Source organism: Streptomyces sp. CNQ329 (genome assembly GCF_000482585.1).
Genome location: NZ_AXVU01000020.1, coordinates 55,189 through 110,205, shown reverse-complemented (window position 1 = coordinate 110,205; position 55,017 = coordinate 55,189). Strand labels below are relative to the sequence as shown.

At 71.9% G+C, this 55,017-nt stretch carries 59 protein-coding genes and 1 tRNA gene (2 of these 60 cut by a window edge); 32 read left to right on the top strand and 28 right to left on the bottom strand.

The features are described 5' to 3' along the window. A protein-coding gene (locus I003_RS0115885) for a DNA repair helicase XPB (RefSeq protein WP_027772425.1) crosses the window boundary here: on the top strand, positions 1-498 show its 3' portion. 1,149 nt of this gene lie to the left of the window's left edge; only the last 498 of its 1,647 coding nucleotides appear in the window; the start codon falls outside the window, past its left edge; its stop codon occupies positions 496-498. Between the two features lie 15 nt (positions 499-513). On the opposite strand, the gene I003_RS0115880 is transcribed toward I003_RS0115885, so the two are convergent. The 12 genes from I003_RS0115880 to I003_RS0115825 form a co-directional block, all read right to left on the bottom strand. Continuing rightward, on the bottom strand, positions 514-900 hold the full coding sequence (locus I003_RS0115880; RefSeq protein WP_051368266.1) for a hypothetical protein: 387 nt from the start codon (positions 898-900) through the stop codon (positions 514-516). Positions 901-1,201: 301 nt separating this feature from the next. Next, positions 1,202-2,218: a Gfo/Idh/MocA family protein gene (locus I003_RS0115875; protein ID WP_027772423.1), complete on the bottom strand. Its 1,017-nt coding sequence runs from the start codon at positions 2,216-2,218 to the stop codon at positions 1,202-1,204. A gap of 39 nt (positions 2,219-2,257) precedes the next feature. Then, complete coding sequence (locus I003_RS0115870; RefSeq protein ID WP_027772422.1) at positions 2,258-3,199, bottom strand: sugar phosphate isomerase/epimerase family protein; 942 nt, start codon at positions 3,197-3,199, stop codon at positions 2,258-2,260. 51 nt (positions 3,200-3,250) lie between these two features. Next, complete coding sequence (locus I003_RS0115865) at positions 3,251-4,762, bottom strand: CoA-acylating methylmalonate-semialdehyde dehydrogenase (RefSeq protein WP_027772421.1); 1,512 nt, start codon at positions 4,760-4,762, stop codon at positions 3,251-3,253. A 55-nt stretch (positions 4,763-4,817) separates the two neighbouring features. Next, entirely contained in the window at positions 4,818-6,719 is a 1,902-nt protein-coding gene (iolD, locus tag I003_RS0115860) for a 3D-(3,5/4)-trihydroxycyclohexane-1,2-dione acylhydrolase (decyclizing) (protein WP_027772420.1), read from the bottom strand. After that, entirely contained in the window at positions 6,716-7,594 is an 879-nt protein-coding gene (iolB, locus tag I003_RS0115855) for a 5-deoxy-glucuronate isomerase (protein WP_486584242.1), read from the bottom strand. The genes iolD and iolB overlap by 4 nt, the downstream gene beginning before the upstream one ends. A gap of 32 nt (positions 7,595-7,626) precedes the next feature. Next, positions 7,627-8,514 (bottom strand): Cgl0159 family (beta/alpha)8-fold protein, encoded by an 888-nt coding sequence (locus I003_RS0115850; protein ID WP_027772418.1) that lies wholly within the window; start codon positions 8,512-8,514, stop codon positions 7,627-7,629. A 361-nt stretch (positions 8,515-8,875) separates the two neighbouring features. Then, on the bottom strand, positions 8,876-9,847 hold the full coding sequence (gene iolC / locus I003_RS0115845; protein ID WP_027772417.1) for a 5-dehydro-2-deoxygluconokinase: 972 nt from the start codon (positions 9,845-9,847) through the stop codon (positions 8,876-8,878). 11 nt (positions 9,848-9,858) lie between these two features. Next, entirely contained in the window at positions 9,859-10,683 is an 825-nt protein-coding gene (locus tag I003_RS0115840) for a carbohydrate ABC transporter permease (RefSeq protein WP_027772416.1), read from the bottom strand. Beyond that, positions 10,680-11,582 (bottom strand): carbohydrate ABC transporter permease, encoded by a 903-nt coding sequence (locus I003_RS0115835; protein WP_027772415.1) that lies wholly within the window; start codon positions 11,580-11,582, stop codon positions 10,680-10,682. Before I003_RS0115835 ends, I003_RS0115840 begins: the two co-directional genes overlap by 4 nt. Further along, positions 11,582-13,012 (bottom strand): extracellular solute-binding protein, encoded by a 1,431-nt coding sequence (locus tag I003_RS0115830; protein WP_486584239.1) that lies wholly within the window; start codon positions 13,010-13,012, stop codon positions 11,582-11,584. Before I003_RS0115830 ends, I003_RS0115835 begins: the two co-directional genes overlap by 1 nt. Before the next feature lie 15 nt (positions 13,013-13,027). Continuing rightward, a complete protein-coding gene (locus tag I003_RS0115825) occupies positions 13,028-14,128 on the bottom strand; it encodes a PfkB family carbohydrate kinase (protein WP_027772413.1) in 1,101 nt (366 codons plus the stop codon). Between the two features lie 118 nt (positions 14,129-14,246). Here I003_RS0115825 and I003_RS0115820 point away from each other — a divergent pair, with 118 nt between their 5' ends. From I003_RS0115820 to I003_RS0115810, 3 genes are all read left to right on the top strand, one after another. After that, complete coding sequence (locus I003_RS0115820) at positions 14,247-15,005, top strand: DeoR/GlpR family DNA-binding transcription regulator (protein WP_027772412.1); 759 nt, start codon at positions 14,247-14,249, stop codon at positions 15,003-15,005. Continuing rightward, entirely contained in the window at positions 15,002-16,333 is a 1,332-nt protein-coding gene (locus I003_RS0115815; protein WP_051368265.1) for a 6-phospho-beta-glucosidase, read from the top strand. The genes I003_RS0115820 and I003_RS0115815 overlap by 4 nt, the downstream gene beginning before the upstream one ends. Before the next feature lie 180 nt (positions 16,334-16,513). Next, a complete protein-coding gene (locus I003_RS0115810; RefSeq protein ID WP_027772410.1) occupies positions 16,514-17,104 on the top strand; it encodes a Uma2 family endonuclease in 591 nt (196 codons plus the stop codon). Positions 17,105-17,176: 72 nt separating this feature from the next. Here the strand turns inward: I003_RS0115810 and I003_RS0115805 are convergent, their stop codons facing one another. Next, the gene (locus I003_RS0115805; protein ID WP_027772409.1) at positions 17,177-17,803 is read right to left on the bottom strand and encodes a TetR/AcrR family transcriptional regulator; all 627 of its coding nucleotides are present in this window, start codon (positions 17,801-17,803) and stop codon (positions 17,177-17,179) included. Positions 17,804-17,899: 96 nt separating this feature from the next. On the opposite strand from I003_RS0115805, the gene I003_RS0115800 reads away from it, so the two are divergent. The 3 genes from I003_RS0115800 (at position 17,900) to I003_RS0115790 (ending at position 20,991) form a co-directional block, all read left to right on the top strand. Continuing rightward, positions 17,900-18,544, top strand: coding sequence for an NAD(P)H-dependent oxidoreductase (locus tag I003_RS0115800; RefSeq protein ID WP_027772408.1), 645 nt, complete (start codon positions 17,900-17,902; stop codon positions 18,542-18,544). A gap of 259 nt (positions 18,545-18,803) precedes the next feature. Further along, entirely contained in the window at positions 18,804-19,892 is a 1,089-nt protein-coding gene (locus tag I003_RS0115795; RefSeq protein WP_027772407.1) for an amidohydrolase family protein, read from the top strand. A gap of 211 nt (positions 19,893-20,103) precedes the next feature. Beyond that, positions 20,104-20,991, top strand: a complete 888-nt coding sequence (locus tag I003_RS0115790; protein WP_027772406.1) for an MIP family channel protein — start codon at positions 20,104-20,106, stop codon at positions 20,989-20,991. A 623-nt stretch (positions 20,992-21,614) separates the two neighbouring features. On the opposite strand, the gene I003_RS32335 is transcribed toward I003_RS0115790, so the two are convergent. Together I003_RS32335 and I003_RS0115780 are read right to left on the bottom strand one after the other, a co-directional pair. Next, positions 21,615-22,037, bottom strand: a complete 423-nt coding sequence (locus I003_RS32335; protein ID WP_078564055.1) for a hypothetical protein — start codon at positions 22,035-22,037, stop codon at positions 21,615-21,617. A 223-nt stretch (positions 22,038-22,260) separates the two neighbouring features. After that, positions 22,261-23,760: an MDR family MFS transporter gene (locus I003_RS0115780; protein ID WP_027772405.1), complete on the bottom strand. Its 1,500-nt coding sequence runs from the start codon at positions 23,758-23,760 to the stop codon at positions 22,261-22,263. A 522-nt stretch (positions 23,761-24,282) separates the two neighbouring features. On the opposite strand from I003_RS0115780, the gene I003_RS0115775 reads away from it, so the two are divergent. Further along, complete coding sequence (locus tag I003_RS0115775) at positions 24,283-24,738, top strand: GntR family transcriptional regulator (RefSeq protein ID WP_027772404.1); 456 nt, start codon at positions 24,283-24,285, stop codon at positions 24,736-24,738. Positions 24,739-24,748: 10 nt separating this feature from the next. Further along, positions 24,749-25,303, top strand: coding sequence for an HD domain-containing protein (locus I003_RS0115770; RefSeq protein WP_199784306.1), 555 nt, complete (start codon positions 24,749-24,751; stop codon positions 25,301-25,303). Here the strand turns inward: I003_RS0115770 and I003_RS0115765 are convergent. After that, positions 25,291-25,764 (bottom strand): NUDIX hydrolase, encoded by a 474-nt coding sequence (locus tag I003_RS0115765; RefSeq protein ID WP_027772402.1) that lies wholly within the window; start codon positions 25,762-25,764, stop codon positions 25,291-25,293. The genes I003_RS0115770 and I003_RS0115765 overlap by 13 nt on opposite strands. A gap of 3 nt (positions 25,765-25,767) precedes the next feature. Next, a complete protein-coding gene (locus I003_RS0115760; RefSeq protein ID WP_078564057.1) occupies positions 25,768-26,484 on the bottom strand; it encodes a helix-turn-helix domain-containing protein in 717 nt (238 codons plus the stop codon). A 472-nt stretch (positions 26,485-26,956) separates the two neighbouring features. Here I003_RS0115760 and I003_RS34260 point away from each other — a divergent pair, with 472 nt between their 5' ends. The 18 genes from I003_RS34260 (at position 26,957) to I003_RS0115665 (ending at position 39,614) form a co-directional block, all read left to right on the top strand. After that, positions 26,957-27,418 (top strand): protein kilB, encoded by a 462-nt coding sequence (locus I003_RS34260; RefSeq protein WP_158688984.1) that lies wholly within the window; start codon positions 26,957-26,959, stop codon positions 27,416-27,418. Positions 27,419-27,501: 83 nt separating this feature from the next. Then, positions 27,502-27,663 (top strand): hypothetical protein, encoded by a 162-nt coding sequence (locus tag I003_RS36085; RefSeq protein ID WP_158688983.1) that lies wholly within the window; start codon positions 27,502-27,504, stop codon positions 27,661-27,663. Positions 27,664-27,865: 202 nt separating this feature from the next. Next, on the top strand, positions 27,866-28,015 hold the full coding sequence (locus tag I003_RS36080) for a hypothetical protein (protein ID WP_158688982.1): 150 nt from the start codon (positions 27,866-27,868) through the stop codon (positions 28,013-28,015). After that, the gene (locus tag I003_RS36075; protein WP_158688981.1) at positions 28,015-28,188 is read left to right on the top strand and encodes a hypothetical protein; all 174 of its coding nucleotides are present in this window, start codon (positions 28,015-28,017) and stop codon (positions 28,186-28,188) included. The genes I003_RS36080 and I003_RS36075 overlap by 1 nt, the downstream gene beginning before the upstream one ends. Positions 28,189-28,339: 151 nt before the next feature. Further along, positions 28,340-28,741, top strand: coding sequence for a hypothetical protein (locus I003_RS0115735; RefSeq protein ID WP_158688980.1), 402 nt, complete (start codon positions 28,340-28,342; stop codon positions 28,739-28,741). Between the two features lie 88 nt (positions 28,742-28,829). Continuing rightward, positions 28,830-29,096 carry a DUF6284 family protein gene (locus tag I003_RS0115730; RefSeq protein ID WP_027772399.1) on the top strand — a complete coding sequence of 89 codons (267 nt, stop codon included), beginning with the start codon at positions 28,830-28,832 and terminating at the stop codon, positions 29,094-29,096. After that, positions 29,093-29,749 (top strand): GGDEF domain-containing protein, encoded by a 657-nt coding sequence (locus tag I003_RS0115725; protein ID WP_027772398.1) that lies wholly within the window; start codon positions 29,093-29,095, stop codon positions 29,747-29,749. Before I003_RS0115730 ends, I003_RS0115725 begins: the two co-directional genes overlap by 4 nt. After that, positions 29,746-30,768, top strand: a complete 1,023-nt coding sequence (locus I003_RS0115720; protein ID WP_486584238.1) for a DUF2637 domain-containing protein — start codon at positions 29,746-29,748, stop codon at positions 30,766-30,768. The genes I003_RS0115725 and I003_RS0115720 overlap by 4 nt, the downstream gene beginning before the upstream one ends. Continuing rightward, positions 30,768-31,151, top strand: coding sequence for an RRQRL motif-containing zinc-binding protein (locus I003_RS0115715; protein ID WP_027772396.1), 384 nt, complete (start codon positions 30,768-30,770; stop codon positions 31,149-31,151). Before I003_RS0115720 ends, I003_RS0115715 begins: the two co-directional genes overlap by 1 nt. A gap of 85 nt (positions 31,152-31,236) precedes the next feature. Then, entirely contained in the window at positions 31,237-33,468 is a 2,232-nt protein-coding gene (locus I003_RS0115710) for a cell division protein FtsK (protein WP_027772395.1), read from the top strand. 140 nt (positions 33,469-33,608) lie between these two features. Further along, positions 33,609-33,860, top strand: coding sequence for a hypothetical protein (locus tag I003_RS0115705; RefSeq protein WP_027772394.1), 252 nt, complete (start codon positions 33,609-33,611; stop codon positions 33,858-33,860). A gap of 17 nt (positions 33,861-33,877) precedes the next feature. Next, positions 33,878-34,072: a hypothetical protein gene (locus tag I003_RS0115700; RefSeq protein WP_027772393.1), complete on the top strand. Its 195-nt coding sequence runs from the start codon at positions 33,878-33,880 to the stop codon at positions 34,070-34,072. Positions 34,073-34,086: 14 nt separating this feature from the next. After that, complete coding sequence (locus tag I003_RS32325) at positions 34,087-34,575, top strand: hypothetical protein (RefSeq protein WP_051368263.1); 489 nt, start codon at positions 34,087-34,089, stop codon at positions 34,573-34,575. 12 nt (positions 34,576-34,587) lie between these two features. Next, positions 34,588-35,391 carry a deazapurine DNA modification protein DpdA family protein gene (locus I003_RS0115690; RefSeq protein ID WP_027772392.1) on the top strand — a complete coding sequence of 268 codons (804 nt, stop codon included), beginning with the start codon at positions 34,588-34,590 and terminating at the stop codon, positions 35,389-35,391. Continuing rightward, a complete protein-coding gene (locus I003_RS0115685) occupies positions 35,388-36,272 on the top strand; it encodes a bifunctional DNA primase/polymerase (protein ID WP_027772391.1) in 885 nt (294 codons plus the stop codon). Before I003_RS0115690 ends, I003_RS0115685 begins: the two co-directional genes overlap by 4 nt. 361 nt (positions 36,273-36,633) lie before the next feature. Then, complete coding sequence (locus I003_RS0115675) at positions 36,634-37,791, top strand: DUF3631 domain-containing protein (protein ID WP_027772389.1); 1,158 nt, start codon at positions 36,634-36,636, stop codon at positions 37,789-37,791. 172 nt (positions 37,792-37,963) lie between these two features. Further along, positions 37,964-38,161, top strand: a complete 198-nt coding sequence (locus tag I003_RS0115670; protein ID WP_027772388.1) for a helix-turn-helix domain-containing protein — start codon at positions 37,964-37,966, stop codon at positions 38,159-38,161. Between the two features lie 67 nt (positions 38,162-38,228). Continuing rightward, positions 38,229-39,614, top strand: a complete 1,386-nt coding sequence (locus tag I003_RS0115665) for a tyrosine-type recombinase/integrase (protein ID WP_027772387.1) — start codon at positions 38,229-38,231, stop codon at positions 39,612-39,614. Between the two features lie 43 nt (positions 39,615-39,657). Here the strand turns inward: I003_RS0115665 and I003_RS0115660 are convergent. After that, positions 39,658-39,731, bottom strand: a tRNA-Thr gene (locus I003_RS0115660). A 177-nt stretch (positions 39,732-39,908) separates the two neighbouring features. On the opposite strand from I003_RS0115660, the gene I003_RS0115655 reads away from it, so the two are divergent. From I003_RS0115655 to I003_RS0115645, 3 genes are all read left to right on the top strand, one after another. Continuing rightward, the gene (locus I003_RS0115655) at positions 39,909-41,048 is read left to right on the top strand and encodes a sn-glycerol-3-phosphate ABC transporter ATP-binding protein UgpC (RefSeq protein ID WP_027772386.1); all 1,140 of its coding nucleotides are present in this window, start codon (positions 39,909-39,911) and stop codon (positions 41,046-41,048) included. Positions 41,049-41,320: 272 nt separating this feature from the next. Then, complete coding sequence (locus tag I003_RS0115650) at positions 41,321-41,731, top strand: hypothetical protein (RefSeq protein ID WP_027772385.1); 411 nt, start codon at positions 41,321-41,323, stop codon at positions 41,729-41,731. A gap of 77 nt (positions 41,732-41,808) precedes the next feature. Next, positions 41,809-42,528 (top strand): nucleotidyltransferase family protein, encoded by a 720-nt coding sequence (locus tag I003_RS0115645; protein ID WP_078564053.1) that lies wholly within the window; start codon positions 41,809-41,811, stop codon positions 42,526-42,528. 123 nt (positions 42,529-42,651) lie between these two features. Here the strand turns inward: I003_RS0115645 and I003_RS0115640 are convergent, their stop codons facing one another. From I003_RS0115640 to I003_RS0115610, 7 genes are all read right to left on the bottom strand, one after another. Then, positions 42,652-44,322, bottom strand: a complete 1,671-nt coding sequence (locus I003_RS0115640; protein WP_027772383.1) for a DoxX family membrane protein — start codon at positions 44,320-44,322, stop codon at positions 42,652-42,654. A 198-nt stretch (positions 44,323-44,520) separates the two neighbouring features. Next, positions 44,521-45,474: a 23S rRNA (guanosine(2251)-2'-O)-methyltransferase RlmB gene (gene rlmB, locus I003_RS0115635; RefSeq protein WP_027772382.1), complete on the bottom strand. Its 954-nt coding sequence runs from the start codon at positions 45,472-45,474 to the stop codon at positions 44,521-44,523. 92 nt (positions 45,475-45,566) lie between these two features. Further along, the gene (cysS, locus tag I003_RS0115630) at positions 45,567-46,967 is read right to left on the bottom strand and encodes a cysteine--tRNA ligase (protein ID WP_027772381.1); all 1,401 of its coding nucleotides are present in this window, start codon (positions 46,965-46,967) and stop codon (positions 45,567-45,569) included. 226 nt (positions 46,968-47,193) lie between these two features. Further along, the gene (locus I003_RS0115625; RefSeq protein WP_027772380.1) at positions 47,194-47,607 is read right to left on the bottom strand and encodes a PPOX class F420-dependent oxidoreductase; all 414 of its coding nucleotides are present in this window, start codon (positions 47,605-47,607) and stop codon (positions 47,194-47,196) included. Positions 47,608-47,703: 96 nt separating this feature from the next. Further along, positions 47,704-48,279: a 2-C-methyl-D-erythritol 2,4-cyclodiphosphate synthase gene (gene ispF, locus I003_RS32315; protein ID WP_486584237.1), complete on the bottom strand. Its 576-nt coding sequence runs from the start codon at positions 48,277-48,279 to the stop codon at positions 47,704-47,706. Next, complete coding sequence (gene ispD / locus I003_RS0115615; RefSeq protein WP_027772379.1) at positions 48,269-49,078, bottom strand: 2-C-methyl-D-erythritol 4-phosphate cytidylyltransferase; 810 nt, start codon at positions 49,076-49,078, stop codon at positions 48,269-48,271. Before ispD ends, ispF begins: the two co-directional genes overlap by 11 nt. A 608-nt stretch (positions 49,079-49,686) precedes the next feature. After that, entirely contained in the window at positions 49,687-50,169 is a 483-nt protein-coding gene (locus I003_RS0115610; RefSeq protein ID WP_018836077.1) for a CarD family transcriptional regulator, read from the bottom strand. A gap of 559 nt (positions 50,170-50,728) precedes the next feature. On the opposite strand from I003_RS0115610, the gene I003_RS0115605 reads away from it, so the two are divergent. Continuing rightward, complete coding sequence (locus I003_RS0115605; RefSeq protein ID WP_027772378.1) at positions 50,729-51,487, top strand: hypothetical protein; 759 nt, start codon at positions 50,729-50,731, stop codon at positions 51,485-51,487. Between the two features lie 122 nt (positions 51,488-51,609). Here I003_RS0115605 and phoP read toward each other — a convergent pair whose 3' ends face one another. Then, positions 51,610-52,290 carry a two-component system response regulator PhoP gene (gene phoP, locus I003_RS0115600; RefSeq protein WP_027772377.1) on the bottom strand — a complete coding sequence of 227 codons (681 nt, stop codon included), beginning with the start codon at positions 52,288-52,290 and terminating at the stop codon, positions 51,610-51,612. A gap of 88 nt (positions 52,291-52,378) precedes the next feature. After that, positions 52,379-53,653 (bottom strand): two-component system sensor histidine kinase PhoR, encoded by a 1,275-nt coding sequence (gene phoR, locus I003_RS0115595; protein ID WP_027772376.1) that lies wholly within the window; start codon positions 53,651-53,653, stop codon positions 52,379-52,381. A 168-nt stretch (positions 53,654-53,821) separates the two neighbouring features. Here phoR and phoU point away from each other — a divergent pair, with 168 nt between their 5' ends. Then, positions 53,822-54,499 (top strand): phosphate signaling complex protein PhoU, encoded by a 678-nt coding sequence (gene phoU / locus I003_RS0115590; RefSeq protein ID WP_027772375.1) that lies wholly within the window; start codon positions 53,822-53,824, stop codon positions 54,497-54,499. A gap of 458 nt (positions 54,500-54,957) precedes the next feature. Here the strand turns inward: phoU and I003_RS0115585 are convergent, their stop codons facing one another. Next, on the bottom strand, positions 54,958-55,017 hold the end of the coding sequence (locus I003_RS0115585) for a phosphoglyceromutase (protein ID WP_027772374.1). It continues 699 nt past the right edge of the window; the window shows 60 of its 759 coding nt (coding positions 700-759); its start codon lies beyond the right edge, outside the window; the stop codon is at positions 54,958-54,960.

Below are 55,017 nucleotides of genomic sequence, written 5' to 3'. Positions count from 1 at the left end.
AAGTACCGCTTCTGTGCCACCACCGACACCAAACGCAGGATCGCGGAGGCGCTGGTCGCCCGGCACACCGGGGAGCAGACCCTCGTCATCGGGCAGTACATCGACCAGCTCGACGAGCTGGGCGAGCATCTGGACGCGCCCGTCATCAAGGGCGAGACGACCAACACCCGCCGGGAGAAGCTCTTCGACGCCTTCCGCAGGGGGGAGATAAGCGTCCTCGTGGTCTCGAAGGTCGCGAACTTCTCGGTCGACCTGCCGGAGGCCACGGTCGCCATCCAGGTCTCGGGCACGTTCGGCTCGCGGCAGGAGGAGGCGCAGCGGCTCGGCCGGGTGCTGCGGCCGAAGGAGGACGGGCACGAGGCGCGGTTCTACTCGCTCGTCGCCCGCGACACCATCGACCAGGACTTCGCCGCGCACCGGCAGCGGTTCCTCGCCGAGCAGGGGTACGCGTACCGGATCGTCGACGCGGACGACGTCCTCGCCGGCGACGACGCCTGAGCGGCCGGTAGGCCGCTACGCCGCCGTGTAGCCGTACACCAGCATCACGTACGTCACCGCCGGCGCCGCCAGCGCCCCCACCACCAGCGCGACCCCGAGCCGCTGCCGCCCGGCCTCCGCCAGCCGCCCGCCGGCGGACTGCGCGACGGCGCCGGCCAGCAGCAGCGCGAGCACGCCCAGGCCCAGCCCGGCGGCGGCGCCCGCGCCCATCTCCTGGATGCGGTCGCACGGCCCGGCGTGGTCGGGCGGCGAACAGTACTCCCGCTCGCCGCGGAACCACGGGATCATCAGCGCCATCAGCGCCGCGGGTAACGCCCCCAGCGCGTAGGCGATCCGGCCGAGCGTCGTCGTCACGCCCACCCACCACGGCCGGCTCAGCATCGGCGGCTCCGTCAGCGACATCCGTACCCCCCTGTGGACACGCCTGTTGCCTCACAGAGACGCCCCGGAGCGGGGCGGGGGTTCCCGCGGCCCGGCCCCTCCCCCCGCGGTGGGGGCCGGGCCGCGGGAAGCGCGGCGGGGCCGGGGCGGTGCCCCGGCCCGGAAAGCGGGAGGCCGGCGGGCGGACCGGCCGCCGTGGCCGGACACCGGACCGGCTGCCGGAACCGACCGTCGTGGCCGGCCGCCGTGGCGGGCCACCGGACCGGCCGGCGTGTCGGGGGCGGACGCGAGGCGCGTCAGCCGCCGGGCGGGGCCGGGCCCGTCAGGCGTAGAACGCCGGGCGCTCCACGAGGTCCACGTCCACCACCGCGCCCGTGCGCTGTGCCTCGACCGTCGCCGCCGCGACCGCCGTGGCGGCGTAGCCGTCCCAGGCGCTCGGCCCGGTGGCCGCGCCCGCGGTCACCGAGTCGACCCACGCCTGCACCTCCACGTCGAACGCCTCGGCGAAGCGGCCGCCCCACTCCTGGTCGATCTCCGTGCCGACCCGCGCCGCCGCACGGACCTCGGCGCGCGCCGGGTCGGGCAGCCGGACGAGGCCCGTCTCGCCGACCGTCTCGCACTGGATGTCGTACCCGTACTGGCAGTTGACGAAGACCTCCAGGTCGATCCGGATCCCGCCGGCCGTCTCGAAGAGCATGAACTGCGGGTCCTGCAGGTGCGGGAAGCGGCGTCCGGTGGCGCGCGGCAGGATGACCTGCGCCGAGACGATCTCGTCGTCGAGTAGCCAGCGGGCCGCGTCGATCTCGTGCACGCCGGTGTCCTGCGCCGCCATCTCGGTGGTGTACCGCTCGGGCGCGGACCGGTTGCGGTGGGCGCAGTGCATCATCAGCGGCCGGCCGATGCCGCCGCCGGCGATGACGCGCTTCAGCTCCCGGTACCCCGGGTCGTAGCGGCGCATGAACCCGACCTGCACCAGCCGCCGCCCGTACGCCTCCTCCGCGGCCAGCACGCGCAGCGCGTCTTCCGCGGTGGTGGCCAGCGGCTTCTCGCAGAGCACCGGCTTGCCCGCGGCGATGGCGGCGAGTACGTGCTCGGCGTGGGCGGCATGCCAGGACGAGACCAGCACCGCGTCCACGTCGTCCGCGGCGATCAGCGACCCCGCGATGTCGGCGGCCTCGGCGACCCGCGCGCCGCCCGCCTCCGCCGCGGCCTTCCCGGCCAGCGCCGCGTCGATGTCGGCGACGGCGCTGACCCGGGCGCCGCTGATGACGCGGCTGATGCGCTCGATGTGCTCGCGGCCGATGGCGCCGGTGCCGACGACTCCGATGCGTACGGTCATGGCTTCTTGCTCCTCAGTACTGGTTCTCAGCGGGCCGCTTCAGCGGGGCCGGCGCGTGCCGCTCAGGCCGACGCCCGCCAGGTAGTCGCGGGTGCGGACCGCGATCGGCAGCGGCACGTCGGGCTCGCACGGCCACAGGTCCTGCTCCACGACGACGAAGAGCTCCGCGTCCAGATGCGACAGCGCCTCGACGATCTCCCCCGGATGCGGCACGCCCGCGGGCGGCTCGACGGCCACGCCGCGGCTGACGGCCTCGCTGAACGACAGGTTCTCGGCCCGGACCTGCTCGATGATCACCGGGTCCATCTGCTTGATGTGGACGTAGCCGATGCGCTCGGCGTAGCGGCGGATGAGGTCGAGGTTGTCGCCGCCGCCGTACGCGACGTGCCCGGTGTCCAGGCAGAGGTTGGCGTACCGCGAGTCGGTGGCGTTCAGGAAGCGCTCGATCTCCGGCTGCGTCTGGATGTGGCTGTCGGCGTGGGGGTGGACGACGAGACGGACGTCGTAGTCGTCCAGGAGGATCCTGCCGAGGTCGTCGGCGGCCTTGCCGAGCGCCGTCCACTGCGCGGCCGTCAGCTCCGGCGGCTCGGTGAAGTCGCCGGTCTTCTCGTCGCGGTAGAGCGGCGGGATGAGCACGAGGTGGTGCGCGCCGGCGGCGGCGGTCAGCTCGGCGACGCGGCGGACGGCGGCCAGGGTCGCGTCCCACTCGGCCGGGCGGTGCAGGGCGCCGAAGATCGTGCCGCCGGAGACCTGAAGGCCGCGCTCGGCGAGTTCGCCGGCGAGGCGCTGCGGATCGGTGGGCAGATAGCCGTACGGGCCCAGCTCCAGCCACTTGTAGCCGGTCTCGGCCAGCTCGTCGAGGAAGCGGGTGTACGGAACCTGGTGCTCCTCCTCGGGGAACCACACCCCCCAGGAACAGGGGGCGGAGCCCAGGCAGAGATTACCGGCGGCGGGGCGCGGGGCGGCGGGTACGTTCGTCATGAGGGTGCGGCCTCTCGGTGGTCGGAGCGCGTCACTCGGGTGCCGGGCGGCTCAGTGGGCGGTCGGGAAGGCGAACGCCGCTGCGCGGGCCGCCGGGTCGCCGCCGGCCGGCCAGCGGGTGGTGACGACCTTCGGGCGGGTGTAGAAGCGCACGCCCTCCGGGCCGTGCACGGGGCTGTCGCCGATGAGCGAGTCCTTCCAGCCGCCGAAGGAGTACGCGGCCATCGGCACCGGCACCGGCACGTTGATGCCGACCATCCCGACGTGCACCCCGCGCTGGAAGCGCCGGGCCGCGCCGCCGTCGCCGGTGAAGAGCGCGGTGCCGTTGCCGTACGGGTTGGCGTTGATCAGCGCGATCGCCTCGTCCAGGGTGGCGACGCGGATGACCGCGAGCACCGGGCCGAAGATCTCGGTGCGGTACGCGTCCATCGTCGCGCTGACGTGGTCGAGCAGCGTCGGCCCGGTGAAGAAGCCCTCCTCGTGGCCGGCGACCTTCAGGTCCCGGCCGTCGACCACGACCGTCGCGCCCTGCGCCGCCGCCGAAGCGACCGCCCCGCCGACGCGCTCCTGCGCGGCGCGGGTGACGAGCGGGCCCATCTCGCTGGCCGGGTCGTCGCCCGGCCCGACGCGCACCGCGCGCGCCTTCCGCTCCAGCGCCTCGACGAGCGGCTCCGCCGCGTCCCCGACCGCGACGGCCACGGAGACCGCCATGCAGCGCTCGCCCGCGGAGCCGTAGGCGGCGGCGACGAGCTGGTCCGAGGCGTACTCCAGGTCCGCGTCCGGCAGCACGACGGCGTGGTTCTTCGCGCCGCCGAGCGCCTGGACGCGCTTGCCGGCGGCGGTACCGCGCTCGTGCACGTACGTGGCGATGGGTGTGGAGCCGACGAAGGAGACGGCGGCGACGCCGGGGTGGTCGAGGAGGGCGTCGACGGCGGTCTTGTCGCCGTGGACGACGTTGAACACGCCGTCGGGCAGCCCGGCCTCGGCGTAGAGGCGCGCGATCAGGTTGGACGCGGACGGGTCGCGCTCGCTGGGCTTGAGCACGAAGGTGTTGCCGGTGGCGATCGCGAGGGGGTGCATCCACAGCGGCACCATCGCGGGGAAGTTGAACGGCGTGATGCCCGCGCACACGCCCAGCGGCTCGCGGAAGGAGAGGACGTCGACGCCGCGCGAGTACTGGTCGGAGTAGCCGCCCTTGAGGGCATCGGCTATCCCGCAGGCGTACTCGACGACCTCCCGGCCGCGGACGATCTCGCCGCGCGCGTCCGAAATGATCTTCCCGTGTTCCGCGGAGATGACGCGGGCCAGCTCGTCCTCGTGCCTGGCCAGCAGCTCCCGGAAGGCGAACATCACGCGCATCCGCTGGGACAGCGAGCTGTCGCGCCAGGTCTCGTACGCCCGGGCGGCGGCGCTGACGGCGGCGTCGACGTCGGCGGTCCCGGCGAGCAGGACGCGGGCCTGCTCGCGGCCGGTGGCCGGGTCGTACACGGGGGCGGTGCGGGCGGAGGCGGCGGACGCGGAACCGGCGGCGGCGCCGGCGATCCAGTGCTCGATCGTGTGCATGAGGGTCTCGCTTAACTTGCTCGGGGAAGTGCGGCGTTGCGGTCGGGCGCGGAGGTCAGAGGTACGGGCGCTGGGCGCGCTTGCCGTCGCGGTACTCCTCGTACGCCTTGCGTGTGGAATCCAGCTCGGAGACCTCGCTCACGGGCACGTCCCACCACGCGGAACTCGGCGGGTTGGGCCCGGTCAGGTCGGTGACGACGTGCACCACCGTGGTGCGTTCCGCCTCCTTGGCCCGGACGAAGGCGTCCCGGAACTCCGCGACCGTCGTCGCCCGCAGCACGTCCGCGCCGAGGCTCGCGGCGTTCGCGGCCAGGTCCACCGGCAGCGGCCCGCCGTCCAGTTCGCCGGTGTCGGGATTGCGGCCGGCGTAGCGGGTGCCGAAGCGCTGCGAACCCAGGGACTCCGACAGCGCGCCGATGGACGCGAAGCCGCCGTTGTCGAGGAGGACGACGATCAGCTTCAGGCCCTCGGAGACCGCGGTGACGATCTCCTGGGAGAGCATCAGGTACGAGCCGTCGCCGACGAGGACGACGACCTCGCGGTCCGGTGCGGCCATCTTCACGCCCAGCCCGGCGGCGATCTCGTACCCCATGGTGGAGTAGGCGTATTCGACGTGGTACGCCTTCGGGTCCCGGGCCCGCCAGAGGGCCTGGAGGTCGCCGGGCATCGAGCCGGCGGCGTTGATGACGACGTCGCGGTCGCCGGTCAGGTCGTTGACGGCGCCGAGGATCTCGGTCTGCGCGGGCGGCGGGCCGTGGCCGCGTTCGGGGCGGCAGACGGCGTCGGCGGTACGGTGCCAGTCGTCGGCGAGTTCGCGGACCCGCGCGCGGTAGGCGTCGTCCACCTGCCAGCCGGCCAGCTCCGCGTCGAGGGCTTCGAGGCCCGCGCGGGCGTCGGCGACCAGGGGCTCCGCGGCGTGCTTGACGGCGTCGAGGCGGGCGACGTTGAGGTTGACGAACGCCACGCCGGGGCGGGCGAAGACGGTGCGGCTCGCGGTGGTGAAGTCGCTGTAGCGGGTGCCGACGCCGAGGACCACGTCGGCCTCGGCGGCCAGCGCGTTGGCGGCGGCGGTGCCGGTGGAGCCGAGCGCGCCGACGGCGCAGGGGTGGTCCCAGGGCACGGCGCCCTTGCCGGCGTGGGTGTCGGCGACCGGGATGCCGGTGCGCAGCGCGAACGCCCGCAGGTGCTCCCACGCCTCGGAGTACACCGCGCCGCCGCCGGCGACGAGCAGCGGCCGGCGGGCGCCGCGCAGCAGCGCGACGGCGCGGGCCAGCGCCGCGGGCTCGGGCGCGGGGCGGGGCACGTGCCAGACCCGGCGGCGCAGGAACGCCACGGGCCAGTCGTACGCCTCGGCCTGGACGTCCTGCGGCAGCGCGAGGGTGACGGCGCCGGTCTCGGCAGGGTCGGTGAGCACCCGCATCGCGGCGAGCGCGGCGGGGACGAGCTGTTCGGGGCGGTCGACGCGGTCGAAGTAGGCGGAGACCGGGCGGAGCGCGTCGTTGACGGTGAGGTCGCCGTTGCGCGGGTCTTCGAGCTGCTGGAGCACCGGGTCGGCGGCGCGGGTGGCGAAGACGTCGCCGGGGAGCAGGAGGACCGGCAGCCGGTTGGTGGTGGCGAGGGCGGCGCCGGTGACCATGTTGGTGGCCCCGGGGCCGATGGAGGAGGTGCAGGCGTAGGTCTGGAGCCGGTTCGCCGCCTTGGCGTAGGCGGTCGCCGAGTGGACCATGGCCTGCTCGTTGCGGGCCAGGTGGTACGGGAGCTCCGCCTCGCCGGTGCGGGCCGCCTGCAGCAGCGCCTGGCCGACGCCGGCGACGTTGCCGTGGCCGAAGATGCCCCACATGCCGGGGATCAGGCGCTGTTCGACGCCGTCGCGTTCGCTGTACTGGGCGGCCAGGAAGCGCACCAGCGCCTGGGCGGTGGTGAGCCTGACGGTGTCGTTGCCGTGTGCCTCGCTCATCGCGTCCCTCCCGCGAACGGCAGCCTCGGGTCGGTCTCCTGGTCGTCCCAGGTGCTGCGGATCCAGCCGTGTGCCGGGTCGTCGCAGATCAGCCAGGCCCGCTCGGCGCCGGGTCCGGCCATGACGTTCAGGTAGTACAGGTCGTAGCCGGGGACGGCCATCGACGGGCCGTGCCAGCCGTGCGGGATGAGCACGGTGTCGCCGCTGCGCACCTCGGCCAGCACCTCCAACGGCCGTGCGGCGGTGCCGTAGACGCGCTGGTACGCCATGCCGGGGCGGCCGTCGGGGCCTTCGGCGACCTCGAAGTAGTAGATCTCCTCCAGCTCGCTCTCCTCGCCGGGGCGCGCCTCGTCGTGCTTGTGCGGCGGATAGGAGGACCAGTTGCCGCCGGGGGTGAGGACCTCGCAGACCAGCAGCCGGTCCGCGTCGAAGGTCTGCGGCAGGCAGTAGTTGTGCACCTCGCGGCTGCACGTGCCGGCGCCGCGCAGTTCCACGGGCACGTCCTCCGCCGGCCCGTAGCGCACGGGCAGCCGCTTCTCGCAGCGCGCCGAGGGGAGCGCGAACCGGCCGCCGCCGGGGCTGGTGATGCGGACCTCGGCGTCGCGCGGCACGTACACGAAGTCGGTGGGCTCGCCGAAGACGCCGGCGCGGCCGGTGAGGACGAGGTGTTCGCCGTCGGCCTCGACGGTGCAGCCGCCGGCGAGGGGGAGCACGAGGTGCTCGGCGTCACCGGTGGCCAGGACGTGGCTCCCGCCGGGGGCGAGTTCGAGGATGCGCAGCCCGGAGTAGCCCCAGCCGGCGGACTGCGGACTGATGGCCGTACGGTACCGGCCGGAGGCCGCTTCTCCGCTCCGTACCACGAGGTCGTCGTTCACACCGCTCACACCGTTCTCGCCGTTCTTTTCGCTCACAGCAGGCTCACCGCCCGGTCCACTGCCCCGCTCACGTCGCCGTCCGCCGGATAGAGCAGCGAACGGCCCACCACCAGCCCTTGTACCCCGGGCAGCCGCAGTGCCCCGCGCCAGGCGTCGAAGACCGCGCGCTGGCTTTCCGCGCCGCCGGCGTCGCCGCCGAGCAGCAGCACGGGCAGCGTGGTGGCGGCGACGACGCGCTCCATCTCGGGCACGACGGGCAGCTTGAGCCAGGTGTACGCGCTGCGCCGGCCGAGCCCCGAGGCGATGGAGACGGACGTGACGACGGCGTCCGGGGAGAGGTCGTTGCGTACCCGGCCGTCCTGCCAGCGCGACAGGAAGGGCTCGACCATCGCGATGAGCCGCCGGTCGGCGAGCGCGTCGACGGCGCGGGCGCTGGACTCCAGGGTGGCGGCGGTGGCGGGGTCGTCGAGGGCGATGCGGGTGAGCATCTTGCCGCCGTCGAAGCCCATGGCCTCGATGGTCTCGGCGTCGTAGCCGGTGAAGCGGTCGTCTATCTCGAACGCGGAGCCGGCGAGACCGCCGCGGTTCATGGAGCCGAAGACGGACTTGCCGTCCAGGACACCGAGGAGGAGCAGGTCCTCCAGGATGTCGGCGGTGGCGAGGACGCCGGTGACGCCGGGGCGTTCGAGGGCCAGGCACAGCCGTTCCAGCAGCAGGCCGCGGTCGGCCATGGCGTGGGCGTCGCCGCCGACGGCGTTGGCGCCGCGGGCGGGGTGGTCAGCGGCGATGATCATGGCCCGGCCCCGGTCACCGCCGCCGAGCGGCGAGGCCGCGGGGCGGCGGGCGGCCGCCGCGGCGGCGACGGCCTCGGGGTGGTGGACACGGGTGGCGGTCAGGTCGCCGGTCTTGTCAACGCTCATGCCTGGATCTCCGGGGAGTGGGCGCGTACGCGGGTGGGTGCGGTGGTCGCAGCGGTTGCGGTGCGGACTTCGATCGTCGCACTGCCCGACCGCGAACGCCGGGTACGCGTCGTGTCACCAGGGCGGCCTGCCCCGGGACGGGTGCGCGGGGAACGGGGGGCCAGGGTGACGTCGCGGCCCGCGCGCCCCCTGTCCCCGTGCCCGCGTCCGCCGGCGCGGCCCGCGCGTTCGCTCTCGCTTCCCGCGTGCCCTCCGCTGCTCCGCGCGCATCCGCTGTCACCGCACGCACCTACCCTGGGGCGGGAGTGCGGGGAAGGGATCACGGCACGGGACGGGACACGGGACGGGGAAGCCGGCTTGCTCACGACCCCGCCCCCGCGGCGCGCAGCCGCTCCTCCACCTGCGCCGCGGTCGGCATCGCGTCGGAGCACGCCAGCTCCCCCGCCACATGCGCCCCCGCCGCGTTGGCGAAGGCGATCGTCCGGTTCAGCTCCCAGCCCTCCAGCATCCCGTGGATCAGCGCCCCGCCGAAGGCGTCGCCCGCGCCGAGGCCGTTGACGACCTCCACCGGCACGGGCGGCACCTCCGCCTCGGCTCCGTCGCGGTGCACGGCCAGCACCCCCCGCGGGCCCTGCTTGACGACGGCCAGTTCCACCCCCGTCGCCAGCAGGGCCCGCGCCGCGGCGCGCGGCTCCCGCTCCCCCGTGGCGACCGCGCACTCCTCCAGGTTGCCGACGGCGACGGTCGCGTGGGCCAGTGCCTTCCGGTACAGCCCGCGCGCGAGCCCGTCGGCGGAGTCCCCCGCCCCCTCGGGCCAGAACATCGGCCGCCAGTCCAGGTCGAAGACCGTGTGCGCCGCCCGGCCGCGGGCGTCGAGCGCCGCCAGCGTCGCCGCCCGCGAGGGCTCCTCGCACAGGCCGGTGCCCGTCATCCAGAACACCCGCGCCGCGCGCACCGCGTCCAGGTCCAGCTCCTCGACCGTCAGGTCCAGGTCCGGGGCCTTGGGGTAGCGGTAGAAGTAGAGCGGGAAGTCGTCCGGCGGGAAGATCTCGCAGAACGTCACGGGCGTGGGCAGCCCCGGCGAGGTGCCGACGAAGTCGGTGCCGACCCCGTATCCGCGCAGCGCGTCGCGGACGAAGGTGCCGAAGGGGTCGGCGCCCGTCTTCGTGACCACCGCCGTGCCGTGCCCGTAACGGGCGGCGGCGACGGCGACGTTGGTGGCGCTCCCGCCGAGGTATTTGCCGAACGTGCTGACCTCGGCGAGGCCGACACCGGTCTGCAGCGGGTAGATGTCCACCCCGACCCGCCCCATGGTCACCACGTCGTACGGCATGTGCACTCCTTCTACTCCTTCACCGCTCCGGTGAGCATTCCCTCGATGAACCGCCGCTGCAGCGCTATGTAGACGATCACCACCGGCAGCGCGATCAGCACCGCCGCCGCGGCGAGCAGCGAGGTGTCGGAGGTCTGCTGTCCCTGGAAGAACGCCAGCCCCAGCGGGACGGTGCGCAGCCCCTCCTCGCTGATCATGACCAGCGCCATCAGGAACTCGTTCCACGTCCACATGAAGGTGATGACGATCATCGTGGTGATGGCCGGCCGCCCCATGGGGACGAGGATCCGCCACAGCGTGGTGAAGCTGTTCGCTCCGTCGACCCGGGCGGCCTCCATGACGGACTGCGCGCTGTTGCGGAAGTACGTCCGCATCCAGAACACGCCGAACGCCAGCGACTGCGCGGTCTGCGGCAGGATCAGCGCCCAGTAGGTGTCGGTGATCTCGTAGTGCCGCAGGTCGAAGTAGAGCGGTACGACCAGCGCCTCCTGCGGCAGCGTCAGGCCGATGACGAAGACGTAGAACAGCAGGTTCGAGCCGGGGAAGCGCATCACGCCGAAGGCGTACGCCGCCAGGATCGACAGCACCGTGGCGACCGTGACCACGACGACGGCCACGAGGATCGAGTTCCCGAGGTAGGTGCCGAAGTGGCCCCGGTTCCAGGCGTCGGAGAAGTTGCCCCAGTTCATGCCGCCTTCGGGCAGCGAGAACCCGGTGTTGAGCGAGCCCTTCTCGCCGAACGCGGTCGACAGGATGCCGATGACGGGCGTCAGCGAGATGACGGCGAAGATCGACAGGATGCCGTACGTGAAGGTGCGTTCGATCTTGGTGCTCATGAGCGCCGCCCTTCGACGAGCCGGGAGACCGTGACGGTCAGGGTGAAGATCAGCACGGTGAGCGCGACGCCCACGGCGGCGGCGGAACCGACCTGGTTCAGCTCGAAGGCGCGGTGGTAGACCTCGTACGCCGGAACGGAGGTGGCCTCGCCGGGGCCGCCGCTCGTCATGACGTAGATGAGGTCGAAGTTGCGCAGCCCGGCGACGATCGTCAGGGTCAGCGCGACCGCGATCTCGGCGCGCAACGCCGGCAGCGTCACGGCGAAGAACTCCCGGAACGCGCCCGCGCCGTCGAGCCGCGCGGCCTCGTACAGCTCCTTGGGGATGCGCTGGGCACCGGCGAGGAAGAGCACGAGACACAGACCGGTCATCACCCAGGTGCCGACGAGGCCGACGGCGGGCAGCGCCCAGTCGTAGTCGCCGAGCCAGGGCCGGGCCAGGGAGTCCAGGCCGACGGCGCGCAGCACGTCGTTGAGCAGCCCGTCGGGGGCGAGTATCGACTGCCACGCGACGCCGACGACGACCATCGCCAGCACCTGCGGCAGGAACAGCACGGTGCGGAAGAACGTCATGCCCCGCACCCGTATGCGCGACATGGCCGCCGCGAGCAGCAGGCCGATGCAGACCGGGAGCGCCGAGTAGAAGATCAGCAGCACCAGCGCGTGCCCGAAGGGGGCGCGCAGGGACGGGTCGGTGAAGATGTCGGAGTAGTTGGAGAACCCGGCGGAGGTGGCCCGGGTCAGGCCGTCCCAGTGCAGGAACGACAGCCACACCGACTGCCCGAACGGGACGAGCAGGAACAGCGCGTAGATGACCAGCGCGGGCAGGACGTACAGGTACCCGACCGCGCGGGGTTCGCCCGGCGCGCGACGGCCGTAGCCGGCGGTGAGGGACTTCATCACGACCCCGCAGGCTCGGAGCCGGCGCCGTCTCCGCGCTGCTTCTCCATGAACGGCCCGTAGTCGTCCTGGAGCTTCGCCGCGAAGCCGTCGGGCGAGGTCTTGCCGGCGATGAGGTCCTGCAGCGCGGCGGAGGTGGTGTCGTAGAACGTGGGCGTCGAGTAGTCCAGGTACGGGACCAGGGCGTCGTCGGCGTTCAGCCGCTTCCAGCCCGCGATCATCTGGCCGTCGGCGCTCTCCGGGTCGAGGGCGTCGGCGGCCTTGCCGGGTACGGCCGGCAGCACGCCGTTCTCCGTCATCACGTCGGCGGCGTGCTCGTCGGTGATGAAGTCGAGGTAGGCGGCGGCGACCTCGGGGTGCGCGGACTTGGAGGTGACCGACCACGACAGGCCCTGGCCGCCGGTGGTGGTGGGATTGCCGCCCTCGGTGGCGGGCGGCGGCGGCATGATGCCGAGGTTCTCGCCCATCGGCTTCTTCAGGTCGGCCTGCATCCAGGTGCCGGTGATCAGGTACGCGCCGTCGCCGCCGGCGAACTGCTTGTTGGCGTCGTCGTAGCCGCGGCCGTTGGCGTCCTTGGGCAGGTAGCCCTTGTCGACCCAGTCGGCCAGCTCGGCGGCGGCATCCTTGGTGGACGCGTTGTCGAAGCCGTCGCCGCGGCCGAGGACGGTGTCGCGCGTCTCGGCGGCACCGAACTGGTCCTGCAGCACACCGAAGGTGTGGATGGCGGGCCACTGGTCGAGGTTGCCGAACTGGATGGGCAGTTCGCCCTCGTCCTTGAGCGTGTCGAGGCTGTCGGTGAACTCCTTCCAGGTCTTCGGCGGCTGGAGGCCGGCGTCGGCGAGCTTCTTCTTGTTGTAGTAGACGCCGACGAACTCGCCGGTCTGGGAGATGCCGTAGAGCCGGCCGGTGCCGAACTGCTTGCCGTCGGCGGAGACCCGGTTGAGGTTCAGCAGGGTGTTGGGATAGCGCGTGTTCCAGTCGTAGAGACCGGCGTAGTTGTCCAGGGGCATCAGCAGCCCGGCCTGGACGAAGGCGACCATGTCGGGGTAGCCCTGGTTGGCCTGCACGATGTCGGGCGGCCGGTTGCCGGACAGCGCGAGCTTCAGCGTCGTCTTCAGGTCGTCGAAGCTCCGGGAGACCCGCTTGATCTTGACGTTCGGGTACTTCTCCTGGAACTCCTTGTTGAGCTGCTCCAGCTCGGCGTTGGTGCCGCCGCGGACCTCCTGGTCCCAGACGGTCAGCGTCACGTTCCCCGCCTTCGACGGGTCCGGTAGGCCGCCCACGCCGCCGGCGCCCCCGCCCTCGACGGCGCCGGAGCCGTCGGTGCCGGGCACGCAGCCGGCGGCTATGACGGCGAGTCCCGCGGCAAGCGCGGCGGGCACGAGAACCCTGGTCCGCCTTCTGCCGCCGCCCTTGTTGCGCAATCCCATCAGAACTCCTTCGTTCTACTCGTCCCGGAAGCCGATGGTCGGGATGGCCCGCCGGCGCGGACGCTGCCGCACCAGGGCCGGGACCAGGCCGTCCAGGAAGTCGTACCGCCGGGCCACCTCGGCGGCGTCCGCGTCGCCGGCCTTGGCGCGGGCGGCGGCCTCGATCCACCACGCGGCCACCTCCGTCCAGTCGGGCGCGGACAGCGAGCCGCCGAAGTGCTGCACGGACAGCGCGGCGGTGAGGTTGGCGAAGGCGAGCCGGTCGGCGAGCGGCCAGCCCGCCAGGGTCCCGGTCATGAAGCCGGCGACGAACACGTCACCGGCGCCGGTCGGATCGAGGGCGTCCACGAGCAGGCCGGGGACGTCGGCGGTCTCGCCGGTGACCCCGTCCACGGCGACGGCGCCGTCGGGGCCCTTGGTCACCACGGCGATCGGCACCAGCTCGGCGAGGGCGCGTACGGCCTGCTCCGGGGAGTCGGTGCGGGTGTACTGCATCGCCTCGGCGGCGTTGGGCAGGAAGGCGTGGCTGTAGCGCAGCCCGGTGAGCGCACCCAGGTCCCAGCCGCCGGTCTCGTCCCAGCCGACGTCGGAGAAGACCTGCGAGCCCTTCTCGTGCGCGTGCCGGACCCACTCCTCGTCGCGGCCCGGTTCGAGCGACGCCACGACGGAGCGGGCGCGCGGGAGCGCGGCGCAGACGGGGGCGGGCGCGGGGTGCTCGTGCGTCACCATGGTGCGCTCGCCCTCGTACGCCATGGAGACGGTGACCGGCGAGTGCCAGCCGGCCAGCCGCCGCGAGGGACCGAGGTCCACGCCCTCGCTCTCCGACAGGCTTTCCCAGATGTAGTCGCCGTAGAGGTCGGTGCCGAAGCTCGCGCAGAGCGTGGTGCGCAGCCCGAGGCGGGCGAGCGCCGTGGCCATGTTCGCGATACCGCCCGGGCTGGAGCCCATGCCGCGGGCCCAGTTCTCGCTGCCGCGCACGGGCGCACCTTCGAGACCGGTGAAGACGATGTCCATGAACACGGTGCCGGTGAGGAGAACGTCGTGCTCAGGATCGCCGGGAGCCCGTGTGCCCGCCAGCGGGTCGATCGCTGTGCGGACCGCCGAAGGAGTGCTCAACGGCGTGTCCTTCCTGCTCGTGGTTCACATTGAGCGACACCTTGCACCTCCGCGACGGAATTTGCAAGAGGTCACTCATACTCGCGCAAACTCGCTCACGTGGAGTACATTGCGGTCCATGCTGCGAGAGACGCGCCACGAGAAGCTGCTCAGCATCCTCGGTGACGAGGGCGTGCTGCCCGTCCGGGAGATCGCCAAGCGACTCGGCGTCAGCGAGGCCACGGCCCGCCGCGACCTCACCGAACTGGGACGCGCCGGCCGCCTCACCCGGGTCTACGGCGGCGCCGTCGCCGCCCGCGCGGACGACGAGAGACCCTTCGCCGAGGTCGCGGACGACGACCCCGGCGGCCGGGAGTCGGTCGCCGCCCGCGCCGCGGAACTGGTCGAGGACGGCGACGTGGTGCTGCTCGACATCGGCACCACCACGCTGGCACTGGCCCAGCGGCTGCGGGGCCGCCCTGTGACGATCGTCACCAGCAATCTCGCGGTCTACGAGGAACTGCGCGACGACCCCGCGGTCACCCTGATCCTGCTCGGCGGCGAGGTCCGGCGGAACTACCGCTCGGTCGTCGGCGTCCTGACCGAGTCCAACCTCCGTGAGCTCTACGTCGGCCGCCTCTTCCTCGGCGCCAGCGGGATCCTCCCGGACGGCAGCGTGCTGGACAGCACCCACGTCGAGGTCCCCGTCAAGCGCGCCATGATCAGGGCGTCCCGGCAGGTGGTGCTGCTCGCCAGCGCCGGCAAGTTCCCCGGCGACTCGGGGCTCGTCCGCATCTGCGGCCCCGAGGACGTGCACATGCTCATCACGAACACGTCGTCGGACCCGGCGACCCTCGCCGCCTTCGGCGAGGCCGGTGTGGAGGTAATCACGGTATGAGGCTGACAGTGCTGGGCGGCGGCGGGTTCCGCGTGCCTCTGGTGTTCCGGGCCCTGCTCGAAGACAGCGGCGACGAGGCCGGCCGGTGCACCGAACTCGTCCTGTACGACACGGAGCCGCGGCGCCTGGAAGCCATCGGCGCGGTCCTCGCGCAGCACGCGGCCGACGCCGCCGCGACGGGTGCCCGGCCACCGGCGGTCCGTACCACCACCGACCTCGACGACGCCCTGCGCGACACGGACTTCGTCTTCTCCGCCATCCGCGCCGGCGGCCTCGAAGGCCGCAGCCTCGACGAGCGCGCGGCGCTGACCGAGGGCCTGCTCGGCCAGGAGACCGTCGGCGCCGGTGGCGTCCTGTACGGGCTGCGCTCCGTACCCGCCGCCATGCACATCGCCGAGCGGGTCGCGGCCGTCGCCCCGAACGCCTGGGTCATCAACTTCACCAACCCCGCCGGCATGGTCACCGAGGCCATGCAGCGCCTCCTCGGCGATCGCGTCATCGGCATCTGCGACTCCCCCGTCGGCATGGCCCGCCGTGCCGCCCGCGCCCTGGGCGTCGACCCGGAGCGCACCGAGCTGGACTACGTGGGCCTCAACCACCTCGGCTGGCTGCGCCGCATCGTCGTCGACGGCGAGGACCGCCTCCCCGCACTGCTCGCCGACCCGGCGGCGCTGGAGTCCTTCGAGGAGGGCAAGCTCTTCGGCGCGCGGTGGCTGCAGGCGCTGGGCTCGCTGCCCAACGAGTACCTCCACTACTACTACTTCAACCGCGAGGCCGTCGCCGCCCTGGAGGGCGCCCCGGCGACCCGCGGCGAGTTCCTGCGCGAGCAGCAGGCGGCGTTCTACGCCGCCGCGGCGGCCGACCCGGGCGAGGCGGCGGCGGTGTGGGAGCGCACGCGCAAGGAGCGCGAGGCGACGTACATGGCGGAGAGCCGGGAGAGCACGGGCGGCTGGCAGCGCGACACCTGCGACCTGGACGGCGGCGGCTACGACCGCGTGGCGCTGGCCCTCATGCGGGCCATCGCCCGCGACGAGCACGCCACCTTGATCCTCAACGTCCCCAACCGCAGCACGATCCCGGGCCTGGACGCGGAGGCGGTCATCGAGGTCCCGTGCCGCGTGGACGCGCACGGCGCCCATCCGATCCCCACACCGCCGGCGGCGGCGGACCAGCTCGGCCTGATGCTGACACTGAAGGACGTGGAACGCACCACGATCGCGGCGGCGGACTCGGGCAGCCGCGCGAAGGCCCTCCGGGCGATGGCGCTGCACCCGCTGGTGGACTCGGTGAACGCGGCGGACCGCATCCTGGCGGCCCGCGGCGTCTGACGGCGGGCCCCGGCCCGCCACGGGGGCGCCGGCCGGCGGGGACCGGCGCCCCCGTGGCCGCGCCCGCGGGCCGAGCGTCAACGCGCCAGCGGTCGGTCACTCGTGCGAGGGGCAAGATCGGCGATCCCGGTGGGTACGCTGGCCGTACGGGCGAGGATCCGTCGTATGGGAGCACCTGCTATGAGCGTGGCACCGAAGAAGCCGGAGCACACGTCCCCGGCCTGGCCGATCCCGCCGCCCGGCGGCTATACGGCCGACGACCTGGACACGCTCCCCGACCTGCCTCCGCACACGGAGCTGATCGACGGGAGCCTTGTCTTCGTGACGCCGCAGAGCTCGTTTCATTCCGAGATCATCTTCACGCTGCAGATCGGGCTGCGGCGCACGGTGCCGGACGATCTCGCGGTCAGACGCGAGATGACGGTCGTCATCAATGACCGGCAGCGGCCCGAGCCGGATCTGATCGTACTTCGTGAGCAGGCACTGGGCGACGGGACCGAGACCAAGTACGAAGCCGGGGACGTCGTACTCGCCGTCGAGGCCGTCTCGCCCGAGTCCCGGGAGCGGGACCGCGAGACCAAGCCGCTGAAGTACGCGAAAGCGGGTATCCCGCACTTCTGGCGGGTCGAGACCCAGGACGGCAAGCCCGTGGTCTTCGTCTTCGAGCTGGAGTCGGCGACCGGTGCCTACGTGCCGACGGGCATTCACCGCGACCGGCTGAAGCTCAGCGTTCCGTTCGGCATCGACATCGATCTGTCGCTCCCCTCCTGAACGGCGGCAGACCCCGGCGCCTTCCCTCCGGCGTGAGCAACCCGCCGGCGGGCCGTCGTGAGCGCGGGTCGCTCAGGGGCGGCAGACGCGGGTGACCAGGACCTTCCAGCCCTCCGCCAGCGCCTGCAGAGAGCGGGTGTCCTCGTTCTCCTCCGTTCCGGGAGTGGCGAGGTAGAGCAGGATCGGGCCCTCCAGGGCGGCGGCGAGTTGCAGCGTCAGGGCGTCGAGGTGGTCCGCGCCCACGCCGGCCTGGTCCAGCAGCAGGCGGATGTGGACGCGCGTGAGTCCCGGGCCGCCCGCCACCGCTACGGGCCGGGCCTGCCCCAGTGCCGCGCGGGCCACGGCGTGGTTCTCCATCAGAAAGGTGATACGGCCCTGGCCGTAGGCGATCAGCCGGTCGGCCGGGGCGGCGCCCGGGCCCAGCGGCGGCGGTCCGGACAGCACGCGCTGCTGGAAGGCGCGTTCGTCCTCGTCCAGGAGGGCGACGAAGATCCCCGCGCGCGTACGGAAACGGCGGTAGACCGTGCCCTTGCCCACACCGGCCTGCTCCGCGAGGCCGTCCATCGTCACGTTCTCGGCGCCTGTCTCTTCGATCATCCGGCGGGCCGTATCGAGGAGCAGCCTGCGGTTTCGCGCCGCGTCCGCCCGCTCCGCGCGGGGGCGTTCCAGGGGGATCAGGTCACTGTCCACGGTGGCCACCGTACCGCCGGGAATATAAGCGGGGTAAAGTCCGGTTAGCTCGGGCGAGACTCAGGCGCAAGCCGAGCAATCCCCTGTATATGGAGACGAACCCCTGTGAACCTCTTCCGTATCGACGCGACCATCCTCCCCGGCGCCTCGGCCTCCGCCGAGATCGCCGACACCGTCCAGGCCGCATGGACCCTGGCCCACCCCGACGCACCGGTGGAGCGCCGCCACCTGGGCACCTCCCCGCTCCCGGCCGACGCCTGGGCGCTGGCCACCACCGCCGGCTTCACCCCCGCCCCCGAGCGCACCCCCGAGCAGCTCCGGGCCATGACGCTGGCCGGGGCACTCGCCGGCGAGCTGGACCGCGCCGACGCCGTCCTGCTCGCCGTACCGCTCTACAACTACGGCGTCTCCCAGCACTTCAAGACCTGGGCCGACCTGGTCATCAACGCCGCGGGGGCCACCACCCCCGTACTCAGGGAAAAGCCCACGGTGCTGGTGACCACCAAGGGCGGCGGCTACCAGCCCGGCTCGCCGCGCGAGGGCTGGGACCACTCGACGCCGTACCTGCGCCGGCTCCTGGTCGACATGTGGCAGGCCGACCTCACGGTGATCGAGCGTGAACTGACCCTGGCCGCGGCCACCCCCGGCATGGAGGAGCTGCGCGAGGAGGCGGCGCTGCGGCACGCGGAGGCGCTGAGCGCCGCCCGGGACGCGGGGCGCGCCCTGGCGGACACCGTGGCCCGGGTCTGAGGGCCGGCCGCACCCGCGCCGGGCCCCGGTGGCGGTACGGGCGGCCCGGCGCGGGGCGGCGCGGTACGGGCGGCGCGTACGGCACCGCCCCGCGCGTACGTGCGGCACCGCGCCGTGCGTACGGGCGGGGCGCCCGCGCCGCGTAACCCGATCCGGTTGTCTGCGGCCCCGGGCGGCGGTGCACCCTCCCGCGCGCCGTCCGCGCGCTCACACAATCCCTTCGTCCGGACTCCACCGCTCCACCGCCGAAGGGATCCACGTGCCGTACGTGAGTCGCAAGGCCGCCGTCACCGCCACGACCTGGCTCGCCGCCGCCGTCGTCCTCGGCCCCACCGCCGGGTCCGCCGCGTCCGCGACCGGGAAGGACTGCTTCGACCGCCGCACCGAGCCGTACACCTCGGTCGTCGACGCGCACCTGCACTTCCGCCCCTTCGGGGGCGAGGCCATCCCGTTCCGCGAACTGGTCGGCTACCTCAAGCGCACCGGCGTACGGCACGCCGGGGTCTTCGGCATCGGGCAGAGACTTCCCGTGGACTCCCCCTGCACGTACTACCTCGACTGCCCCGGCACCCCGGTCCTCCCCAGTCTGAAGAACGACGTCGTCAACGCCGAGAACGTCGTGGAGCACAAGCCGCAGGACGTCGGCCTGGCCCTGTCCATGACGTACCCGGACCTCGCCCACCCCGAGACCGTGCCGGACGGGATGCGGCTGCTCGACAAGGAATACCCCGGGATGTTCCAGTGGATGGGCGAGGTCAACCTCATCAAGCAGGCCCTCCTGCCCAACGGCCACGAGCCCGCGGACGAGGCGGACATCGCGGCGTGGGCGCCGTTCATGGACGAGCTGCGCCGGCGCGGCATGCCGCTCACCATCCACTCCGACCTCGGCAACGACCGGGAACCGACGCGGTATCTGCACCTGATGGAGCGTGTGCTGCGGCTCTATCCGCACAACAAGATCGTCTGGGCGCACATGGGGCTGTCGAAGGAGCTGTCCGCCATGGATCCCGACGCGCACATCGGCCTCATGAAGCGGCTCCTGGAGCGCCACCCGAACCTCACCCTCGACCTGAGCTGGCGGGTGCTGGAGGACATGTACTTCGGCAGGCCCGGGGTGCGGGAGAAGTACGCCGCGCTCTTCGACGCCTATCCGGAGCAGGCGATCCCGGGGACGGACTTCGTCGCGTCGCGGAACAAGAACTTCGGGGTCTACAAGGAGGAGCTGGAGGTGACCAGCCGGATCAACAAGGTCCTGGGGGACGAGGCGTTCCGGCGGATCGCGCTCGGGCAGAACTACTTCGACCTGCTCGGCATCAAGGAGCGGGCACCGGACATCTGCGAGGCGTAGACCCCGCCCGCCCGGCACCTCCGGGCACTCCACCACCCGCCGGCGGCGGCCGTCGGACCTGTCCGGCGACATCACGCGCGACCGCCCCGGGCACGGTGCGCGCACTGCTCCGTACAGGCGAGATCCTCGTGTGCATCGGCGCGTCCACCCCGCATCCCCCGTGTTTCGGGCGAGGAATTGGAAGTTGGTGCTTTCTGACCGAGGAGGGTCCATGGCTGAACGCATCGTTCGCCGACGCGGGTATCGAGAAGGACTCGGCGGCGAGATGCTTGCCGAATTCCTGGGCACGTTCGTCCTGGTTCTGCTGGGTATCGGGTCGGTGGCCGTCGCGGTCGCCGGTCTGCCGGGATCAGGCCGGCAAGCAGGTGAGTTCGGGCCCGCCAACTGGCTCATCATCTCGTGGGGATGGGGCCTCGGCGTGGTGTTCGGCGTGTATGTGGCGGGAGGCGTCAGTGGAGCCCACCTCAATCCCGCGGTGACCCTCGGCTTCGCGGCCCGGCGGGACTTCCCCTGGAGGAAGGTCCTGCCCTACTGGCTGGCGCAGGTCGTGGGCGCCTTCGTCGCCGCCGCGCTCATCTACGCGTCCTACAGGTGGGCCATCGACGCGGCCCTCGCCAAGGAGGGTGTCGCGCGGGACGAATCGCTGCCCACGTTCTCGATCTTCGCCACGTTCCCCGCCGAATACTTCGGAGACTCCTGGTGGGGCCCCATGCTCGACCAGATCGTGGGGACCGCCATCCTGCTTCTGCTGATCTGCGCACTCATCGACAAGCGCAACACCGCGCCGATGGCGAATCTCCATCCGTTCCTCATCGGGCTGGTGGTCGTCGCGATCGGTTTGACTTTCGGCACGAACGCAGGGTACGCAATCAATCCCGCACGTGACTTCGGCCCCCGGCTGCTGACGTTTTTCGAGGGCTGGGGCTCTGTCGCTCTCCCCGGTACGTTCGACTGGTTCAACAACTACTGGTGGATTCCCATCGTCGGCCCGCTCGCTGGCGGACTCGTCGGCGTCGCGGTGTACGACCTGCTCATCTCGCCGCTGGTCAGGGCCAGGGGTGTGGAGCCCGAAGAGGGTCCCGCCACCGAGGAGCCGTAGAACCCGGAGCAGGCTCCGTCCGGCATCGGCGGCACCCGCCCGGGGGGACGGCGCCCACTCCGCGCCCCGGCCGCCGGGAGAGGGCGACAGCGATGCCCGGACGCGTCGGCACGGTGGACCAGGGGACCACCAGCACACGCCTCATGATCGTTGATCACGCAGGCAACGAGGCGGCCGGGCACCAACCCGGCCGACACCCTCGGATTCCGCCGCGCTCCGCCGGGTCGGGCACGACCCGGCGGAGACCTGGAAGCGCACCAACACGACGATCCAAAAACCCCCTCCGCAGCGGAGGACCGTCCGCCGCTCCCGGTGCCGGGGCGGGGGCCCGGCCGTCGACGAACGGCCCGCCGAAGCCCGCCGGCCGGGATGTGCCCTGCTCAGACACTCCCGCGGCCCCGCGGGAGTGCTGAGCGCCTGCAGGGCCGGGCCGTAGCCCGGGCACTCCCACGGACCATGGGAACACTCGGGGACCCTGCCGGCCACCACCCAGGAAGGGGGCACTTGCGATCGTAGGACGCCCGGCCCGCGCCGACCCGCTCCGCGAGATCGCGGCGTGTCCCACCGCGTGCGCCGCACCGGGTTTCCGTCCGGGCGGGACGGAACGGGGCCGACGGCCGCGGCTACCGCCGAGGAGGCCCTTCGTCGGGCGGCACAGGGCCCGTGTGGATATGGAAGCTGTCGGCGTGGAAGTCGCGGCCCTGGACGACGGGGCCGTGGACCTGGCCGCTGACGATGTTGGTCACCGAGTCCGCTCCGTCGCGCGGCAGCGGCGGCAGTTCCTCCTGCCAGGTGCGCAGCCCGGCCCGGAACTCCGCGTCCAGCGCGGCCCGTACGGCCAGCGCCGTGCTCAGCGCCTGCGCCCGCGACTCGTCACCCGGCTCCTCGGCCAGCCGCGCCAGCTCCGCCTCCCCGGAGCCGCCCGCGGAGCCGTCGTCACCGCCGTCCCGCCGGAACGGCAAGCGCACCAGCCGCACCAGCCCCGCCCAGGCTTCCCGCCCGATCTCGCCCCCGGCACCGCCGGCCAGCGCCACCAACAGCCCCACAGAAACCGGATCCACCCGGACCACCCCTCCACCGGTACGCCACGGCCCCGCAGGAAAGGTGACGCCCGCCCGCCGCGCGGGGTTCCCGGTCCGAGGAGCCCGTAGGGGGACAAGCCCCGGTCCGTCCGGGCGGAGCATCCGCGCCCCGTCCTCGCCCCGTCTCGCACCGCTGCGCCGGCCGGCGCAGCGGTGCGAGCGGCCGGCGCCGGTGCCGGAGGGCTCGTCAGGCGGGCACCCGCTCGTCCGGGGCGGGGGCCGCGGACGGCTCGGCGGCGGGGGCCGGGTCGTCCTCGGGCGGGGTCTCAACCCGGCGGGGCAGCGTGGCCGCCAGCGCGATCATGGCCACCGCCAGCACCGCCGCCACGCCGAAGGCGAGTTTCATGCCGCCGACCTGGGCCGGGACGGGGTCCGTGCCGTCCGCCATCAGGCTCGTCGTGCGCGACGACATCACCGTCACCACCAGCGCCGTCCCGAACGCCGCCGCGACCTGCTGCAACGTGCCGAGGATGGAGCTGCCGTAGGAGTACAGGTGCGAGGGCAGCGCACCCATGCCGAGGGTGAAGACCGGGGTGAACGTCGCCGCCAGGCCGAGCATCAGCGCCACGTGCAGGACCAGGATCTGCCAGTACGGCGTCGTGGTCGAGATCTGCGTGTAGCCCAGGAGGCCGAACGCGATGGCGGCCGAACCCGGCACCACCAGCCGGCGGCTGCCGAACCTGTCGAACGCCTTGCCGACCGTCGGGCCCAGCATGCCCATCGCCAGGCCGCCCGGCATCACCAGCAGCCCCGTCTCCAGCGGGCTGAGGCCGCGTATGTTCTGCAGGTACAGCGGCAGCAGGATCATCGAGCCCATCATCGCCAGGAAGCCCACGGACATCACGGCCAGCGACCGGGTGAACGCCCCGTAGCGCAGGGTCCGCAGGTCCATCAGCGGGGTTCCCGTCCGCTGCAGCCGGAGCTGGCGGAAGGCGAAGAGGCCGATCGCGGCGACACCGGCGGCGGCGATGCCGATGCCGGCGCTCCTGCGGTCGCTCTCGCCGATCAGGCTCAGCCCGTACACCAGACCGCCGAAGCCGAGCGCCGCCACGCCGACGCTGACCCAGTCGATGGAGTCGGCCTTCGGCTCACCGACGTCCTCCAGCCGGCGCAGCCCGAAGACCGTCACCAGCCCGGCGATCGGCAGCACCGCCAGGAACAGCAGCCGCCACGAGCCGGCCTGCAGAATCACCCCGGACACCGTGGGCCCCAGCGCCGGCGCCGTCGACATCGCCAGGGTGACGTGGCCCATCACCTTGCCGAGATGCTCCGCGGGCACCACCGCCATCAGCGTGGTCATCAGCAGCGGCATCATCACCGCCGTCCCCGCGGCCTGCACGATCCGGCCCGCCAGCAGCACCGCGAACGTCGGCGCCACGGCCGAGATCACCGTGCCGGTGAGGAACGTGCTCATGGCGACCGTGTACGCCCTGCGGGTGGTGACCCGCTGCAGGAACCAGCCGGTGACGGGGATCACCGCGGCCATGGTGAGCATGAACGCGGTGGACACCCACTGCGCCGACTGCTCGGTGACGTCCATCGACTCCATCAGCCGCGGGATGGCGTTGATCATGATGGTCTCGTTGAGGATCACCACGAACGTCGCCAGAACCAGCAGCCGCACCACGGTCGGCGTCCGTCCCTCCGCCTCCGGGGCGGCAGATCGTTTCGCTCTCGCAGCTCGCATGTCAGCTCCTCGCTGGGGTTCCTGATCACAGTCACCTCGCAGCCGGAGGCCGCGGACTGGATGGTTCGGACGTTCCACCGAGGCAGACCGGCGGGCGCGCCGGAACTCATCGGCGTACCTGAGAGTCGCACGCCGGCGCCGGCGGCCGCCTCCGTATGACGGCGGCGCCGACCGTTCCCGTACGCGCAGAGATGCCGCAGGTCAGGGACGAAAGAGGAGCCCGGAAGGGGGGCGGTGGAGCCCCCTGTCGGATTCGAACCGACGACCTACGCTTTACAAGTTGTCCGATCTTGGTCCAGGCGTGTCCACGGGCGTCCGCGCCGCAGGTCTCGCACCAGCTCAGAGCCGATACCGGACTCCGATGGACGGTGGCGAACAGTCGCGGAACGAGGGGCGATTGAGACCACGACTGAGACCCCGCTGACCTCACGGGACGGGTCTCCCTGCTGCCCCCGCGTTGACACTGCGACGTGCCACTCTTGACTCTTAAAGCTTGACTCGGGCGAGCAGAAGGGAAAACGAGTGGCGCAGGCAAGCCCCCGGGGGACTTTCCTGGAAATCGCGGCAGAGGTGAGGGCGCAGATTGCGGACGACCCGGAGATGACGAGGCTGCCGACGGTCGCAGACCTCATGCAGCGTCGCAGGGTCTCGCGCGGGGTCGTGCTCCGCGCGTTCGACGTGCTCCGCGAGGAAGGCGTGGCAGAACCCGTGCCGGGTGGCCGGTGGCGCGTCGTCCGGGCCGATGAGCGGGTCGACCGTCGCCCGCTCGACGACCGCATCGCAGACATCATCACGGCTGATGGTCTCGAAGTGGGGCAACCATTCCCTAGCGCCTCTGCGCTTGCCGGGCGGTTCGGGGTCTCACGCCCCACCGTGACCAAGGCGCTCGACAAGCTAGAAGCCGCCGGCGTGCTGGCGAGCGAGGGGCAGGGCAAGGTGCGGACCGTCCGCGCCGTACCGGTTCACGAGGAGGGTTAACTTGTCGGATCTGGTCGCGTGGGCCTATCCACTCGCTGAGTCACTGCTCGCCGATCCGCTGCCGCGTCGGTGGGCGCACTCGCAAGGCGTGGCGCAACGCGCACGCGTCATTGCACCCGTGCTCGGGGAGGATGCGCCGCTGCTGGAAGCGGCTGCCGTCCTGCACGACATCGGATACGCACCCGACCTCGCCAAGACAGGCTTTCATCCGCTCGACGGGGCCCGCTACCTCCGGGACGTGGCCAACGCCGACGAGCGGATCGTGAACCTGGTCGCGCACCACTCCTGTGCGTGGCTGGAGGCGGACGCGCGTGGCCTGCGCGACGAGCTGGACGAGTTCCCTAGGGAGCTCCCGCACCTGAACGATGCCCTGTGCTTCTGCGACATGAACACCACACCGGACGGTACGCCCACGAACCCCATCGACCGGGTGAACGAGATCGCGGGACGGTACGGGCCAGAGAGCTTGATCGGAAAGTTCATCCGGCGAGCGGAGCCCGAGATCCTCGCGAGCACGTCGCGCGTGCTCGAACGGGTAGCGGCCGTGAAGCGTCAGCCGATGTAAGGGGCCACCCGCGTCCGATCCGTCGCGTGCTCGATCCGGAGTCGCATCGTGGGATGGATGTCGAGTTGTGACAGGTCCGCCGGGTCGACCCAGCGGACCTGTGTCGTCTCGTTGCTGGTACGCACCTCGCCGCCGACCGGACGGGCGCGAAAGCAGATGCTGAACTGCTGACGCACCTCGCCGTCGTCGTACTGCATCAGGTGCCCGGGGTCCGTGTAGATCCCGGACATGTCGACAACCTCGGCCTTGATGCCCGTCTCTTCCCAGACTTCGCGCACCACGGTGTCAGAGATCGACTCGCCCACGTCGTGCCCGCCGCCGGGCAGAGCCCAACGGCCGTTGTCGGACCGCTGGATCATGAGCACCTGTCCCGCTTCGTTCTGGACGAACGCCACGACGGAGGGCACCACGGAGTTTGCCGGCGGGGCGTCGGGGTCGTGAAGGTAGTCGATGCGTCCCATGCCTCACGCTCCTGTGATGTCGTGCTCGGTCACCGGCCTTGCGCCTTCCCAGGTCTGCTGAACGCTGTTGGCGAACGTGTCGAAAAGCCCCCCGCCGGGGAGTCGCCGCAGGTGAAGCACTGGGGCCAGGTAGGCACCGATACCGTACACGTGTGTGTTGACGAGCATCTCGTCATCCGCCCGATAGACCGAGTTGTAGAGCACGGTGTCGTGCAGCCGAAAGACGATCTCGGGGTGACTGGTGAACAGCGGGCGATAGTTGACCAGTGCGTTTCGGATCTTGCCATCCATGATGCGGTGTCCTTCATCGACACCACGGCGCATGACCGCTTCACACTCGGGATCGCCCATCAGGACACGGATGGCGACCTCCCGCGACTTCGCCTTGAGCACCGACAGGAAGCGCGGATCTTCCGCCAGGCCGATACCTGCATAGACGAGGATGTCGATCTGCCGCACCGCGCGCTCGCACATCTGCCGCCATAGATCGGTCGGGACGACATGGCGATGCGGATACGCCGTCAGGATCTCTGCTTTGCACAGGTCGGTTGCGCTGTCGACAGCACGCGAGTCGTCTTCCCACAGCGTCGTCACGTCAACGTTGAGCACGGATGCGGTGGCGTACTGATGGCGCCGGTACGGCACCTTGCCCTGCGTAATCCATCGCTCGACCGTCTTCGGGTTCACTTCGATCGCTTCTGCGAGCTGCTGAACAGTCATGTTCTGCGCTAAGAGAGTCGACCTCAGACGCTCGTTGGACATCTGCACCCCCGAGGGGACTTCTAGGGACGTCTTGACGGTAGCGAGATCTACCAGAGCTGTCCACGCATGGGGTGACCAACTCCCCTGACCTGCGGTGATTCTGATGGTGCGCCAAGAAGTCCCGGCACAACACCAAGAAGTTCGATCGGTGCGCTTGACCGAGCTTATGCAGTACCTGTAAAACAGGTACTGCAACGCCCTGACGGGCCCGCGGAAGCGGACTCAAGGGAAGCGAAGGCTGTTTGAGAACTCCACAGCGTGACGAGGTTCGTCGCCTCCTCCGATAAGGCGGCCGGCGCGGGGTGAAGCCCGCGCGCTCTTCGACTGCTCCGCAGCCCTGCCGGGTTGCGGCCGGTTGCCTCCTCCGTCCGTCCGGCCGTTGGCCGTACGGGCGGGGTGAGGGGAGCCGGAACCCCAAGGAGAAGACTTCATGATCACGACACTTGTTGCTGTTCTGGGCACGCTGGCCGGTGCGGTTGTTGCCGGGTTCATGCAGCACTTCACCGCGACGCGGAACGCGCGGACCGCGGCGGCCGAGCGGCGCCGGCAGGCGCTCGCCGACGCCGTTCCCGCGCTGCTGGCAGCGATCGTGACCCACCGCGAACACCAGTGGCTCAAGGTCGCGGCCCGCCGCGACGGACAGCCCGACACCACCGAGGCGCGGCAGGCCCGTTACGCCGCTCGGTCGGCGGTGACCAGCGCGATGGACACGCTGCACATGACCACCACCAACCGCACTCTGCTGGCGACGGCGCAGGAAGCCGTCAACGCGGCGATGGCCATCGGCGATGTGCCGGACGAGGAGCGGGACGCGGCCGGGCTGCGGGCCCGCCAGGCGCACACCGCGCTGCGCGAGGCCGGCGCCAAGGCGCTGTACGGCATTCAGATCTGACGGGCCGTCTGCGGCCCCGGCCACCGGCCGGGGCTGCGGGCAGTCGGCCAGAACAGGCCGAACCAACAAGAGGAGATTCCCTGATGAGTGACCACCGCGTCGACGGGATGCCCAACTACCTGACCCGGACCGCTGAGCTGTGCCAGAGCGTCGAGGACACCAGCGACCCGAGGTACGAGAACTACCACCAGAACATCAACGAGGTTCTGGACGTGCTGCACCCCAGCGACGACCAGAACAAGTAACGCCTGGCACCACCGCCCCGGCATCCATGCCGCGGAACGCGGTGGCCGGCTGCCTCTCCCGCCCGTCCGCACGCCCCCCGCCGGGTGTGCGTACGGGCGGGGGTGTGGGGAGTCGGGACAGTCCCGGCGGACGGCCCCGAGAGGTGTTCCAGCACCTCCCGGGGCCTTGATCAGCTCACCTACGAGTCAGGGAGTGATCCGTATGGAGCGTAGCAACGCTGCTGCTGAGTTGGAGGCTGCGCGGCAGGAGGCCGCGCGGGCGCTGGAGGAGGCGCAGCGCGCCGCCGCCGCCGCGGCGGAGTCGGCGCAGCGGCTTGCGGCGCAGCAGTCCGCGGCCGGGGGGCAGCACTGATGAGTCTCTACGGGCCTGACCCGGCCGCAGAACAGGCGCAGCAGTACGGCGAGGCCGTGAGCGCGTCGATCGCCAGCGCGGACCCGCCCATGTCGGGTGCGGAGCTCGCGTGGGCGCAGCAGGAGGCACGCGGCGCCTTGGAGGACGCCGCGCACCTGACCGACCAGTCCTGACAGCCCGTGGACTGGCATCCGCCAGTGCCGTTGCTTGAAATCCCTGGTCCCGTCGCCTACGCGCGGCGGGTCGGCTGCCTCTCCCGCCCGTCCGCACACTGCCTCACCGGTGGCGTGCGTACGGGCGGGGGTGCGGGGAGCCGGAATCCCGGTGTCCACACCGACCTTCGAGGGGGAACCTCCCATGCTGCTCGCCATCGGTGACGTCGTCCGTATCCGTCGCGACAGGTCGCTGGGCACGGTGGCCGGTATCGCCAGTCACCGCGTCGGCAACGTGGTCGACGTCCAGATGAACGGCACCACGCTTCAGCCGGTCCGACCGCAGGACATCGAGTTGGTCGCCCGCGGCTTCAAGCCGATGACGACCGGCCGCGCGGTGGCCACCCTGCTGTTCTTCCTGCTCGGGATCGCCTCCGCCGTCGCCAACGTCGTCTACGTGCGCGACCTGGGCGCCAACTGGGCCCTGGTCTTTTTCGTGGCCGTCACCTCGGTCACCGCCGTGACCGGCGGTCTGATCAACCTGTTCAACCGGCCACGCCGGGTCCACGTCTGAACCTGCTTCCACCCCTTACGGCGCACCCCCCGAAGTAGCCGCTTCGGGGGGTGCTGTCGGGCCGTCCCACAGGAAGGGCACACGACCCATGACCAGTATTGCCGCACCTGAAGTGTCCGGAACCGCTGACACGTCCGGCCGTGAGCCGACGCCGGCCGAGTTGGACGCGATCGAAGCCGAGATGCCCGTCATCCACGCGGAGATCGCGTTGCTGGACGCGCAGATCACCACCCTGGACCGGGTGCCGGGCGAGCTGGACACCCGGCGCTTGCGCCGGGCCCGCCGCCGGGTGCTCACCGCCCGCCGCGCGCTCGCCAACCGCCGCACTACGGACACGACGGGCGGTGCCGCATGAGCGCGTTCCTTCCCGCCGCTGCGGCGGCCGTGCCGGCGCTGACCGGCTGGACGGCCCACACGCTGTGGCTGCGCCGCCGCCTTGAGCTGGCCCGCCGCGACCCGCTGACCGGGCTGTGGACGCGGGATGCGTTCGAGCGGCGCGCCGGCCGTCTGCTGCGCCATGGGCTGTGCGCGGTGCTGGTCATCGACCTGGACGACTTCAAGACCGTCAACGACCGCTACGGGCATGCCGCGGGCGATGACGTCATCCGCGGCGTGGCCGCGAGCCTGACCGACGCGCTCGACGGACGGCCCGGCGCGGTCCCCGCCCGGCTGGGTGGCGACGAGTTCGCTGCCGTCGTGCCGCTGCCGACCGAGATGGGCCTGCCGTGGCTGCTGCGCGGCCTGCACGACGAGATCACCGTACCGACCCGCGTCGGCGGGCGGGAGGTGACCGTGGGCGCGTCCATCGGCGCGTGCTGGACCGGCGACGCCCCCGAGCTGGACTTGTCGGCCGCGCTGAGGCGGGCCGATGAGGCGATGTACATCACCAAGCGCGACGGCGGCGGCTGGCTCATCGCCGCCCCCGACGCGCCCCCGCTCGCCACACGCAACGGCCGCCGTGTCGGCCGCGACGGCACCCACACGGCACCCCGAGGAGATGCGGCATGAACTTCTCCACGATGAGTCCGGGTCAGATCCGGTCGGCTGAGCGCACCCTGTCGGTGGGCACGTGGGGCATCACGCTGGGCGCGATGCTGTTCTCGGTCCTCACGGTGACGCCGCTGGTTCGCGGTGTCGCCCCGGAGGGCTGGCAGTGGACCGCGCCGATTCTGCCGCTGGTTGTCGACGCGGCCGTGGTGATCGTGGTGCGGCTGGACTCCACCGTTGCACGGCTGGGCGGGACGGCGGGCAGGTGGCCGGCGGTCCTGCGCTGGCTGACCGGGATCATGACCCTGGCGTTGAACGTCGGGCATTCCGCTTTGCACGGCGATGCTGTGGGGGTGGCCGTTCACGCGGTCGCACCCACGCTGCTCATCGTCACCGCCGAAGCCGGACTCGCCTACCGCCGCGCGATCACCGACGCGCTTGAACGCATCGAGCGTGAACAGCGTGAACAGCGCGAGCGTGAACGCCACGAGCGCGAGCAGCGTGAACAGGCTGCGCGGCGCGAGCGTGAACAGCGTCAGGCCGACGCTGAACGCCGCGAGCGTGAACAGCGCGAGCACGCCGAGCGGCTGGAGCAGCAGCGCGCGGAGCGGGAAGCCGCAGAGCGGCGTGAGCAGCGCGAGCACGAGGAACGGCTGCGCCGTGAGGAACTGGAACGCCAGGAGCGCGAGCGGGCCGAACAGCGCGCCTTCGAACTGGCTCGTGAGGAACGTGAACGGGCCGAGCGTGAGCGCCGTGAACAGGTGGAGCGCGAGCAGCGTGAACACCGTGAACGGCAGGCCCGTGAACACACTCCGGCTGCCGGGCGTGAACGCCTCACCAAGCCGCACGGGGTGGCCGGGCGCAAGCCGGTGAACACCACCGTGGTGGCGAAGATGAACGAGGCCGAAGCGCTTGAGGCCGTGCGGGCCGGAGCCGCTGCTGGGCATTCCGTTCGGCAGATCGCGCAGCACACCGGGTGGTCCGTCGGCTGGATCAGTGCCCGCCTGCACGAGGCCCGTGACGAACCGGTGGCGTCCTGATGTCCGCCGCGTTCGGCAAGTGCTACGACCCGCAGGGGGTGCGCTACGGCATCCCGACCTACCCGTGGCGCTTCGCGCCGGATGGCCTGGCGACCCGTCGTCAGCTCCGGGCCCGTGGGCTGCGGCCGGGCGGGCAGGACATCGCCGCGCAGGTCATGCGCGCCAACTGCCGGCGCGGTGGGGTGCGGGTGGCGTACCTGTACCGCTGCGACCTGGCCAAGCCGGTACGGCCGATGACCTCCCGCAAGTGGGCCGCGCTCGCTTTGGCGATGCGCGCCCGCCGCACCTGCCCGCAATGCGGGAAGGACGCCGGGTACTGCATCCCCCGCTCTCTCGGCATGTGCGTGACCTGCGCTTATCCCGAGGAACAGCGCGCTGCCTGAACCACCCTCGCAAGCAGGGTCCGGCCGGTCGACCTTCCACAGCACGCCGGCCGGACCCGTCGACTCCCGAAGGAGTAGCTACATCGTGACGGAAACCATCGCCTTCCCGCCCCCGGACGGTCCGGAGGGCACCGAGCAGCCGACGGCCGACATCGTGCCGTTTCCCCTGAAGAAGCCGACCGATCCCGCCGCGCCGGCCGCCCCGAGTGAAGGTGTGGCCAAGCCCGGGGAGTGGGAGGCCGAACTGCCCGACACCGACGACCCGGAGGCCGAAGGGCTGAGCGACGGGGAGCCGGTCGACCCGCCGCGGGAGGTCTACCCGCCGTCGGTCGCGGAATGGATGCAGGCCAAGGACAAGGCCCGGTTGCCGGTGCTGCCGGACTGGGTGAAGCTCCCCGACCAGCGCACGGCCGTCCGCAAGTGGGCGGTGCGGCACTACTCGGCTGTGGTCGGCTATCACGCGATCCGCCTCCCGCTGGTCTACACGCCGAAGATCTGCGCCTACGCGCCGCGCGGTGCGTGGCGTTGGTCGGCCGGGGTCGGCCGGTGGGTGTTCGACGCTGAGGGCAAGTCGCTGCGGCTGGCGGCCGTGGCCGATGAGGACGCAGCGGAGTACCTGAAGCTGTCGCGGCAGCGCAACGACCGCGTAAGGCTGCGGGGGATCGTGGCGACGCTCGCCGGTTTCATCGGCCTGGCCGCTGCGTTGACCGTGTACGTCATGGCGCCGTCGTGGCTGTTGCTGCTATCCATCGCCGCCCTGACGACCACGCTCGGGGTGGCGGGGGCGCCGGCGGACCGGCCGCTGATCGACAGGGCCAAGGTGACGTTCCGCAAGCGCAAGCTGTCCTCGGACATCGTCATCCGGGCGCACGAGGTTGCCGGGCTGACCAGCAAAGACCAGACGATCGCGTTCCCGCGGCCGATCGGCCGGGACGGCGACGGCTGGCGCGTGATTGTGGATCTGCCCTACGGCAAGTCCTTCAAGGACGCGCTCAACGCCCACACCAAGCTCGCGTCGGGCATGGACATCGCCGCCACTCAGCTCTTCCTCGACAAGGACGAGTCGAGTGAGCGCAGGGTGGCGTACTGGATCGCCGACCGTGACCCGCTGGCCGTGCCGTCGGGCAAGTCGCCGCTGCTGGGGGCGACGCGGGTGGACTTCTGGAAGCCGTTCCCGTGGGGTGTGGACGAGCGCGGTAACCCGGTCATGGCGACCATGCTGTGGCTGTCGCTGCTGGTAGGAGCGGTGCCCCGGCAGGGCAAGACGTTCTCCGCCCGCACGATCGCGCTGGCCGCCGCGCTGGACCCGTACGTGCGGCTGTACGTGTTCGACGGCAAGGCATCGCCGGACTGGCGCAAGTTCACCAAGGTCGCCCACCGCATCGCGTTCGGCATCGTCCCCAAGGACGGGTTCGACCCGGTGGTGCACCTGCTGACCTCCTTGCGGGAGCTGAAGGCGGACGTCGAGGACCGCTACCACCGGCTCTCTGAGCTGCCGCTGCACATCTGCCCGGAGGGCAAGCTGACCCCGGAGATCAGCCGGGACAAGAAGCTGAACATGCCCCTGACCCTGTTCGTGATCGATGAGGTGCAGGAGTACCTACAGCACCCCGAGCACGGCAAGGAGATCCTGTCGCTCCTGGTCTACCTCGCCCGGGTCGCCCCCGCGGTGGGGGTGTCGGTGATGACGTCCACGCAGAAGCCGGACGACAAGGCGTGCCCTTCGGAGCTGCGCGACCAGCACCAGGCCCGGTTCGCGCTGCGGGTCGGCGCCTACCAGGTCTCGGACACCATCCTCGGCGCGGGCTCGTACTCCGAAGGTCTGGATGCGTCCAAGCTGCTGAAGTCCCACAAGGGCGTGGGCCTGCTCAAGGGCATGTCCGACGACTCCGGGATCGTGCGCACCTACCTCGCCGACGGCCGCGACGCCGAACGCATCCTGACCCGCGCCGCCGCGCTGCGGGAAGCCGAGGGCACCCTGACCGGCGACGCGGCCGGCGAGGCACCCGCACCGGAGGTATCCGCCACGGTCCTGGACGACGTGGCGGCCGTGCTCGGCAAGGGCGAGGCCAAGGTGTGGTCCGAAACGCTGGTCGACCGCCTGGCCGACCTGCGCCCCGAGACCTACGGGCCGTGGGCCGAACTGGACGCCAAGCCCAAGGCCGAAGCGCTCACCACCGCCCTCAAGCCGTTCGGCGTGGCCACCGAGCAGATCAGCCGCCGCATCGACGGCAAGACGGTCAACAAGCGCGGCATCAAGCGCGACGACCTCACCGCCGCGATTACGGAACGCAACAAGAATCGGGACGCCGGATAGGTCACCAGGGTCGCTTGCGCAAGCATCGCCCGTCGCTTGCGCAAGCGACCCCGCTAGCAACCAAAACCGCCCCTGATCAGGAAGCTAGCGAACAGCGACTCACCTGCGGAAACCTTCAAATCCTGCCTGAGAGGCACCTGATGAGCCTTCCTCTGCTCGCTTTCACCTGCCTGGCGTTCGTCGCTCTCTGTTACTGCGGTAAGTGCTGGCTGAGCCCGTTCGGCAACTGCCGCAAGTGCTCCGGCATCGGCCACAAGCTCAAGGCCGACCGCAAGGGGCGGCTCAAGCGCGGCCGTGACTGCCGCCGCTGCGACGCCACCGGCAAACGCATCCGCGTCGGCCGCTGGATCTACAACCGCGCCGCGCGCACCTACCGCGCCGGCACCCGCTAACCCCGCCCGGAGGATCCGTGACGCTCACCATCCCGCTCGTTCTGCTCCTCGCCGTCCTCGTCGTGCTCCTACTGCGCTTCCGCGCCGTCGGCGCAGGCGCGGCCGTCGCCGTCGCCCTGTTCGGCTTCTACCTCGCCGGCACCGACGCCGCACCCACCGTCAACAACCTCGTTTCCGCCTTCGCCGACGCCGCCCGCGACATCGGCAACTAACAGGAGGCAGCGCCATGTCCGCCCCGCCGTTTGAGCCGCGCCCCAAGGTGGGCCCCCGGCGCCCCGAAGCCGACGACCTGATCGCCGCCGTTGAGGACGCGATCGCCGCACGGCCCACGCACTACCGCGACGACAGCCCCCTGCCGAAGGTCGGCCCCACACCGCCGGTCGCACAGCCCGGACGGCCGCCGATGAGCCAGGCCGCCACCGACGCCTCCGGGCTGATGCTCGCCGGGGGCGTGTGCTCCCTCGGTGTCGGCGGCGCCGTCTCCCTCGTGCTGGTCGCGTCCGGCTACGCCGACCCGGCGGTCGTCGCTCTCCTCTGCGCCACACCGCCCGTCGCGCTGCTGTCCCTGAAAGGGCTGGTGAAGGCGCTCGGGAAGGCCGCGAAGGAAGCGACCCCCGAGGAGCACCACCACCACTACGCGGGGCCCGTCGTGCAGAACCACCGCACGGCCCACATCCGCAAGGCCACGTTCAAGCGCAACACCATCAACGGCTGAGGAGGCCCCGCCTTGCGCTTCTACCTGACCACCCACAAGCGGCACTGGGTCAAGCTGACCGACAAGCCGCTGTTCCTCAAGTCGGAGCACTTTGCCGGCGCGCGGGAGCTCCCCGCCGCGACCGGCCCGTACGCCGTCGACTCCGGCGGCTTCATGGAGCTGAAGGCCCGGGGCGCCTGGACTCGCACGCCCCGGCAGTACGTGACCGATCTCCGGCGGATCTTCGAGCACGTGGGCCCGTACGACTGGGCCGCGCCGCAGGACTGGATGTGTGAGGACGCCATCATCCACGGGGGCACCTTCGGCGGACAGCACTTCGTCGGCACCCACCTGAGCGTCGCTGAGCACCTGCGCCGCACCGTGGCGAACTTCCTGGAACTGCGTTCTCTCGCCCCCGACTTGCGGATCATCCCCGTGGTGCAGGGGCGGCGGGTTGCGGACTACGAGCACTGCTTGAGCCTTTACGACCGGGCCGGAGTGGACCTGCGGCGTGAGCCGGTGGTGGGGCTGGGGTCGGTGTGCCGGTTGCAGTCCACGCGCGAAGGTGCCGCGATCGTCACGGCTATGGCTGCGCACGGGCTCAAGCTGCACGGCTTCGGCTTCAAAACCCTCGGGCTGGCCAAGGTCGGCCACCTGCTCGCTTCCGCGGACTCTGCGGCGTGGAGCTACCACGCCCGCCGCCGGCCGCCCATGCCCGGCCACACGCACAAGAACTGCGCCAACTGCCTGCCCTACGCCCTGAACTGGCGCACCCGCGTCCTCACCGCAATCCCCACCCACCGGCAGACCGTCCTCACTGATCGGAGGGCAGCATGAACGAGGACCTGATGCGCGCCGCCCTGGACGCCGCAGGACGCGGCTGGCCGGTGTTCCCGCTGCGCCCCAACGCCAAGCGGCCCGCGCTGCACAGCGCAGCCCGGTGCCCCGGCACCGGAGCCTGCACGGACGGGCACCGCAAGTGGGAGCAGCGCGCCACCACCGACCCGGACCGTATCCGCGCTGCGTGGTCCGCGGGCGCGTTCAACATCGGGGTTGCGACCGGGCCGGCCGGGCTGGTCGTCATCGACCTGGACGTGGCCAAGGGCAAGCAGGACGCGCCTGGCGGCGCGGCGACCTTCAAGGCGCTCTGCGAGCGCACCGGCCAGCCGGTACCCGCCACGTTCACGCTGCGGACCGCAAGCGGCGGTGAACACCGGTACTTCACCGCACCGCCCGGCGTCCGGCTGGGCAACACCGCGGGCACCCTCGCACCGCACGTCGACACCCGCGCGTGGGGCGGCTACGTCGTCGCCGTGGGCAGCACCATCGACGGCCGCGCCTACACCGTCACCGACCCGGCGCCGCCCGCGCCGCTGCCCGCGTGGCTCAGCGCCGCTCTGACGCCCTGCGCGCGTCCGACCGGATCCGTGGCCACTCCGCGTTCTGGGAACGCGTCTGCGTACGCGTCAGCCGCGCTGCAAGGCGAGAGCACCAACGTCCGCAACGCCCCCGAGGGGCAGCGGGACGCGACGCTGTTGCGTGCCGCGCGGGCCCTGGGGCGGCTCATCGCGTCTGGCGACCTCAGCCGGGCGGAAGTTGAGGAGGCTCTTCAGGGGAGCGGGGAGGCGGCCGGTCTGCCGGCGCGGCAGTGCGCCTCCACCATCCGCTCGGGACTCGACTGGTCCATCGCCCACAACCCACAGGGCAGGGCGGCATGAACCGGGCCCGATCCTCCCCCCTGAAGAGCCTCAACCGCACCGCCCCCGGCACTGAGCCCGCGGGCATCACCGCACCGGCCACGGACGCAGGCGCCCGACAGGGAGTCGCCCGTCAGGGCGTCCCTTCAGCCCTTCCCCCGCGCCCATCGCGTGCCGACAACGCGGCCGGGGGCGGCCGTTACGTGGTCGCGTGGCTGCACGTGTCCGCACCGGCCCGCGCCGTGCCTTCGGCCCGGTCGGTGTGCCTGTGCGGCTGGGACCAACGCGCCATCGGCCGCCCGCGCGTACTGGCGCTCATCGACGCACACACGGCCCACCGCGACACCTGCCCGCTGCGCAACTCCGAAGGAAGGTCCGCCGCATGACCCCCACCCTCAACGGGGCGGCGCTGTTGGACGAGGTGGAAGCCTTCCACCGCCGCTTCAACGTCTTCCCCACCGAAGCCGCCTACGTCGCCGTCGCGCTCTGGGACGCACACGCGCACCTGCTCGACTGCTTCGACTCCACCCCCCGACTCGCCTTCCTCTCCCCGGAACCCGGGTCGGGGAAGTCCCGGGCACTGGAGATCGTAGAGACGCTGGTGCCGCACCCGATGACCGCCGTCAACGCCTCCGCTGCCGCGCTGTTCCGCGCGGTGTCCGGCCCGGACGGCAGGCCCACGATCCTCTTCGATGAGATTGACACCATCTTCGGGCCCAAGGCCGGGGACAACGAGGAACTACGAGGGTTCCTCAACGCAGGCCACCGCCGTACCGGGGTCACCTACCGGTGCATCGGCGACGGCGGCAACCAGACCGTCCAAGCCTTCCCGTCCTACTGCGCGGTCGCGGTCGCCGGACTCGGCTCCCTGCCGGACACGATCCTGACCCGCTCCGTCGTCATCCGCATGCGCCGCCGCGCCCGCGCCGAACGGGTGGAACCGTTCCGTGCCCGGATGCACGAGGGCGAGGGGCACAAGCTCAGGGACCGGCTGAGCACGTGGGCGGAAGGCGCCCGCGGGTTCGTGATGGACCGGTGGCCCGAGATGCCCGAGGGAGTCACCGACCGGCCCGCCGACGTGTGGGAGCCGCTGCTGGCCATCGCCGACGCCCTAGGCGGCCACTGGCCCGACCGCGCCCGCGCCGCGTGCGCCACCCTGGTCAAGGCATCCCAGCACACCGACAAACACAGCCTCGGCATCCGGCTGCTCACCGACCTGCGTGACCACGTGCTCATCGGTATCGACCGCCTGCCCACCATCGCCATCCTGGACCGGCTCAACGCCCTCGACGACGCCCCGTGGGCCGACCTCGGTGGCAAGCCGCTCGACAACCGGCGCCTGGCCCGGATGCTCGCCGACTACATGACCGCCGACAACGAGCCCATCCGGTCCCGCAACATCCGCACCGCCGGCGGAGTCCTCAAGGGCTTCCACGCCGAAGACCTCGAAGACGCCTGGGCCCGCTACTGCCCCCCACCCCAGGCATCCGCTACATCCGCTACGCCGCTACAGCCCAGCTCACAGCCGGTGAATCTGTAGCGGCAAACCCCGATGTAGCGGCTACACCGCTACGCACCCGTAGCGGGCGTAGCCGCTACACGCTACCTATCCGCTACAAAAATCATGCCGCTGACCTGCAATGTAGCGGTGTAGCGGATGTAGCGGAGCCCAGAGAAGGTAGCCGACATCTCACCCGAGGAGGCTGCACCGCATGAGCACCACCGCCCCTCCTGCTGACCGGCTCCTCTACACCCCGAAGGAAGCCGCCGGCGTGCTCGCCATCGGCCGCTCGACGCTCTACGAGCTGATGGCGGCAGGCGCCGTGAAGTACATCAAGCTGGGCCGCTGCCGCCGCATCCGCCGGAGCGACCTGGAGAGCTACGTGGCGGGCCTCTCCCCCGCCGCCTGAACAACCGCGCCGAACGAGGCGGCTCCGGACTTCGGTCCGGGGCCGCCTTTCTGCATGGAGGAAGTGCATGAGCCCACGCAAGCCCAACATGGAGTCATCCGTCTACTTCGGCAGCGACGGATGGTGGCACGGTCGCGTCACCATGGGTGTCAAGGCTGACGGCAGCCCCGACCGCCGGCACCGCCGCGCCCGTACCGAGACGGAGGTACGCCGCAAGGTCAGGGCCCTGGAGAAGCTCCGGGACGACGGCCGGGCGCCCAAGGCGGGCCGGGTGCCCACCGTGGAGCAGTGGATGACGACCTACCTCACCACCATCGCGAGCCTGAAACTCCGGCCCCGCTCTCTGGATGACTACTGGTCCAAGACCCGCAACGACATCGTTCCCGGCGTCGGCAAGCACCGGCTCGACAAGCTGGCACCGGAACATCTGGAGACCATGTACGCCGCGATGCTCGCCGACGGGCACGCCCCCTCGCACGTGCTCAAGGTGCACCGCATCCTGTCCCGAGCGCTGAAGATCGCCCACCGCCGCCGCATCATCGCCGAGAACGTCGCCACGCTCGTTGATCCGCCCACCCAGGAGGAGACCGAGGCGAACCCCTTCACCCAGAAGGAGGCCAAGGCGTTCCTCGAAGCTGCGGCGAAGCGGCCCACGTTCATGCGGTGGGTCGTCGGGGTCGGGATGGGCTTCCGGCAGGGCGAGACGCTTGGGCTCCGCTGGCCCTACGTCGACCTCGACAACGAGCTGATCCACCCGCAGTGGCAGCTACAGCGCCTGAACTGGCGACACGGCTGCAAGGACCCGCACGCCTGCGGCGCACGGCTCCACCGCTTCGAGCCCTGCGCAGAGGACTGCACCCGGCACAAGTCGTACACGCGTGGTTGTCCTAAGCCGTGCCCGAAGGGCTGTATCCGGCACGCCAGCACGTGCCCGGAGCGAAAGGGCGGCGGACTCGCCTTCACCCGGCCCAAGACGAAGAAGAGCACGAACCCTGTCCCCATCCCGCCGCCGTTCATCCCCCACCTGCGTGAGCACAAGACACAGCAGGAGGCATCGCGCGCCGCCGCGGGCGAGCTGTGGCAAGAGCACGAGGTGGTGTTCGCACGGCCGGACGGGCGTCCGCTGGACCCGCGGGCCGACTGGGAGGAATTCAAGGAGCTGCTCGCCGAAGCGGGCATCGATGACCGGCGCCTCTACGACGGCAGCCGCCACACCGCCGGCACGATCCTGAACGAGCTGGGGGTGGACATGCCCACCATCATGGAGATCCTCCGGCACACCCAGATCAGCCAGACACGGCGGTACGTCAAGGGACGGTCCCACCTCTCGAAGGACGCCATGCGCCGCGTGGGAGACACCTTCATGCCCCGCCCCGGGGCCACCTCTGAGACCAGGACTGAGACCAGGGACACACGCGCCGCCCGGGCACGGCGCCGCCGACGCATCCGATAGCGGAAAACCCCAGCTCAGAGCACGTCTGGGCTGGGGCAGTCGGAGCCCCCTGTCGGATTCGAACCGACGACCTACGCTTTACAAGAGCGTTGCTCTGACCAGCTGAGCTAAGGAGGCGCGCCCGTCAGTGTAACCGGGGTGCGGGGCGGCGCGGTGATGTGTTTTCGGGACCTTCGAGGTGGTGACAAGGGGCCTGACCGGCAGGTACGGTCAGCGCCAGGGTTCACTCAGTGGACTACACCACATCCTTTACTCGGATCGTCCGGCACGTTCCTGCCGGTGAAGGGAAACACCATGGCAACCGTTTCGTTCGACAAGGCCACCCGGATCTACCCGGGCTCCGAGAAGCCCGCGGTCAGCGAGCTGGAGATCGCCATCGAGGACGGCGAGTTCCTCGTTCTGGTCGGCCCGTCCGGCTGTGGCAAGTCGACCTCCCTGCGCATGCTCGCGGGTCTGGAGGACGTGAACTCCGGCACCATCCACATCGGCGACCGCGACGTCACGCACCTGCCCCCGAAGGACCGGGACATCGCCATGGTGTTCCAGAACTACGCGCTCTACCCGCACATGACCGTCGCCGACAACATGGGCTTCGCGCTCAAGATCGCCGGCGTGCCGAAGACCGAGATCCGGCAGAAGGTCGAGGACGCCGCGAAGATCCTCGACCTCACCGAGTACCTCGGCCGCAAGCCGAAGGCCCTCTCCGGCGGTCAGCGGCAGCGTGTCGCGATGGGCCGCGCGATCGTCCGCGAGCCGCAGGTGTTCCTCATGGACGAGCCGCTGTCGAACCTCGACGCCAAGCTCCGCGTCCAGACCCGTACGCAGATCGCCGGCCTGCAGCGCCGCCTCGGCGTCACCACCGTGTACGTCACCCACGACCAGGTCGAGGCCATGACCATGGGCGACCGGGTCGCCGTGCTCAAGGACGGCCTGCTGCAGCAGGTCGCCACGCCGCGCGAGATGTACGACAAGCCGGCGAACCTCTTCGTCGCGGGCTTCATCGGCTCCCCGGCGATGAACCTGGTCGAGGTGCCGATCACCGACGGCGGCGTCAAGTTCGGCAACAGCGTCGTGCCCGTCAGCCGCGAGGCCCTGGCCGCCGCGTCCGACAAGGGCGACCGCACGGTCACCGTCGGCGTCCGGCCCGAGCACTTCGACGTGGCCAACGGCGACGCGCCCGCGGACGCCAAGAGCCTGTCGAAGGAGGAGGGCGGCGCTCCGGCCGGTCTGCCCGTCACGGTCAACGTCGTCGAGGAACTGGGCGCCGACGCCTACGTCTACGGCTCCGCGAACGTCGGCGGCGAGGACAAGGACCTGGTCGTCCGCGTCTCCGGCCGCGCCGTGCCGGACAAGGGCGCCACGCTGCACATCGTCCCGCGCTCCGGCGAGACGCACGTGTTCTCCACCTCCACCGGCGCGCGGCTCAGCGACTGACGGACTGAGCGACACAGCCGGGCAGTTCCCACGGAACGGCGCCGCAGCCCTCGCGGGGGTGCGGCGCCGTTGCGCTTTCCCGTGCGCGCTTCCGGCCGTACGCATCCGCGCCTACGCCGTACGAAGGGGAGCCGCCCATCGGCAAGTGCGTCGGAAAGTCCGCCACTCCGTTCGACCTCCGCGTCAACCCGGAATTCGAATGTCCCGGCCAACCGCGCTCATAAGAGTGACGCACGGCCATCGAGCAACTACCGGCCGCTACCATCGCCCTCGTGAAACAGGCAGCACGCCGTATCGGCAGAACCATCGCATTCGTCCTTCCCGTCGTACTCGTTCTCTCGGGTACGCTCGCGGTCGCGACCGTCCCCTGGGCGTCTCCCTCGACCGATTCCCGGATGCTCAGCGCCTCCGCGGAGAGTGCCGCGGCCAGGTCCGCCCGCGCCCCGCAGGAGGTGCTGCGGGACCGGCTCATCGCCGAGTTGCAGGAGAAGGATCCGGGCTCCGCGCTCACGCAGTTGCAGCGCGAGGTGCACGCCCGGCCGTCGCTCGCGCGGCACTGCGCCGGCATCGCCCGCGCGCTGGGCGAGGCGGCGGTGGCCAAGTACGGGGTCAGCCGCGCGCAGTCGTTCTCGCGCCCGGTGTGCGACACCGCGTTCGCGTCCGGGGTCGTCACGGCCCAGTAGGAGACCGTCCGGTACCGGCCGGAGCCGAGGACCCCGCGCCCGCGGACCGTTGCTACCGGCCGGTTAGGGTGCGGGGTATGACCGCAGCCGCAGCACTACCCACGCAAGCCGTGGTCCTTGCCGGGGGGCAGGGGTCACGGCTTCGTCCGTACACGGACGACCGCCCCAAGCCGATGGTCGAGATCCCCGGCACCGGCGTGCCCATCATCGGGCACCAACTGGAGTGGCTGGCGGCCGAGGGCGTCACCGACGCGGTGGTGTCCTGCGGGCACCTCGCCGAGGTGCTCCAGGAGTGGCTGGACGCCACGGAGCTGCCGCTGAAGGTGAGCTGCGTGGTCGAGAAGGAGCCGCTCGGGCGGGGCGGCGGGCTGAAGTTCGCGGCGGCGTCGCTGCCGCGGCCGGACGAGCCGTGGTACGCGACGAACGGCGACATCTGGACCCGGTTCTCGCTGCCCGCGATGGCGGCCTTCCACCAGGAGCGGGGCGCGGACGCGACGCTGGCGCTGGCACGGCCGCACATGCCGTGGGGCGCGGTGGAGACAGACCAGTTCGGGCACGTCATCGACTTCATCGAGGCGCCGCCGTCGCCGTATCTCATCAACGCGGGCGTGTACGTCTTCTCCGCCGCCTTCCGCGACCTGCTGCCGGACCGCGGTGACCACGAGCGTGCGACCTTCCCGCGGCTGGCGCGGGAACGGCGGCTGGCGGGCTTCCCGCTGCCGCAGGGGGCGTACTGGCGGGCCATCGACACGGCGAAGGATCTGACCGAGGCGGCGAAGGAACTGCGCCGGGGGTAGGACGGGAGCGGGGCAGGACGCACGCGCGGGAGCGGGACGGACTCGGGACGGGAGACGGTACGGACCGGGCCCCGCCCCCGTGGCACGTGTCCACGCGGACGGGCCCGGCCCGCAGCCGTACGCCTAACCCAGCAGCCCGCCGACCAGCCCCGGCGATTCCTCCTCCCCGCCCCCGCGGGGCGAGCCGCCGCCCCCCGTGCTCCCCGAACCGCCGGCACCCGACTCCGCAGGACCCGTGCCCGCTCCCGGGTCCGCGCCGGACCGCGCGTCGGAGGGCGGCGCCGGGTTCTCGGCCGACGGGGGCGGCGCCTGCTGCGACACCGGCGGCGCCGCCGGCCGCTGCGCCGGGGGGACGCTGCCCGGCTCCGCGGCCGGACCCGCCTCCTCCGTACCCGCCCCGGCCCCCGCGCCGGGGGTGGACGCCGCGCCGCCCGGCTCCGCGGAGCCGTCCCGCGACGGGGTCGCCGAGCCCGCGTCGCCGCCCCGGGCCTTGCCGCCGGGGGTGCCGGGCAGCGGGGTACCCGGCAGGTGATTGACGGGCGGCTCGTCGGGGCCCGGCACCCGTACCGTGCTCGACGACCGCACCGCCGCCCCCAGCATCGACCCGACCAGCAGCGCCAGACCCACGATCACCGTGGCCAGCACCGTCCCGCGGCGCAGCACCCGCCGGCGAAGCTCCCACAGCTCCGAGCGCGGCCCCAGCGTCCGCCACGCCTCGCCGGCGAGCCGGGCGTCGAGGGAGTAGACGGGGGCGCCGGCGATCACGAGGGGGGACCAGGCGGCGAGGAACAGGGCGTCCGCCGTGTCGTAGGCCGAGGACGTCTGCCACGCCACCGTCACCAGCAGACCGAGCGCAAGCAGCATGCCGATACCGGCGGCGAGCCGCTGCCACAGCCCGCAGATCGTCAGCACGCCGACGATGATCTGCAAGAACGCCACCGTCAGCCCGGTGCCGACGGGGTGAGCGAGCCCGAAGCCGTGCAGCGGCTCGGCGATGAACCAGGGGTCCATCCGCTCCAGCCAGCTCCGCATCGAGCCGTGCTCGCCGCCGTCGAAGAACAGCGGGTCGCCGAGCTTGCCCATGCCGCCATAGAGGGAGACGAGGCCGAGGACGAGGCGCAGGGGGAGCAGGACGACGCCGAGGTTCATCCGGCGCCCGGGGTAGTAGGCATGCCGTACGGGGTCGGCCCCGTGGCGCTGCAGGGGGCGGCCGTCGTCCCGGTCACCGCCGGGACCGGCCTCCTCCGGTTCCGCGTGCGGGTCGTACGTCCCGCCGTAGGCGCCCTGGCCGCCGTCGTACGCCCCGTACGCCCCGGGCCCGCCCGGGTGGGGACCGGCGGGCGCCGGGATGCGCGGGAGCACCTGCGTGGCGTCCGCGGCGGCCCCGGGCGGCGCGCCGGAGCCGTCGATGCGGGGCAGCCGGCGGGTGGCGTCGTCGAGGGGCGGGAGCGCCCGGGTGGTGTCGTCGAAGCGTGGCAGCACCTGCGTCGACGCCGCGTCGGCGCCGCCCGCCGGGTGCCCGGCGGGCTCGCCCCGGGGGACGGCCTGGAGCAGTCGGCCGGCGGCGGTGTCGTCGACGCGGCCGGTCCATACCACGGGCACCCGCCGCCGCGCCCTCACGGCACCGGCACCGGCTCCGGCTCCGGCGCCCGCGAGGGCCGGCGCGAGCCCGCCGCCGCCGTGGAGCAGCGCCCCCGCCGCGGCGAGCGTCCGGTGGGACGAGGGACCGAGCTGCACCCGCACACTCGGGTTGTCGACGTTGGTCCGGGTGGGCTCGCTCGGCACCCGCACCATCGTCAGCCGGCCGGTGTCCTCGGGTTCCTGGCCGCTGCCACCCGCGGGGGTGGGCGGTGTTCTGGTGTCCACGCTCCACTAACCGAGTGACGCGGTGATTGGACACTGCCTGACACGGCCCTTTTGTGTCGGAGGCCCGTCAAACACACCCTTCGCGGGGGCTCGTCGGGATTCGCCGCACGCCGTCCCGTATGGCGCTCACGCCCTTCTGCGCGCCGCCTCGTAGAGCACGACACCGGCCGCGACGCCCGCGTTCAGGGACTCCGCACCGCCCGGCATCGGGATCCGTACCCGCACGTCGCACGTCTCCCCCACCAGCCGCGACAGGCCCTTGCCCTCGCTGCCGACCACGAGGCACACCGGGCCGTCCAGCAGGTCCAGCTCCGGCAGCTCGGCCTCGCCGTCGGCGGCGAGACCCACGACCATCACGCCGGCCTTCTGGTACGCCTCCAGGGCCCGGGTCAGGTTCGTCGCCCGCGCCACCGGCGTGCGCGCCGCCGTGCCCGCCGAGGACTTCCACGCACCCGCCGTCATTCCCGCCGCCCGGCGCTCCGGGATGACGACGCCGTGCCCGCCGAAGGCGGAGACGGAGCGGACCACGGCGCCGAGGTTGCGCGGGTCGGTGACCCCGTCGAGGGCGACCGCCAGCAGGTCCTCGGCGTTCTCGGCGGCGGCGTCGAGCAGATCCTCGGGGTGGGCGTACTCGTAGGGCGGGACCTGGAGCACCAGGCCCTGGTGGTTCAGGCCGTCCGTCATCCGGTCCAGCTCGGGGCGCGGCGCCTCCATCAGGTGGACGTCGCCGCGGTCGGCGGCGAACTGGAGGGCGGCGCGTACCCGGTCGTCGCTGTCGACGTACTGCTGGACGTACAGCGTCGTGGCCGGCACGCCGTCCCGCAGCGCCTCGTAGACGGAGTTGCGCCCGACGACCAGCTCGCTGGAGCCCTTGCCGCCGCGGCGCGCCGCGGGGCGGGCGGAGGCGGCCTTCTTCGACCGCGCCCTGGCGGCACGCTGCTTGGCGTGCCCGGGGCGGTGCTCGGCGGGCGGCGTGGGGCCCTTGCCCTGGAGGGCACGGCGGCCCTTGCCGCCGCTGCCCTTGGTCGCGCCCTTCTTGCTCGCCGTTCTGCGGCCTCGGCGCTGACTGTTCCCGGCCATGGGGGATCCACCTGCTTCTGCGATCGTCGTTCTCTACGTCATGAGTGTGCCGCCCGGCCCGCCGGGCGGCACAACGGGGGCGTCGCGCCCGGTCAGCACAGCGTCCAGCGCGGCCCGTCCGGGGTGTCCTCGATGGTGAGGCCCGACTGCTTGAGCTGGTCGCGGATGGCGTCCGCCGCCGCGTAGTCCTTACGCGCCCGCGCGGCCTCGCGCTGCTCCAGCACCAGCCGTACGAGCGTGTCGACGGCGCCGTGGAGATCGGCGCCGCGGTCCACGCCGTCCGTGCCCGTCCAGTGTGCGTCGAGCGGGTCCAGGCCGAGCACGCCGAGCATCGCACGTACCTCGGCGAGGCGGGCGACGGCGGCTTCCTTGTCGTCGGCGGACAGGGCGGCGTTGCCCTGCCGGACGGTGGTGTGCACGACGGCGAGCGCCTGCGGCACGCCGAGGTCGTCGTCCATCGCCTCGGCGAAGGCGGGCGGCACGTCCGCGGCGGGGGCGACGGGGCCGCCGGCCTTTTCGGCCACGCGCTGCACGAAGCCCTCGATGCGCGCGAACGCGGACTCGGCCTCGCGCAGGGCCTCCTTGCTGAACTCGATGGTGGAGCGGTAGTGCGGGGTGCCCAGGTAGTAGCGCAGGACGATGGGGCGCCAGCGCTTGGTCATCTCGGAGACGAGCACCGAGTTGCCGAGCGACTTGCTCATCTTCTCGCCGCTCATGGTGACCCAGGCGTTGTGCATCCAGTAGTCGGCGAACTCATCGCCGAAGGTCTTCGACTGCGCGATCTCGTTCTCGTGGTGCGGAAAGACGAGGTCGATGCCGCCGCCGTGGATGTCGAAGCGGGAGCCCAGGTACTTGTGGGCCATCGCCGAGCACTCCAGGTGCCAGCCGGGCCGGCCGCGGCCCCAGGGCGTCTCCCAGGACGGCTCGCCGGGCTTGGCGGCCTTCCACATCGCGAAGTCCCGCTGGTCGCGCTTGCCGGTCTCGCCCTCGCCCTCGGGCTGGCGCAGGTTGTCCAGCTCCTGGTTGGACAGGGCGAGGTAGCCGGGGTAGGAGCGCACGTCGAAGTAGACGTTGCCGTCGGCGGCATAGGCGTGCCCGGAGTCGATGAGCGTGCGCATCATCTCGATCATCTCGGGGATGTGCCCGGTGGCCCTCGGCTCGTACGTGGGCGGGAGGCAGCCGAGCGCGTCGTAGCCGTCGTTGAAGGCGCGCTCGTTCTCGTACCCGATGGCCCACCAGGGACGGCCCTGGTCGGCGGACTTGGAGATGATCTTGTCGTCGATGTCCGTGACGTTGCGGATGAACGTCACGTCGTAGCCGCGGTGGAGCAGCCAGCGGCGCAGGATGTCGAAGTTGAGCCCCGACCGGATGTGCCCGATGTGCGGGGCGGCCTGGACGGTGGCGCCGCACAGGTAGATCGAGACGCAACCCGGGGTGATCGGGGTGAAGTCACGGATCTGCCGGGCGCTGGTGTCGTACAGGCGAATGGTCACGACTCAAGGGTAGTAGGACCCGGGCGGCCCGGGGGCCCCGGTCCGCATGTGCTCCCCACCCCCGTCCGGCACACCCGTCCCCGCACACCCGCCCCAGGGTAGGCCGCCCCGCCGACAACGGCCCGGGACGCGCGGGCGCGTGGTCCTTACCGGCCTCCGCGCGCCCGCGCTCTGCGCGCCTCGCTCGGTGCACCTCACCCGATGCACAGCGCTCCAGGCGCGTCGCTCAATGCAGGTCGCCCTGGCCCGAGATCCTCTCCGGCGTGACGCGCACGACGACCCTCGTGCCGTCGTCGGCGTGGCCGCCGCTGAAGGTGTCGTAGTCCTGGCCCGTGTACTTCTGCGACAGTTCGTCGATCAGCTCCCGGCCGCCCTCGGTGGTCATGCTCGCCGTCCCGTGCACCTGGGCGTAGTTGTACGGGGCCTCCGGGTTGACCACCACGACGCTGACCCGCGGATCGCGTTTGATGTTGCGGGCCTTGACGCGCTCCGCGGTGGTGCAGAAGAGCAGGTCGTCGCCGTCGCGCTTCACCCAGACGGGCGATGCCTGCGGGGCGCCGTCGGGCTGCGTGGTGGCGACGGTGACGAAGACCTTGTCGTCGAGGATCTGCTTGAGCTTGTCGGAGAGGGCGACAGACATGAGGGGACTCCTCCGGTTGCACATCACGTGGGAACTACCTGGGTACCCAACAACCGGCCCGCCACGGGCCTTCCGCGCGGCGAAAGACGGTCCGCCTCACCCGGGCGGCGGCAGTACGAGCGCGGTGGCGACCGCCGCCAGGCCCTCGCCGCGGCCGGTGAGTCCGAGGCCGTCGGTCGTCGTGCCGGAGACCGACACCGGCGCCCCGGCCGCGGCGGACAACGCCTTCTGCGCCTCCGGGCGCCGCTTGCCGATCTTCGGCCGGACGCCGATCACCTGGATCGCGACGTTGCCGATGTGGAAGCCGGACGCGCGGACGATACGGGCCGCCTCGCCGAGCAGCGCGACGCCGGCCGCACCGGACCACTCCGGGCGGTCGGTGCCGAAGTGCGCGCCGAGGTCGCCCAGGCCGGCGGCGGAGAAGAGCGCGTCGCAGGCGGCGTGCGCGGCGACGTCGCCGTCGGAGTGGCCGTCGAGGCCGTGGCTCTCGCCCTCCCAGAGCAGGCCCGCGCACCACAGCTCGCGCCCCGGGACGAAGGCGTGCACGTCGGTGCCGACGCCGATGCGCGGCAGCACGCCGTACGCGGCGGCGGCACCGGGCGTACCCGGCGTACCCGGCGTACCCGGCGCACCCTGCGCTCCGGCGTGCGAAGAGGGCGCGTCAGAAGGCATCCGTCGCCCTCCTGCGTGCCAGCACGGCCTCCGCCAGCACCATGTCCAGCGGTCGCGTCACCTTGAACGCCTCCTCGTGCCCGGGGACGAGCACCACCTCGACGCCCAGCCGCTCCACCATGCCCGCGTCGTCCGTGGCGCCGTCGCCGACCGCGGGAGCCTGCTCGTGCGCCTCCGTCAGCACCCGGCGGTCGAAGCCCTGCGGGGTCTGCACGGCGCGCAGCACCGCCCGGTCCGGGGTGGCGACGACCGGCTCCGGGCCGCCCGGCTCGGTGCCGGGCACGACCTGCTTGACGGTGTCGGTCACCGGCAGCGCCGGGACGACGGCGGGCGCCCCGGCCCGTACCGCGGCGGCGACGGCCTCCACGGTGTCCACCGGGACCAGCGGGCGGGCGGCGTCGTGCACGAGCACGACGCCGACGTCGTCGGGGAGCGCGGCCAGGCCGAGGCGCACGGAGTCCTGGCGGGTGTCGCCGCCGGGGACGACGACGACCTCGGTCGAGTCGAGGTACTCCAGGTGGTCGTCGAGGAGGGTGCGCACCTGCGCCGCCTCGTCGGGCGGGCCGACGACGACGACCAGGGACACCGCGCGGGCGCGGGCAAGGGCACGGACGGCGTGCACGAGCATCGGCGTGCCGCCGAGGGCGCGCAGGGCCTTGGGCGCGCCCGGGCCGAGCCGCACGCCGCGGCCAGCGGCGGGGATCACCGCGGCGCATCTGCGCGGGGCGGACGGATCCGAGTCACCGGGGCGGTTCTGTACGGACGCGGCGGGCGAGTCGGACGAGCCTGACGGAGACATTGCGGTGTTCAGGTTTGTGTCCTTGGACGACATGGGTATGGCCAAAAGCGTGCCGGGCACGTGCTTCGTGCCCCCACCGCGGAGCTCGCTGCCGACCCCCTTCCGTGACGCACATGGTCGCAGTAGCTACCCGGGCCCGGCACGGCGTGCCCGCAGGAAAGCGGGACAGCCGTCGGCCCGGCGCGCCGCACGAGAGCATACTGACGCGCAGCGCGGGAGCCTACGGCTGTCTCCGGCATCCGGCACGCTTTCAGGCCATCGGATGACATGAAAGGACGAGCGGGGACAAACGGACGGACCACCGGAGGACGTGACCGGGCAGCGCCGCCACGCCGGCGTCGGATCGGCACCGGGAACGCCGGAAAACGGGCGCTTTCACGCCACGCAACCGACGACCGGCACCGAACACCGGCACCAGGTGCCGGGACGGCGGCACCGGGCGACCGGCGCCGAACAGAGCCGAGCGACTCACCGGGCGGCGATATCACCGGCAGCAACCTCACCGGCGCAGCAACGGCTGCACCGGCGGCCGGGCGATGCCGCAGCCCTCACGACCACGGCGCCCCGGGAGGGCACCGTCGGCATGACGTGAGGCGGTCAGACGCCGTTCAGGACGCCAGCACCTCGTCGAGCAGCGCTTCCGCCTTGTCCTCGTTCGTGCTCTCACACAGCGCCAGCTCGCTCACCAGGATCTGGCGCGCCTTGGCGAGCATCCGCTTCTCTCCGGCGGAGAGACCGCGCTCGCGCTCCCGGCGCCACAGGTCGCGGACAACCTCGGCGACCTTGATCACGTCACCCGAAGCGAGCTTCTCCAGGTTCGCCTTGTATCGCCGGGACCAGTTGGTGGGCTCTTCGGCATACGGCGCACGCAGCACCTCGAAGACCCGCTCCAACCCTTCCTGGCCAACCACATCGCGTACCCCGACGAACTCGGCATTGTCCGCCGGCACGCGCACCGTCAAGTCGCCCTGCGCGACTTTCAGCACCAAGTAGGTCTTGTCCACACCTTTGATCTGGCGAGTTTCGATGGCCTCGATCAGCGCGGCCCCGTGATGGGGATAGACCACGGTGTCGCCAACCTTGAACGTCATGTGACAGGTACCCCTTCCGTGGCTATCCAGGGTAACACGGCTCAGGCCGCTTCTGAATGGCGTTTTCGCAGGTCAGGGCCCGTCTCGGGGCTTGACAAGCGGCCCCGGAACGTGCTTCGCCCGCCAACGGAATCATGGTTTCCGCAGGTCGGATGCCCTCTGCCCGAAACCGGAAACGCGAAGGCCACCCGCCGCCGGAAGGTTCGACAGAGCGACGATCGTCCCGATTTGTCGGAGTCGGCCGGTGAAGTCGCGCTGCTCCGTTCGGCCGATCACGAACGAATCCGGCCTCATTCCCGGAATTGATCACACGGTCCGTGATCGATATCCCCGTTCTCCCTCCGCCGCTCTTCCCTCACTCCTTGCAACACCGCTTCCCGCGCGAATATTGCCGGGCATTAGCACTGCCGTACGCGCGGGCCATGAGGGAAGGCGGGCGGGACGTGAGAGGGCGGGTCGGGTCCGTGTGCCCGGAAGGGGGTCGGTACTGTTCCCTCCAGTACCAACATCACCGCAGCCAAGCCGAACCGGCCTTCACGTCCAAGGAGATGCCGCCGCCGTGAGCAGCAGCATTCGACGCGGCACGCTCGCCGCGACCGTCCTCGCTCTCCCGCTCGCCGTCCTCACCGCGTGCGGAGCGGGCAACAACGCCGAGACCCTGAAGATCAACCCCGACAACGCGCGCGTCACCGCGGGTCACATCAAGATCCAGAACGCGGTGGTCATCACGCCGGCGGACGGGGCCGACGGGCCGGCGGCGGTCTCCGCGCGCATCTTCAACAGCGGTGACCGGGACCAGACGCTGGAACGGCTGTCGCTCGTGAACGGCGGCCAGGAGCTGGAGCTGGCCGGTGCGAACGGCCGGGGCGACGTGGTGGTGCCGGCGCACGGCTCGGTGCTGCTGGGCGGCGAGGACCACGCCTCCGCGGTGCTGCCCGACGGGCAGGACGCCGGGGACGGCACGACGAGGAAGCTCGCCTTCGAGTTCAGCGGGGAGGGCGAGGTACGGCTCGCCGCGTTCGTCGTCGGGGACGACGGCGAGTACGCGGGCTTCGCCGCGACCGAGACACCGAGCCCGCTGGAGACCGGGACCTCCTCTCCCGGCGCGGAGTCCGCCGAGCCGGGCGAGTCCGCCGAACCCGGCGAGGACGCGGGGACGGGCACGGAAGGCGCCGGAAGCACGGACGACCCCGAAGGTACGGACGGCACCGGCGACGGCTCGACGCTGCCGGACGCGGACGCCACGGAGAACGCCTCCGAGGGCACCCCGGGCACGGACGGGGCGACGTCCTCGGAGAGCCCGGTCACCGGACAGTAGGGCGGTAAGCACGCCGCCGGGCGGCCGGCGGCACTCCCGGCGCCCCGGCGCTGACGCGCGCCGGGGCGGGGCACCCTCTCGTTCCGTACGGCGGGACGCACGCGCCCGCCGCACCGCTTCGTCTACGGCTCGAACTTGTAGCCCAGGCCGCGGACCGTCACCAGATACCGGGGAGCGCCCGGGTCCGGCTCGATCTTCGCCCGCAGCCGCTTGACGTGGACGTCGAGGGTCTTGGTGTCGCCGACGTAGTCGGCGCCCCAGACCCGGTCGATGAGCTGCATCCGGGTCAGCACCCGGCCGGCGTTGCGCAGCAGCATCTCCAGCAGGTCGAACTCCTTCAGCGGCAGGTCGACCTTGCCGCCGGCCACCGTGACGACGTGCCGGTCGACGTCCATCCGCACCGGGCCGACCTCCAGGGCCGCCGGTTCGGCCTCCTCCGGCTCGCCACGGCGGCGCAGGACCGCGCGGATCCGGGCCACCAGCTCCCGGGAGGAGAAGGGTTTCGTCACGTAGTCGTCGGCCCCTATCTCCAGCCCGACGACCTTGTCGATCTCGCTGTCCTTGGCGGTCACCATGATGACCGGGACGTTGGACCGTCCGCGCAACTGGCGGCACACCTCCGTGCCGGGCAGCCCCGGCAGCATGAGGTCCAGCAGCACCAGGTCGGCGCCGTTGCGGTCGAAGTCGTCGAGCGCCTCGGGGCCCGTGACGGCCACGGCCACCTCGAAGCCCTCCTTGCGGAGCATGTACGACAGTGCGTCGCTGAACGATTCCTCGTCCTCGACCACGAGAACCCGGGTCACGCTCTGACCTCCGAGGGGGACGGACGGCACGGGGTTGGGAGGGCCGGGCGGCGAGGGGTGGTGCCGGTCCGGACGGTGGGCACGCGGGTCACGGGATGACCTCCGGAGCTGTGTCAGGCGCGTCGGTCCCGTCGAGCCGGAACCGGTCCTCGCCGTCGAGGTCCTCCGGGCCGATGAGAGCTCCGCTGCGGCCGGTGTCGGGCCGGCCGCTCTTCGGGCGTGCGGCCTCGGGGAGCCGCAGGGTGAACGTGGAGCCCTGGCCCTCAGCGCTCCACACCGTGACCTCCCCGCCGTGCGAGGCGGCCACGTGCTTGACGATGGCGAGACCGAGACCGGTTCCGCCGGTGGCCCGCGAGCGCGCCGGGTCGACCCGGTAGAAGCGCTCGAAGACCCGCTCGCGGTCCTTCCCCGAGATGCCGATCCCCTGATCGGTGACCGCGATCTCGATCAGGTCGCCGCCGGGGGCGGGCTGCCGGCGGGCCGCGATGCCGACCCGGGTACGGGCCGGGCTGTAGTTGACGGCGTTCTCCACCAGGTTGCCCAGCGCCGCCGCGAGCTGGCCGCGGTTGCCCCAGACGTGGAGTCCGGCCGTGCCGCCGGCGGCGATCGTGATCTGCTTGGCGCCGGCCTGCTGCCGGCACCGCTCGATGGCCTCGCCGACCAGTTCGTCGACCCGTACCGGCTCGGCGTCCTCCAGCGGGTCGTCGTTCTGCACCCGGGAAAGGTCGATCAGCTCCTGTACGAGGCTGGTCAGCCGGGTCGCCTCCCCCTGCATCCGGCCCGCGAACCGCTCCACCGCCTCGGGGTCGTCGGCGGCGTCCATGACCGCCTCGGAGAGCAGGGACAGCGCGCCGACCGGGGTCTTCAGCTCGTGGCTGACGTTCGCCACGAAGTCGCGGCGGACGGCCTCGATACGGCGGGCCTCGGTCATGTCCTCGACCAGCAGCAGGACGAGCCGGGAGCCGAGCGGCGCAACGCGGGCGGAGACCGCCAGTGCCTCGCCGCGCCCGCTGCGCCGGGGCAGGTCCAGCTCGACCTGCCGTATCTCGCCGTCGCGCCGGGTGTCGCGGGCCATGGCCAGCATCGGTTCCACCGCCAGCCGGCCGCCGCGGACCAGCCCCAGGGCGTACGCCGCGGAGCTGGCCTTGACCACGGCGTCGTCCTCGTCGAGCACGACGGCGGAGGAGCGCAGCACGGACAGGACGGTGTCCACGCCGGGCGGCAGCACCGCGGCCGTGTGCAGCGAGGTGCGCGTCGGCCTGGCCTGCTCACGCTCGCTCCACCGGAACGCGAGCATGGCGATCACGCCGGTGCACAGCCCGGCGATCGCTGCCGCCGCGGCGACTGCCGCGTCCACGTCCATGACTCCAGGTTAGGCACCTCGCGTACCCCTTCCACAGCCATCCGGGCGCGGTCTCGAACACTGGTCGCCAAGAGTTCACCTTCAGGTCGGTCTCGATTCACTAAGTGGCGCGTCGTCCCCTGCATGGTGGATGCTGCATAAACCGGCAATGAGGACGGACGGACTGGAATGCGCGACTCTTACCACGAGGAGCTGGACTCGATCGGCGAGGGCCTCGTCGACATGGCCAGGCTGGTCGGCTCCGCCATGGGCCGGGCCACGGCAGCGCTGCTCGATGCCGACCTGCAGCTCGCCGAGACCGTGATCGCCGGCGACGAGAAGGTCGACGACCTCCAGCGCGAGCTGGAGACGCGGGCCATCCAGTTGCTCGCCCGGCAGCAGCCCGTGGCCACCGACCTGCGCATCGTGGTGACGTCGCTGCGGATGAGCGCCGATCTGGAGCGCGCCGGCGACCTGGCCAAGCACGTCGCCAAGCTCGCCCGGCTGCGCTACCCCGGTCGCTGCATCCCCGACGACCTGCACGCCACCGTCCTGGAGATGGGGCAGCTCGCGCAGCGGCTGATGGCGAAGACCGCGGAGGTCGTCACCACCAAGAACGTCGACCTGGCGCTGGAGCTGGAGCAGGACGACGACAGGATGGACTACCTGCACCGCAAGATCTTCCAGCACCTGATGGACGACCGCTGGAAGCACGGCATCGAGACCGCGGTGGACGTGACGCTGATAGGCCGCTACTACGAGCGCTTCGCCGATCACGCCGTCTCCTGCGCGGGCCGGGTGGTGTATCTGGTCACCGGCGAGCATGCCGACGAGCTGACCGCGACGGCGTCGGTCGAAGGGGCGTAGGCACCGGAGCGCGGGGGCACGGTCCCCGCGCGCGCCGGGCGCGACCCGAAGCGGCTCGCGCGCCGGGCGCGGCGTCCGGAGCGTACGGCCGTACGAAGGCCGCAGGTGCACCCGCGCGCCCGCATGTGCGCCCCGGATGCCGGGGCAGCCTCCGGGGGAAGGGAAACCCTGCTAGGAGGTCCGCATGCCGGATAAATTCACCTCCCGCACCCGTGCCGACCCGCGTCCCGTGGCCCGACCGCCGCGGATGCGCCCGAAGATGACCCCGCTGCCGAAGCTCAGCTCGTGCGGTTGCGGTCCCGGCTGCTCCTGCGGGTGCCAGTCGGGCGGGTCGTGCAACTGCGGCGGGAGCTGCGGCTGAGCCGCGAGACGACGCCTGCGACGAGACGCCCGCAGCCCCTGCCCTGACGACGCCGGGCAGGGGCTGCGGTGTACCTACGCCTCGGGCCGGTCTTCGGCTACTTCTTGCCCTGGTTCGCCACGGCCTGGATCGCCGAGGCCGCCGCCTCCGGGTCCAG

Excerpts from the sequence above, each read along its gene's own strand:
- I003_RS0115725 (WP_027772398.1), top strand. The coding sequence starts at position 29,093 with ATGAGCGCGTTCCTTCCCGCCGCTGCGGCGGCCGTGCCGGCGCTGACC.
- I003_RS0115720 (WP_486584238.1), top strand. The coding sequence starts at position 29,746 with ATGAACTTCTCCACGATGAGTCCGGGTCAGATCCGGTCGGCTGAGCGC.
- I003_RS0115875 (WP_027772423.1), bottom strand. The coding sequence starts at position 2,218 with ATGACCGTACGCATCGGAGTCGTCGGCACCGGCGCCATCGGCCGCGAG.
- I003_RS0115760 (WP_078564057.1), bottom strand. The coding sequence starts at position 26,484 with ATGACTGTTCAGCAGCTCGCAGAAGCGATCGAAGTGAACCCGAAGACG.
- I003_RS0115640 (WP_027772383.1), bottom strand. The coding sequence starts at position 44,322 with ATGGTGCGGGTGCCGAGCGAGCCCACCCGGACCAACGTCGACAACCCG.
- rlmB (WP_027772382.1), bottom strand. The coding sequence starts at position 45,474 with ATGGCCGGGAACAGTCAGCGCCGAGGCCGCAGAACGGCGAGCAAGAAG.
- I003_RS0115715 (WP_027772396.1), top strand. The coding sequence starts at position 30,768 with ATGTCCGCCGCGTTCGGCAAGTGCTACGACCCGCAGGGGGTGCGCTAC.
- I003_RS36075 (WP_158688981.1), top strand. The coding sequence starts at position 28,015 with ATGAGTCTCTACGGGCCTGACCCGGCCGCAGAACAGGCGCAGCAGTAC.
- ispD (WP_027772379.1), bottom strand. The coding sequence starts at position 49,078 with ATGTCTCCGTCAGGCTCGTCCGACTCGCCCGCCGCGTCCGTACAGAAC.
- I003_RS0115850 (WP_027772418.1), bottom strand. The coding sequence starts at position 8,514 with ATGAGCGTTGACAAGACCGGCGACCTGACCGCCACCCGTGTCCACCAC.
- I003_RS0115670 (WP_027772388.1), top strand. The coding sequence starts at position 37,964 with ATGAGCACCACCGCCCCTCCTGCTGACCGGCTCCTCTACACCCCGAAG.
- I003_RS0115840 (WP_027772416.1), bottom strand. The coding sequence starts at position 10,683 with ATGAGCACCAAGATCGAACGCACCTTCACGTACGGCATCCTGTCGATC.
- I003_RS0115830 (WP_486584239.1), bottom strand. The coding sequence starts at position 13,012 with ATGGGATTGCGCAACAAGGGCGGCGGCAGAAGGCGGACCAGGGTTCTC.
- phoR (WP_027772376.1), bottom strand. The coding sequence starts at position 53,653 with ATGGACGTGGACGCGGCAGTCGCCGCGGCGGCAGCGATCGCCGGGCTG.
- I003_RS0115610 (WP_018836077.1), bottom strand. The coding sequence starts at position 50,169 with ATGACGTTCAAGGTTGGCGACACCGTGGTCTATCCCCATCACGGGGCC.
- I003_RS36080 (WP_158688982.1), top strand. The coding sequence starts at position 27,866 with ATGGAGCGTAGCAACGCTGCTGCTGAGTTGGAGGCTGCGCGGCAGGAG.
- I003_RS0115765 (WP_027772402.1), bottom strand. The coding sequence starts at position 25,764 with ATGGGACGCATCGACTACCTTCACGACCCCGACGCCCCGCCGGCAAAC.
- iolD (WP_027772420.1), bottom strand. The coding sequence starts at position 6,719 with ATGAGCGAGGCACACGGCAACGACACCGTCAGGCTCACCACCGCCCAG.
- I003_RS0115790 (WP_027772406.1), top strand. The coding sequence starts at position 20,104 with ATGGCTGAACGCATCGTTCGCCGACGCGGGTATCGAGAAGGACTCGGC.
- I003_RS36085 (WP_158688983.1), top strand. The coding sequence starts at position 27,502 with ATGAGTGACCACCGCGTCGACGGGATGCCCAACTACCTGACCCGGACC.
- I003_RS0115625 (WP_027772380.1), bottom strand. The coding sequence starts at position 47,607 with ATGTCTGTCGCCCTCTCCGACAAGCTCAAGCAGATCCTCGACGACAAG.
- I003_RS0115685 (WP_027772391.1), top strand. The coding sequence starts at position 35,388 with ATGAACGAGGACCTGATGCGCGCCGCCCTGGACGCCGCAGGACGCGGC.
- I003_RS0115655 (WP_027772386.1), top strand. The coding sequence starts at position 39,909 with ATGGCAACCGTTTCGTTCGACAAGGCCACCCGGATCTACCCGGGCTCC.
- I003_RS0115880 (WP_051368266.1), bottom strand. The coding sequence starts at position 900 with ATGTCGCTGACGGAGCCGCCGATGCTGAGCCGGCCGTGGTGGGTGGGC.
- I003_RS0115780 (WP_027772405.1), bottom strand. The coding sequence starts at position 23,760 with ATGCGAGCTGCGAGAGCGAAACGATCTGCCGCCCCGGAGGCGGAGGGA.
- phoU (WP_027772375.1), top strand. The coding sequence starts at position 53,822 with ATGCGCGACTCTTACCACGAGGAGCTGGACTCGATCGGCGAGGGCCTC.
- I003_RS0115865 (WP_027772421.1), bottom strand. The coding sequence starts at position 4,762 with ATGCACACGATCGAGCACTGGATCGCCGGCGCCGCCGCCGGTTCCGCG.
- I003_RS0115870 (WP_027772422.1), bottom strand. The coding sequence starts at position 3,199 with ATGACGAACGTACCCGCCGCCCCGCGCCCCGCCGCCGGTAATCTCTGC.
- I003_RS32325 (WP_051368263.1), top strand. The coding sequence starts at position 34,087 with ATGTCCGCCCCGCCGTTTGAGCCGCGCCCCAAGGTGGGCCCCCGGCGC.
- I003_RS0115730 (WP_027772399.1), top strand. The coding sequence starts at position 28,830 with ATGACCAGTATTGCCGCACCTGAAGTGTCCGGAACCGCTGACACGTCC.
- I003_RS0115675 (WP_027772389.1), top strand. The coding sequence starts at position 36,634 with ATGACCCCCACCCTCAACGGGGCGGCGCTGTTGGACGAGGTGGAAGCC.
- iolC (WP_027772417.1), bottom strand. The coding sequence starts at position 9,847 with ATGCCGTACGACGTGGTGACCATGGGGCGGGTCGGGGTGGACATCTAC.
- I003_RS34260 (WP_158688984.1), top strand. The coding sequence starts at position 26,957 with ATGATCACGACACTTGTTGCTGTTCTGGGCACGCTGGCCGGTGCGGTT.
- ispF (WP_486584237.1), bottom strand. The coding sequence starts at position 48,279 with ATGCCTTCTGACGCGCCCTCTTCGCACGCCGGAGCGCAGGGTGCGCCG.
- I003_RS0115820 (WP_027772412.1), top strand. The coding sequence starts at position 14,247 with ATGCTGCGAGAGACGCGCCACGAGAAGCTGCTCAGCATCCTCGGTGAC.
- I003_RS0115645 (WP_078564053.1), top strand. The coding sequence starts at position 41,809 with ATGACCGCAGCCGCAGCACTACCCACGCAAGCCGTGGTCCTTGCCGGG.
- I003_RS0115835 (WP_027772415.1), bottom strand. The coding sequence starts at position 11,582 with ATGAAGTCCCTCACCGCCGGCTACGGCCGTCGCGCGCCGGGCGAACCC.
- I003_RS0115810 (WP_027772410.1), top strand. The coding sequence starts at position 16,514 with ATGAGCGTGGCACCGAAGAAGCCGGAGCACACGTCCCCGGCCTGGCCG.
- I003_RS0115705 (WP_027772394.1), top strand. The coding sequence starts at position 33,609 with ATGAGCCTTCCTCTGCTCGCTTTCACCTGCCTGGCGTTCGTCGCTCTC.
- I003_RS0115815 (WP_051368265.1), top strand. The coding sequence starts at position 15,002 with ATGAGGCTGACAGTGCTGGGCGGCGGCGGGTTCCGCGTGCCTCTGGTG.
- I003_RS0115665 (WP_027772387.1), top strand. The coding sequence starts at position 38,229 with ATGAGCCCACGCAAGCCCAACATGGAGTCATCCGTCTACTTCGGCAGC.